Origin of the sequence: Streptococcus australis, assembly GCF_047463015.1 — a bacterium.
GTDB classification, from domain to species: Bacteria; Bacillota; Bacilli; order Lactobacillales; family Streptococcaceae; genus Streptococcus; species Streptococcus australis_F.
On sequence record NZ_JASHER010000007.1, the window covers coordinates 57,672 to 115,342 of the forward strand.

Below are 57,671 nucleotides of genomic sequence, written 5' to 3' on the forward strand. Positions count from 1 at the left end.
CGTTCAATGGCTTTACTTGCAATTTCTTCTAGCGCTTCGTCATCAAATTCTAATTCAACATCATCGAAGGATAAGAGAGCCTGATATTGTTTCACCAAGGCATTTCTTGGTTCTTTCAAAATACGAACCAAGTCATCCACTGTCAATTGCTCTAATGCAGCAAGAACTGGAAGACGACCGATTAACTCAGGAATAATACCGAATTTTTGGATATCTTCTGCAATGATTTCTTGCATGTAAGAGCTGGATTCATCAATGGCTTTGTTGTTTTGACCAAACCCAATAATCTTTTCACCTAGACGTTGTTTCACAATTTCTTCAATTCCATCAAAGGCTCCACCAACGATGAAAAGAATGTTTTTGGTGTCAACTTGGATCATCTCTTGTTGAGGATGCTTGCGTCCGCCTTGAGGTGGAACACTCGCTACAGTACCCTCGATGATCTTCAAGAGGGCTTGCTGTACCCCTTCACCAGATACATCACGAGTAATCGAGACGTTCTCACTCTTCTTGGCAATCTTATCGATTTCATCAACATAGATGATGCCTCGCTCAGCACGTTCGATATTGAAATCAGCTGCTTGCAAGAGCTTAAGAAGGATGTTCTCAACGTCTTCTCCGACGTAACCCGCTTCTGTCAAGGCTGTTGCATCGGCGATGGCAAATGGCACATTTAAACTCTTAGCAAGCGTTTGAGCTAAGAAAGTTTTTCCTGAACCTGTAGGACCGACCATCAAAATGTTTGATTTTTGTAGATCCACATCGTTGTCATCTTCACGATTTTCGTGGAAGTTAATCCGTTTGTAGTGATTGTAGACAGCTACTGCTAGTGCTCGTTTAGCACGATCTTGACCGATGACATAGTGGTTAAGGATATTGAGAAGTTCGATTGGTTTTGGAACCTCTGAAAGGTCTGCCAAGACTTCCTCAGCTAATTCTTCTCGAATGATTTCTTGAGCTAACTCAACACATTCATTACAGATAAAGGCATTGTTCCCAGCAATAATCTTCTGTACTTCGTCTTGGTTCTTACCACAAAACGAACAATAAACCATCATATCGTTTGATTGATTTGTAGGCATTTTCTTCTCCCGATTCTATAGTCTGTTTGTAATTTATTTAAATAAAGTCATATAAAAGGCGTGAATAGAATTCACAAGATTAGTAAAGGCATTTAATAAGAAGAGGGTGGCTAAGCCATAGCGCTTTTTCCGAAGAGTCTGGGAAGCACATACCAGGCAAATCACGCATAAAACTGCTGTAAAAAAGCCAAAGATACTACGTTCCATCAACTAGTCTTCCTTTCTTTCAAAATGTCTAATAGTAAAGTCGTAAGGGTTTTTTTCATCTTTTTCGAATGTCCGCTCGTCTAATAATTGAAACTGGTCCCACCGGAAATCTTCTGGGAAGTAGGTATCTCCTTCCAATTCGGCATCGATGACAGTCTGATAGAGCTCCTCTAGATGAGGCTCGAAAAGACGGATGACCTTCTCACCACCGATAATAAAGAGTGACAAATCCTGTCCCTTATACCAGTTTAAAACGTCTTCAACTGAGGTTTTTAGCAAAACCTTTTCATTCTCTACATCATACTTGTCATCTCTAGAGAGAATGATATTGGTCCGATTTGGGAGGACGCGTTTGTTTAAACCTTCGTAGGTAACTCTTCCCATGAGGATCGCATGGCCTGTAGTCGTTTGTTTAAAGTGCTGCAATTCAGCAGGTAAATGCCAAGGCATGACCTGATCTTTGCCGATCACTCCACTCTTCGTCTGAGCCCAAATGCCAATTACTTTCTTACTCATTTTTACATCCTTTATACTGATACTTCTATTTTATCAAATTTTTCAAGAAAAGACTGTTTCTAACTATTGCTTCCTTGAGCAAAACTTCCCATTTTTTCCCTCAAAAAAACCGCGATTTCTCGCGGTTTTAATGAGACAAATCCTAGATCTTAGTCTTCTTTTTTGCGTTTAGCAAGTCCGAATAATGAGAGACCTGTCAAGGCGCTAAGAATAGCAAGACCAGTTTTAGAAGTTTCCTCAGTACCAGTTTCAGGAAGAACTGCTGTTTCATCAGATGGATTGATAAATTTAGTTTCCTTAGTTTCTGGAACTGGTTTTGGATCTGGAGTTGGAACTGGATCTGGAGTTGGAACTGGATCTGGAGTCGGTGTTGGTGTTGGTGTAGGAACCGGAGTTGGTGTTGGTGTTGGAGTTGGTGTAGGAGTCGGTGTTGGTGTTGGTGTCACCGTCTTCTTGTAAATGTGTTGAGTATTACCGTTCTCATCTACAATTGTCTTAACAAACTCGTAACCTGGAATATCTTTCTTCGGTTGCTCACCATCTTCTGTTGGATAACCAGGAATTGGTTTTCCATTTTCATCTACGTGTGAAGTTGTAACTTTCTCGTAGACGTGCTCTGTATCACCATTAGGTAATTTCTTGGTTTCAACGAAATGGTAACCTGGAATTTCAGCTTTTGGCTCTTCTCCATCAACTGTAGGATATCCTGGGATTTCCTTACCTTCTTTATCAACAAACTTAGTGATTGGAAGAACAGTCGGTGTATAAGTTGCAGAAGCTTTTGTTCCGTTCACATCTTCACGAACTACTGTCACTGCTGGTGCAGTACCAGTAAATTCAGGTTCTGGAGTGAAAGTTACAGTTCCGTCTGCTGCTACTGTGTAAGTACCAACACCTGGAATCGTCTTCGTAGTTGAGCCATCTTCAAAGGTTGCTGGAACTTCGTCGTTCATTGGTACACGGCTGTCACCTTCGGTGAAGCTTGGTTTACCTGTTTGAGTAGCACCCTTCTTACCAATTGAAGTAACTGGTTCTCCTGTTGGTGCAACTGGAGTCACAGTTGGTGTGTAAGTAGCTGTAATTGGTGTACCGTTCTTATCAACACGTTTCACAGTTACGCCTGTACCTGTTCCTGTGAATGATTTTTCTGGTACGAAAGTAACAGTTCCATCTGGTGCTACTGTGTAAGTTCCTTCACCTGGAATAACTTTAGTAGTTGAACCATCTTCGAAGGTTGCTGGAACTTCATCATCCATTGGCACACTTGGGTTACCTGGTGTGAAGGTTGGTTTACCAGATTGTGTTTGACCTTGGATGTCTGTAGAAGTAGCAGGTTCAGCAGTTGGTGTTACAGGAGTTACAGTTGGTGTGTAGGTCGCAGAAGCTTTTGTTCCGTTCACATCTTCACGAACCACTGTCACTGCTGGTGCAGTTCCGACAAATGATTTCTCTGGTACGAAGGTTACTGTTCCATCTGGAGCTACAGTATAAGTACCAACACCTTCAACTGTCTTCGTAGTTGAGCCATCATCAAATGTTGCTGGAACTTCATCGTTCAATGGTACACGGCTGTCACCTTCAGTGAATTCAGGTTTACCTGTTTGAGTTGCACCTTGTACATCAGTAGATACTGCTGGAGTACCTGTTGGTGTTACCGGTGTTACAGTTGGTGTGTAAGTTGCAGTAACTGGAGTACCGTTCTTATCAACACGTTTCACAGTTACGCCTGTACCTGTTCCTGTGAATGATTTTTCTGGTACGAAGGTTACTGTTCCGTCTGGAGCAACTGTGTAAGTTCCTTCACCTGGAATGGTCTTCGTAGTTGATCCATCTTCAAAGGTTGCTGGTGTATCATCATCCATTGGGATTGCAGGGTTACCAGGTGTGAAGGTTGGTGTACCTGTTTGTGTTTTACCTTGGATGTCTGTAGATGTTACAGGCTCAGCTGTTGGTACGACTGGAGTAATCTTAGGTGTGTAGGTTGTTTCTACAGCTGTTGCGTTAGCGTCTTTAGCTTGAACCTTAACTGGAACGACTTCACCTGAGTAAGATTTATCAGTTGGTGTGAAAGTTACAACACCTGTTTCTTTATCGACTGTGAAAGTACCGATTTCTTTACCTTCCGGTGACTTAGCAACTACTGATTCTGCTGGTTGGCCGTTTTCATCAAGAAGGGTAATGGTATCTTTGTCGATTGGTGCAACTGGGTCACCTTCTGTGAAGGTTACAGTTCCAGTTTGAACCACACCTTGAGGTGCTTCTGATTCAGCTGGAGTTGCTGTAGGAGTTACTGGAGTTACAGTTGGTGTGTACTTAGCTGTAACTGGTGTACCATTCTTATCAACACGTTTCACAGTTACGCCTGTAGCTGTTCCTGTGAATGATTTTTCTGGTACGAAAGTAACAGTTCCATCTGGTGCTACTGTGTAAGTTCCTTCACCTTCAACTGTCTTAGTTGTTGATCCATCTTCAAAGGTTGCAGGTGTATCATCATCCATTGGGACATTTTCATTACCTGGTGTAAAGGTTGGTTTACCAGTTTGTGTTTGACCTTGTTTGTCAGTTGTAGTTGCATCTTCAGCTGTTGGTGTTACAGGAGTTACAGTTGGTGTGTAGGTTGCAGAAGCTTTTGTTCCGTTCTTATCTTCGCGAACAACTGTCACTGCTGGAGCAGTTCCGACGAATGATTTTTCTGGAACGAAAGTCACTGTTCCGTCTGCTGCTACTGTATAAGTACCAACACCTTCTACTGTCTTAGTTGTTGATCCATCGTCAAATGTTGCTGGAACGTCATCATTCATTGGTACACGGCTATCACCTTCAGTAAATACTGGTTTACCTGTTTGAGTAGCACCTTGAATGTCTGTTGTTTTAACTGGTGTTGCTGTCGGTTTAACAGGTGTAACTGTTGGTGTGTAGGTTGCAGAAGCTTTTGTTCCGTTCTTATCTTCGCGGACAACTGTCACTGCTGGTGCAGTTCCGACGAATGATTTTTCTGGAACGAAGGTTACTGTTCCGTCTGGTGCTACTGTGTAAGTACCAACACCTTCAACGGTCTTAGTTGTTGATCCGTCGTCGAATGTTGCTGGAACATCTTCGTTGATTGGTACACGGCTATCACCTGCAGTAAATTCAGGTTTACCTGTTTGAGTGGCACCTTGAATATCTGTTGTTTCTGCTGGTGTAGCAGTTGGTTTAACAGGAGTTACAGTTGGTGTGTAGGTTGCAGAAGCTTTTGTTCCGTTCTTATCTTCGCGGACAACTGTCACTGCTGGTGCAGTTCCGACGAATGATTTTTCTGGAACAAATGTTACTGTTCCGTCTGGTGCTACTGTGTAAGTACCAACACCTTCAACGGTCTTAGTGGTTGATCCATCGTCGAATGTTGCTGGAACATCCTCGTTGATTGGTACACGGCTATCACCTGCAGTAAATTCAGGTTTACCTGTTTGAGTGGCACCTTGAATATCTGTTGTTTCTGCTGGTGTAGCAGTTGGTTTAACTGGAGTTACAGTTGGTGTATAAGTTGCAGATGCTTTTGTTCCGTTCTTATCTTCGCGGACAACTGTCACTGCTGGTGCAGTTCCGACGAATGATTTTTCTGGTACAAATGTAACAGTGCCGTCTGGAGCTACTGTGTATGTACCAACACCTTCAACGGTCTTAGTTGTTGAACCGTCATCGAATGTTGCTGGAACATCTTCGTTGATTTCAACAGTCTTTTCAACGCCATCAACCGTTACAGTTCCACCCTTAAATTCAGGTTTACCTGTTTGAGTAGCACCTTGGATGTCTTTTGTTTCAGCTGGTGTTGCAGTTGGTGTTACTGGAACAATCTCTGGAGTGTAAGTTGTATCAACCTTGATTCCGTTTGAGCTTTCAGCTTGAACCTTAACAGGCGTTACTTTACCTGTGTAAGACTTATCAGTTGGTGTGAAGGTTACAGTTCCAGTTGCTGGGTCGATCGTGAATGTACCGATTGGTGTTGTTCCATCTTCCGCGTAAGCTGTTGTAGTTGAAACTTCGTTACCATCTTTATCCAAAAGTTTGTAGCTGTTATCTTTAATAGTGATTTCTTTGTCTTCACCATTTACAGAAACAGTTGTACCCGCAAAGGTTGGTTTACCTGTTTGAGTAGCACCTTGGATATCTTTAGATGTAGCTGGATCTGCTGTTGGCACAGCTGCTTTTACAGTAGGTGTGTAGCTTGCATCAGAAGTGATAGTTGCAGTTTTACCATTAGCATTTGTAACAGTCGCAGTTGCTTGGACTTTAACACCTTTAGCAGTTCCGACAAAGTCTTTCTCAGGAGTGAAGGTTACCGCACCTGTAGTAGGATCAATTGAATATGTTCCTTCACCTTCTACTGTCACAGTAGTTTCATCAGTAGGTTGACCAGTTGCTGGATCTACCAATTTCTTACTTGTGATTTTCGCAGTCTTGTCGTTGCTCAACTCAAATGTAGGAGTTTGAGTTTGTGGAACATTTTGGATATCCTCAGAAACCTTGTCTGTTGGAGTGATGGCAATTGGAGTTACAGTTGGAGTGTACTTAGCTGTAGCTGTCTTGATGTATTCCGCTTGAACCTTACCGTCTTTATTGCGACCAACTGGCGCTGACAATGTAACTTCCACACCTTTTGCAGTACCAGTGAAGCTAGGATCTGGAGTAAAGGTTACTTCGCCCGTTGTAGGATTGATCGTATATGTTCCTTCTCCATCTACTGTTACAGATGGCGCATCAGTAGAAAGTCCTGTTGCTGGATCTACTAACTTAGCAGGGTATTCTGCACTTGGAGTGACCGAAATCTTATCTCCATTTGCGTTAGTTTCAGTTGTGTTAAAGGTTGGTGTTTCTTTTTGAGTTGCACCTTGAACATCAGTCGATGTCTTGTCAACAGCTTCAATATCAATAGGAGTAACTGTTGGGATGTAAAGACCATCCATGGTATTCAATTGACCATCAATGTTTGGTTCTTGGTCTGGGAATTTTGTTGACCAACCAGTATCATAGCCATTATTATCTGAACGACGGATAGAAATACCATCTGCAGTTCCAAGGAAGTTATCTTCTGGGATAAACTCAACATCTACGTCTTTACCGTTGGCAGTTATCTTGTATTTCCCTTGACCTGGAACTACGTAATAACCATCCGCATCAAGGGTTGCACGATTGCCATCTTTATCAACGATGTATGGTTCTACAGTTTCGTCGATAACTGCCTGAGAGTTACGTTGATACTTGTGTTCTCCTCGTGCTGTAAAGGCTACAGTTGCTGTTTGTTTGGCACCTTGAGGGCCAGAAGTTTCCTTGAATTCCCCTTTTGGTGGGTGGGTGATTTGAGTCTTGAAGTCTTCCACTTCCCCTGAGAAAGCCATACCCGTTGGGCTTTCAATCTCAGTTGCTTTCTTAGCAATCCGGACACGAGCACCTAATTCGTTGATACTTGGATCAATAAAAGTCTTACTGTTTGCGAAGGTCAACTCAACAGTGCCATCTTGTGTGATTGTAGCGAGATTTGAGCGTTCATCCTCATCGAATTTACCATTTTGGTTAAAGTCTACCCAACCATAGATATTTGCTTCTGAAGCTCCATCCAAATGGGCTTGAACTGACATTTTGTAGTTCCCTGGGCGTGTACGATCCATCTTGATCATCTCATTGGTTGTCCCTTTGAGTTCATCTGGAAGTAATTGGTCAATTCCTTCATCGGCCGTAGTTGCCTTATCATCACCGAACCAGTCAAGAGTCGTGTTTTCATCCATATCAGGACTCACGTTACCAAGATACGGTTGATTTACTTTAGCTCCAGTAACACCGTCAACAGTTGCAATGGTATGGACTGCTTTACCATATGACTCAGGAGCATCCCCTTCATCAAGTGGGAAGAACCCTAGCATAGCAGACTGTTTACCACCCGAAGCGATGTAAAGTCCCACTTCAGATGCTCCACGCGTCATAACAAGGGGAACAGAGGAAACGCCTGCAGAAATATTTGGCCCAAAGACACCAGTCCCAAGACCACCAGTTACTTGGTCAGGGTTTCCAAAATACTTCCAAGCGACTGGTTTCTTATCTGGGCCAACTAAAGTAGACCCGCGAAGTTGGTTAAGGTTAATTCCGTAGAATGATTTACCATTAATAGTAGTAGTAGGGTTAGGGCCAAAAAGATTATCCGTATCTTGTATCATGTACGGTACACTATCTCTTTTATAATCTTTTTTCCATTCTCCAAGATGTTGCCAACCTTCTCCGTTGGTAGTGAACATAACAAATTCACCAGGGTTGGCAGACTCTCCATCAGCCATAACAATAGCTGGCTTAACTGTCTTACCACGGAAGGTTGCAGAGATTTCAAACTGAACTCCGATATTTCCACCATTTATCGCTGAAGCAATGGTTGTCTTCTTGGCTTTGGTATCAATTCCTTCATGTCTAATTTCGGTATAACCATTTTGAGGCTCTGCGGTAATCATGGCCTCATCACCGTTATTGAAATGTAACTTAGAAGTAGGTGAACTTGAATTATTGACAAAACCGTTTCGAGCATTTGGATCATAGGTTGCTTTTTCTGCGTCAGTAGCTCCTTGGCTTTCTAGTCGCTTCTTATAGATTTCTGTTGCTTGGAAGGGTTTCAAAGACTTAACTTTGATGGTTACCACATATCCAGGCATGATTTCCTTAGTATAGGTAGCCCCAACTTGAAGAGCCATTTTCTCTTGTAAGTTTTCAGTTGGTTTAGTTTCGGCGGCAGGTACTAATGTCGTAGTGGTTCCTGTCCAGTTGGCTACATCTCCAAAGTCCAACCATGTAATCTGGCTAGTCAAAGATTTTGCGTCAAGGTCTGTTGTATATCCTGGTTTTTCAACCTTTGGAGTTGATGTTGCGTCTTCAACGTCATCCCCAATCAAACTTGGATCATTTGCGTCACCGAGAGCACGACGAGTACGGCGTTTGCCAGAAGTTTCTGCTGTTACAGCAGGAGTTTCAGTTGCTGGTGCTTCCACACCTGCAGCCACTTCTTCTTTCTTATCTGTTGCAGCTGCTTCAGTTGCCTTGTTGTTAGGGTTTGTTGAAGCTTCTGCTGCTGCAGGAGTTGCTACAGCCGCCTTATCTTCAGTAGTAGCTGTAGTTGTTGGTTCAGTAGTTGTTACTGGTGTTGCACTTGTAGCAGTTACTGGTGCTTCAGCATTATAAGTTGTAGCTGCAGTTGTAGTTGAAGTTGAAGCTTCACTTGTTGTAGTGGGTGCTTCAGTTGTCGTAGAAGCAGCAGCTTCTGTTGTTGTAGCAGGTTGAGCCCCTTCTTCTGTTGCCTTTGCAACAGTTGCTGGGTTCTCTGCGTTTTCTTCGGCTGCTACGCTAGACGCTGTACCAACCATAACGAGTGTTCCTAAAAGGACAGAGCAAACTCCGACATTCAATTTACGAATCGAAAATCTGCTAATGCGATCATTAAATAAATCTTTGCCCATATTTTCCTCCATAATTTTTTACATTTAATAAGCTAATTTATTGGCCTATATTTTAAACCTTATATATTCTATCAGATTAGTTAAAAATATCAAAGTGAAATGACTCAAAAAACTAATCATTTTTAAAATTTTTGATGATATTACTAAACATTAAATTTAAATAATGGGAAGTATGGTTCATTTTTATGAAAAAACTTAAACTTTCTTCCTATTTATTTAGCGATTTTTTGTTTAAAGCCTAAATAGCCAAATCAAACTTCAATTGAGGTTTGACTGGATCATAATCTTCCAAAAAAAAGTCCTCGGCTTTAATCTCAAAGAAATTGGTGCCATCTGGTACGTTCAATACCAAACGAGGCTGGCAATCAGATGGCTCGCGCCGAAGTAATTCTTCTGCCTGTTCGAATTGGTTATCATAGATGTGGAGGTTGTTAATAAAGTAAAAGAACTTGCCAACCTTCCAGCCAAAGTGCTTGGCAATCATCATTTGAAGAGCCACGTATTGCATGGCATTGATATGGTGCGCTACCAACATGTCATTCGAACGTTGAGTCAAGGTCGCATCCAGATAGATTTCCCCATCGACACGACGTACATCAAACATGGTTTGAAAAGCACAAGGTAAGAGTCCTTCGCTCTCCTCAAAGGCTTGGTAGTCCCATAGAGAAATGATATTGCGACGATTCCAGGGATTGGCTTCCAGCTGTTTGAGAATTTTGTTGATGATGTCGTGCTTTTTAACGACAGCACCATAACGCTCTCCAATCGTTCCCGTATCCCCAACTTCCCAGTCATTCCAATAATGAACTTGGTACTTGTTATTTAGGAGTTCCAGACTATTGGACTGGTCCTGGTAGATCCAGAGCATCTCATTGATGGCTGACTTGATGGCGATAGGACGAAGGGTCGTAATAGGGAACTCGCCCTTGGCCAGATCAAACTCCATAAAAGCCCCAGTGATGTACTTGGAATTAGCCGTTCTGCCGTCCTTGTACTTAGGCCGAGCCTGCTCAGACCAGACGCCTTCTTCCATAATTTTACGAATATTCTCTTTAAAAAGGATATCTGCTTGTGTCATTAAACCTCCTTAGATACTTTAATACCTACATTATAACACAGGATAAATAAAAAGAGTTCTAAATAATTCAATTTAAAACTCTTTCTGTATGATTCTATTGTAGGACAAGTGATGCAGCTCCAATCACACCTGCATCATTTCCAAGATTAGCAAGTACCAGTTGGGTTGAGGTCCGAACTTGTGGGAAGGTATTTTCATCAAAGACCTTTTGAACCCCATCCAAGAGGAATTGACCGGCTGCTGATACACCACCACCAATGACAATGTTGGCTGGGTTCAAAACACTAGCGATGTTGGCACAAGCAATCCCCAAGTATTGAGAGAAATGACGGTAGACAATCAAGGCCAACTCATCTCCATCTTTAGCAAGATCAAAGACTGTCTTAGCCGTGACATCTTCTCCATCGTCAATCAAGCGTTTCAACTCTGCATCTCCTGCATATTCATCTGCATAACGACGAGTCAAATTGACAATCCCGGTCGCTGAAGCCACTGTTTCCAAGCAACCTTTCTTACCACAGGTACAATCAAATGGACGATCAAAGTCTACTGTGATATGGCCAAGCTCACCAGCTACACCACCAGCACCGTGCAAGAGTTTTCCTTCTGCTACAATACCCCCGCCAACACCAGTTCCAAGTGTCATGAAGACGACATCCGGTTGGTTTTCACCAGCACCTTTCCAACGTTCCCCAAGGGCAGCTACGTTGGCATCATTATCGATGAAGAAAGGAATTCCCAAGGCAGATTCAATATCTTTCTTGATAGGCTGTACAGTTTTCCAGTTAAGGTTGTAAGCTCCAACGACAGTTCCTTCGAAGCGATCCACTGCACCAGGAGATCCCATCCCAATTCCAATAAAATCTTCTGCGGATAAGTTTAACAACTCCAAGTGGTGTTGAATGGAAGCGATGATATCAGGAACGATGTGGCTTCCTTCGTCAAGGATGTTGGTCTTGATAGACCACTTCTCTTGAATCTCTCCTTCTTGCGTCAAAATGGCAAATTTAACAGATGTTCCACCTAAGTCAATACCAATAATTTTTTTGGACATTTTATACTCCTTTGTTCCTATTCTCTTGACACTAGTATACCAAAATGTGAAAAGGGTTTCAATTGTTTTTCAAGAATTCTCTCAATTTCATTTGCAAAAAAAGAACCTGTCTGCAAAAACACAGACAGATTTCTTTACTCTTCGTTATGAAGTTTTAAAAAGAGTCTCAAGGATTGAACGCCAATTATAAAGAAGAACAATCCCAAAATATGTAACAAGAAGACACTAATAGATAGAGGACTAACAATGAGAAACAATCCTGTAAACAGTTGAATAAGGCCCCAAAATGTAAATTTCTTGGATAATTCTTCAGATCGTTTGGAAAGGTAATGAGCCTTTTTCAAACTCAAGGCAGACTTATACAAGAGCCAAATACCGAGTGTGATCGGAAAGACAATCGGCAAGGTCTTGTAGCCATATAGTAAGAGATAGACTGCAAAGACTAGCGAGACCACACTTTGAAATAAATAGGGATCCGACAAGGTCGCTTGGGTCCGTAGACGGTAGTAACGTGATAAGCGCGAAACTGAAATCAAGAAAAAACCCAGAGAAATCAACCAACTAAAGGTGGCAATTTTTTCGATTGGATTCACAAACAGAATAAAACCAATGCCACAAAATAAAAATGATGACAATAACAGACTGTATTTGCTAATATGATGCATTCTTCCTCCTTTAGTTTTCTGCCAACTCACTCAAGTACTCATACCGTTCATACTTGGCTAAGAGCCGCTCGTTTTCTTCATCCATCTGACGTTGGAGACTGGCCAACTTACCGAAGTCAGAACCATTCTCATTCATCTCAGTCTCGATGGTTGCGATTTTGTTTTCAATCTCTTCAATCTCACTCTCAATGGTCGCCCACTCCTGCTTTTCCTGGTAGCTCATCCGTTTCTTTTCTTCCCGGACTTTGACTACCTTTTCTTTTTCAGGTTTGCTACTTTCGGCAACCATTTCTAGCTCAAACTTTTTCTCATCTAAGTAATCCGTATAATTTCCAAAGAATTCGCGGATGCCACCATTTTCAAAAGCTAAAATTTTTGAAGCAACCTTATCTAGAAAATAACGATCGTGGCTAACGGTGATGACTGGTCCACCAAAGCCTTGTAGGAAGTTCTCTAACACTGTCAAGGTCGCGATATCCAAATCATTGGTCGGTTCGTCCAAGAGCAAGACATTTGGTTTTTCGATGAGAAGTTTCAAGAGATAAAGACGCTTCTTCTCCCCACCAGAAAGTTTCTCAATCAAGGTGCCATGGGTCGAACGCGGAAAGAGAAATTGTTCCAGCAGCTCCGCAATCGATGTAGATCCTGCACTAGTCTTGACTTCTTCTGCTACTTCTTGCAGGAAGTTAATCATCCGCTTACTTTCATCTAAACCTTCGATCTGCTGCGAGAAGTAAGCAATTCGCACCGTTTCTCCGATAAGGACCTTTCCAGCAGTCGGTTGGAGTTTCCCGGCAATCAGATTAAGCAGGGTTGATTTCCCAACACCGTTATCACCCACAATTCCAATCCGATCCTTGTTTTGAACCAATAGGTTAAACTGCTGCAGAATCGGCCCTTGGTCATAGGCGAAATCGACATCTTGAAATTCAATGACTTTCTTACCGATCCGACTAGTTTCAAAGGACATTTCCAAATCTGTTTCTGTTGTCTGGTCGGATAGGTCCTTCTTGAGGTCGTGGAAGCGATTGATCCGCGCCTGTTGCTTGGTAGCACGCGCCTGCGGTTGCCGACGCATCCAGGTCAATTCTTGCTTATAGAGCTGCTGCTTCTTGTGAAGAAGAGCCGCATCTCGTTCGTCCTGCTCAGCTTTCAAGCGGACATAATCCTGGTAGTTCCCTTGGTATTCAACTAGACCAGCACGATCCAGCTCAAAAATACGAGTTGAAATATTATCCAAGAAATAACGGTCATGGGTGATAAAAAGAACGGTTTTCTTAGAGTTCTTCAAAAAATTGGTCAACCATTCAATGGTATCAATATCCAAATGGTTGGTTGGTTCATCCAACAGCAGCAAATCATGGTCTCCTAGGAGTACCTGTGCCAGCTGGACACGGCGACGCAAGCCGCCCGATAAACTACCAACATTAGCAGATAGATCCTGAATGCCCAGTTTGGTTAGGACTGTTTTGACCTGGCTTTCGATCTCCCATGCATTGAGAGAGTCCATCTCCGCCATGACTTTTTCCAGTTTCACTTGCTGACTTTCATCGTACTGGCTCGTCAACAGTTCATACTGACGAATCAATTGGAGTTCTTTCACATCTTCTGACAACACTGTATCGAGGACTGTCTTGCTATCATCAAATTGAGGTTCTTGGGTCAGATAACCAATCTTATAATCATTCTTTGCAGAAAAAGGAGAACGATCTCCGTCATAGCCTGAACGACCAGACAAAACATCTAAGAGAGTTGTTTTCCCAGTCCCATTGACCCCGATTAGTCCAATCCGGTCCAGCTCATGAATGATAAAAGAAATCTCTTTAAAAACCGTCTTATCCCCGACGGACTTGGTTAGTTTTTCAACGATAAAATCGCTCATGCTTCTCCCTTCATCTCTTCAAGATAGTGGCTCAAAAAATTCCCAATCGCTTTTTTGTCATTCTCTAATTCACCATCTACAATGGCCCATTCAATGGCAGATAGCACTTGTCCTAGACTTGGACCTGGTTTTAAGTTGTATTCCTTCATCAGCATCCCACCATTGACTACAATTTCGTGTTTATCATGAATAGCTAGACTATCATACAATTCTTCGATGACTTGGTAATCTACGGGCAAGCCATGAGCCTGACGTAGTTCTTCCGCTGACAAGAGGAGATTGCGATCGTAACGATACACATCCCGACGATTTAAGCTGGCCTTTTCACGCAAGCGGTAGATTTCAACCAGCTGTTCTACCTTCTTAGCAAAGTCACGTGACGTTTTCCATTTCTTGAAAAAAGCAGAGACCTTATTCTCATCTAAGGTTAAGAGTAAGGCAGCCCAAGCTTGTTCTGAACTCGTAAAGGTATAGTCCATCTTCAGTTGGAAAAATTTCTCTAGTGACGAGCGACTATTCTGTAAGAGAGGAAGATACTGATAGCTCTGGCTAGCAATCACACCCTCCAAGCCCTTGCGCCAAAAAGGAGCTAAGAGGAGCTTATCCAATTCAATAAAGATACGCTCGACAGAGATTTTCTCCAACAAGGGGGCACAATCTGCCATGGCCTTAAAGGTCTCTTCTTCTAGATCAAACCCAAGACTGGCCTGAAAGCGAAAACCACGCATGATCCGAAGGGCATCTTCGTTAAAACGTTCTGTCGCTACACCTACAGCTCGTAAAACCCGATTCTCCAAATCTTCTAATCCGTTGAAGAGGTCAATAATTTCCCCTTCCTCACTCAAAGCAAAGGCATTGACTGTAAAATCGCGACGTTTGAGATCTTCTTCCAAGGAACGGACAAAATTAACCGCACTTGGTCTTCGAAAATCGACATAGACATCCTCTGTCCGAAAGGTTGTAATTTCATATTCTTGATGTTTTTCAAGAACCAAAACCGTCCCGTGTTCAATCCCGACATCAATGGTTCGCTCAAAAATAGCCTTGGTCTCTTCTGGGTAAGAGGAGGAAGCGATATCGACATCGTGGATGGGACGACCTAAAATGGCGTCTCTCACAGAGCCACCGACAAAATAGGCTTCATAACCAGCTCTACGAATCTTTTCTAATATTGGCAAAGCCTCCTGAAATTCAGAAGGCAGTTTTTTTAATCTCATAATAGATGTTCTAAACCATAGACAAGCTCATGACGCTTGACTACTTCTTTTACTCCTAGATTGACCCCTGTCATGAAGGACACCCGATCGTATGAATCGTGGCGTAAGGTCAATCCTTCTCCTTGACTACCGAAAATCACTTCTTGATGGGCTACCAGACCAGGCAAGCGAACCGAATGAATATGCATGCCTTGGTAGTTGGCACCGCGTGCACCTGGAAGGCTTTCTTCTTCATCTGGCGCTCCCTGCTCTTGTGGTTGACGAACCTGACTGATTAGCTCAGCTGTCTTCACAGCAGTCCCACTCGGTGCATCCTTCTTCTTATCGTGGTGCAACTCGATAATCTCTACATTTGGAAAGTACTTGGCTGCTTGCGCTGCAAATTGCATGAGCAATACTGCTCCAATGGCAAAGTTTGGCGCAATGAGGCCTCCAAGATTCTTCTCACGAGACAATTCAATCAAGTCAGTGATTTCTTCCGTTGTAAACCCTGTTGTCCCAACTACAGGCGCTAGTCCATGCTCCAAAGCAAAGCGGGTATGTTCATAAGCAACTTTAGGAATGGTGAAGTCAATCCACACATCCGCATCAAGGGACAAAATCCCTTCCTTGGTGGTAAAGATTGGAACACCTGCTAGTTCTTTTTCAGACGCATGGGGATCAATCAAGCCGACTAATTCTAGCTCAGGATCCTCTAACACCATGTGATAAGTTGCTTGACCCATTCGCCCTTTAAAACCTGCAATCACTACTTTAATCGGCATGTTTTCTCCTTATACTTTTGGTACAAAACTAATAGCAACGCTATGATTTCCTAAGTGTGTACCAATGACACTGCCAAAAGTCGCAAATGGAATCTCACCAGCAAAACCTTCTTGATGAAGAATATCGCGAAGTGTTTCTGCTTTATCCAGTGCATTCCCATGAATGATAATGATCTGATGGTCTTTATCCGCAGTTCCTTCTTTGACAATCTCAGCTAAACGTTTAATGGCTTTTTTCTCAGTACGAACTTTCTCATACACTTCAATCACGCCTTCCTCGTTAAAATAGAGGATGGGCTTGATGCTGAGAAGATTCCCAAGGATTGCAGCTCCATTAGAGAGACGGCCACCTTTGACCAAATGATTGAGATCATCTACCATAATATAGGCAGAAGTCCCATCGATTTGCATCTGAATATTGGCCAGGATTTCATCGAATGATCGACCTTCATCTGCCCATTTGATAGCTTCTTCGGCCATCCACCCAAGTGGGGCACTAGTAATCTTAGAATCTGGAAAAGCAATAGTTAGATTCGGGAACTCTTCCTTCAAATACTGGATATTCTGATAAAATCCAGAAATGCCAGAAGAAAGGAAAATCCCTAAAACATGGGTATAGCCTTTATCTTCTAGTTGCATCAAGAGTTCTTCTAATTCCGCGATACTAGGTTGACTCGTTTTCGGAAGTTCAGACGAAGCTTCCATCTTTTGATAAAACTCTTTTGCTGTCAGGTTTTTACCTTCTACGTAAGATACTCCATCAATGACAACTGGAATATCTAGGACAAATAAATTATCGTGTCCTCTTGATTCATCTGATAGATAGGCAGAAGAATCTGTGATGACTGCTAATTTCATGCATTAAAACTCCAAATTGATTCCTGGTAAATCAAGGGCGATTTCAGTAACTTCATAGGTCAGACGGTTCAGCATATTCAAGCAAGGACGAGCTAATTCTTCTACTTCTTCTTTGCTGAATTCGCTTGGCTCGCTGACTAAACGATTGTGAATGTGGTTGATTTGGGTAATGGTCCCGCTGATGACAAAGCCATCAAAGACAATCATATAGGTCAAAATGACAATTAAAGAGGTTGTCTTTAACTCTGTATCGCGTTGAATCAATTGAAAGTTGACGTCTACTTTTGTCTCGGGAGTACCATTTTCTTTTTCCCATTCAAAGTTACGAGCATCATAATGATACTGGCTGACAAATTCTTTTTCACGTTGGATATCCATACTTGTTCTCCTAAAAATAAGCGTTATGAAAATTATACCACAAATTAAATCAAGATTCTATTGCAGAACTATGTCTTTTCACACTGTTTTCTATCACAGAAAGAAGAAAAGAGAGTGGGACAGAAATCGGTAATTCGTTAGAATTCGATTTCGTCGTCCCACCTCCGCACAGTTGAGTAGGGCTGTAAAAGCTGATGAAATCAGCGTAGTAGAGCCCACTCAACCACTGCGTCTTGCTCGACAATCAAAAGACAATTGAAAGGCTAGGACTTTTGTCCCAGCCTCTGTTAGATATGATTAATTTTTAGGTTTGCGAAGCAATCCGAACAAGATACCACTTACGACTGCACCGATCAATACGAACAAGATGTAAAGAAGCGGATTTGAAGTAAGGGCAATAACGAAGATTCCTCCGTGAGGAGCCATCAGTTTCAATCCTGCGAGACCAACAAGGGCACCTGTCAATGCTGAACCTGCGATGAAGCTTGGGATGGCACGAGCTGGGTCAGCTGCACCGAATGGAATGGCACCTTCTGTGATGAAGGAAAGACCCATGATAATGTTTGTCAAACCTGAGTTGCGCTCTTCTTCTGTAAATTTGTCTTTGAATAAGACAGTTGCTACAAAGACTGCCAATGGAGGAACCATACCAGCTGCCATAACGGCTGCCATAACGGTTGAACCACCACTAGTAAGTGCTGAAGCTGTCAACGTACTTGTACCGAATACATAAGCCGCTTTGTTGACTGGTCCACCCATATCGACAGCCATCATACCACCAACAAGGAGACCAAGAAGAACTGCCGAGCTACCTGATAAGCTAGTCAAGAAGTTGTTCAAAGAGGTATTGATCGCTGACATTGGAATGTTGATAAGGAACATCAAGAATCCTGTCAAACCAACACCAAGTAATGGCAAGAGAAGGATCGAGCGAATACCATCGAGGGAACGTGGAAGACCTGCAAGTGCTTTGCGTAGGAAGAGAACGACTCCACCCGCAAGGAAACCACCTACCAACGCTCCAAGGAAACCAGATGATACGGCGGCTGGCAATTCGCCTTTAGCAGCACCGAAAGCGATGTTACCAAATGCCGAACCTGAGCTTGCAATGGAACCAGCAACGAAACCTGCTACAAAACCAGGTTTTTCAGCGATGGAGAATCCGATGTACCCTGCAAGTACAGGAAGCATGAAGCCAAAGGCTGCACCACCGATTGTTTTAAATTGAGCTGCTAATTCATGGTATGAACCAAGTTGAGACAATTGATCTTGAGGCACCCCAAGAATTTGGTCGATCAAGAAGGCAAGGGCGATCAAGATCCCACCACCGATAACGAATGGAAGCATTTGAGAAACCCCACTCATCAAGTGTTTGTAGAAAGCTCCACCCAAGCTTAATTTTTCTTGGCTAGCGCTAGCTTCTGCAGCATTTTCAGCGTGGAAGACTTCTGCTTTGCCATCCAGGATGTTTTGGATCAATTCTTCAGTCTGACGGATACCAGCTGCGACTGGTTTAGAGATCAATTTTTTACCATCGAAACGAGCGGTTTCAACTGCTTTGTCCGCTGCGATGATCACCCCTTCAGCTTTGGCAATTTCTTCAGCTGTCAAGCGGTTGCCGACACCTGATGCCCCGTTTGTTTCAACGCGGACCGTAACACCCATTTCTTCACCTTTTTTGATGAGGGCTTCTTCTGCCATGTAAGTGTGGGCGATACCTGTTGTACATGCTGTAACGGCAACGATGAGAGGCTTGTCAGATGAAGCTGCTTCTTTGACTGCTTCTGCTTTTTTGGCTTCTTCTGCTGCAGCTTCTTGCTCTTCTGCATCAAAGGCTGCGATCACTTGCTCAGGTGTGCTCGCTTGGCGAAGTTTATCCGCAAATCCTGGTTTCATCAAGTACTTAGACAATTCAGCAAGGGCTGCCAAGTGAGTATCGTTTGCTCCTTCTGGAGCTGCGATCATGAAGAACAAATCAGTCGGTTGCCCATCAAGTGATGCGTAATCAACACCTTTGTTTGATTTTGCAAACAAGACCGTTGCTTCTTTGACAGCTTCGTTTTTGCTGTGAGGCATAGCAATCCCTTCGCCCAAACCAGTGGAAGTTTGCGCTTCACGGTTCATGATGCCAGCTTTGAAAGTTTCAAAATCTGTCACCACACCATTGTCAACGAGCGATTGGACCATCTCATTGATTACGCCCTCTTTGTCTGTTGCTTGAAGATCAAACAACATCACGTTTTTATTTAAAACGTCTTGAATTTTCATAGTTTTTCTACCTCTACTTTTTCATAAATTTCTTTGATATAGTCCGCTGTCGCCAAATCATCGGAGAAAGTGGTCGCTGTTCCACAAGCCACGCCCCATTTGAAGGCTTCGATGACGTCTCCTGTCATTGCGAGCTTCCCAGTGAAGCCTGCCACCATGGAATCACCAGCCCCGACTGAGTTCTTCACTTGCCCTTTGATAGGTTTTGCGAAGTAGGTACCACTTGGACTGACTAGAAGAGCTCCATCGCCCGCCATGGAAATAATGACGTTTTGTGCTCCTTCGGCCAAGATTTCTTTGGCGTAGCGTTCAATTTCTGGCAATTCCGTCAAGGTCACTCCAAAAATGGCTCCCAATTCATGGTTGTTTGGTTTGACCAATTGGGGGTTGAACTCCAAGGAGTCAATCAAGGTTTGCCCTTCAAAGTCGCAAACCACTTGTGCGCCTGTCGCACGGGTTGCTGCAATCAATTGTTTGTAAACAGCATTTCCAAGTGAAGATGGGGCAGAGCCTGCAAAGACTACCACATCATCTGCTGATAAGCTCGATAGGATGCTAAGCAATTCTTGCAACTGAGCTTCCGTCACTTCTGGACCGTTGCCATTGATCTCTGTTTCCTCATCGGCTTTGATCTTGACATTGATCCGTGTATCTTGGTCCACGGTCACAAAGTTGGTTGAAATAGCTTCGCTCGTAAGGACATCTTCGATGAAGCGTCCGGTAAAACCACCGATAAACCCAGTTGCTGTGTTCTCGATATCGAGTCGCTTCAAGACACGACTGACATTGATTCCCTTACCACCGGCGAATTTATCTTCCGAAGCCATCCGATTGACCGCCCCTGTCTCTACATGATCGAGACGGACAATATAGTCAATGGCAGGATTCAGTGTTACTGTATAAATCAAACCTCTATAACCTCCGTTTTCTCTTTTAATTTAGAAAGGATTTCCGTATCCGAAGTATTAGTAATAATGGTTGCTCTCTTAACCGGAGCTACCTTGACAAAAGATGTCCGTCCAAGTTTCGACGAGTCTAGAAGAATATAAGTATTCTTTGCATTCTCTAGAATGGCGCGTTTAACGGCCCCCTCTTCAAGATCCGGTGTGCTGTACGACTCTAGGTCGACGCCATTCATTCCAATAAAAGCTCGATCAAAGCTCAACTGGCCGATTTGATTCAAAGCCATTCCTCCGATGCTAGCGTCAGTCGAAGTCTTGACCATCCCGCCGATGATGACCGTTGGAATGTCTCTCTCTACTAAACTAGCTGCATGGTGGATGGAATTAGTCACAACTGTTACGGTTGGGTTGGCCAATTCATGAACCAGTAATTCATTGGTGGTTCCTGCATCGATAAAGACAACTTCAAAATCTTTGATCAATTCTGCTGCTTTTTTTGCAATGGCAGATTTTTCTTGCACGTTTTTGATTGCTTTATCTTTATTGCTTTCTTCTTCCTGCAAGGAATGAAGACTTTCAGCCCCACCGTGAATTCGTCTCAGTTTATTCTCAGCTTCTAATTCATCCAAATCACGTCGAATCGTTGATTCTGAAGAGTTTAGCTCTTGAACCAAATCTTCAATAGAAACGATTCGCTCTTTGATAACCTTTTCTAAAATGATGTGTTTTCGTTCAGATTTTAACATACAAGCTCCTTTCGGAAACGATTACAAGGACTATTATACTATCTTATCTTTCAAAGTCAAGCATTAAATATCATTTTCTTTCATTTTTTGTCGTTTTTTCTATCAATTTCTTTCACTCTCTCTTTTAATCTCAGTATTTGACCATCCATCATAGCCCTGTGAATCCTTTTAAAAATCTTCAATTTCAACTTTCTTCACGTGAAAAAGAGAGTGGGACAGAAATCGGTCATTCGTTAGAATTCGATTTCGTCGTCCCACCTCCGCACAGTTGAGTAGGGCTGTAAAAGCTGATGAAATCAGCGTCATAGAGCCCACTCAATCACTGCGTCTTGCTCGATAATCCAAAGACAATTAAGAGGCTAGGACTTTTGTCCCAGCCTCTTTTTGTCATCAGAATAATCCTTCTTCCATTGGAAGTAATGATCCATCATGACTATTATTTATAATTGTAAGCCCAATAATAGTATCCATCTCCATTTACAACTGCTGCTACAGCTCCTTCAGTTGCGTTTGGATCTAGTAACAATTCACGCAAGCCACTGTTGAACCATTTTGTTGCCACAGTTGCTGAATCTTCTTCACGGCGAGCTACAAATCCAGTACTATCGTACTGTCTTGAGATTTGATTTGCTTTTGGAAGAGCAAGATTGTTGTAGATATCATCAGACCAAGTCAACTCTTTCAAGCCTTGAGCTTTTCTTAGTTCATTAATTTTGGTAAATGCTTCTTTAGCCTTATCTAAAGAAATATAGTTAGTGTCGTCTGTTGCTTCTACACGGAATACGAATTTCACATAGCCGAATTCAACGTCTTTGTATTCTTTTTCGTCAACACCACTCTTTAGATTAGCAATTAAGACATAGTCTTTTGCCCATGGGTTATCTTTTGATTGTTCAAAGAGTTCAGGGTCTTCAATTTCCCATTCTACTTTTGCATCCCAGCCAGCATTGTCAATGAACTTAGGATTCATTTTCTTAATGACATAGTCCTTAAACTCTTCGACGTTTTTAAACGGTAAAGGTTGGCCGGCTTTGACTGTTTCCACCACATTGGTAGAGTATAGTTTCACGCTTGAGTCGCGATCGCTATAAGCATACTCGTCATCTTTTGCATCTTCGTGGAATTTTGGATCGATGGCAGGGTCAGTTGGATCAGTCATACCTTGAAGTTTCCATTTTCCATCAATCCACTTCCAGTACGCAGAATATCCTGTAGCTTCAGTATCAGATGGTACATAGTAGTAATGAGTTGTCCCATCAAAGTAATAGTTCTTATCATTACGCAATGCAGCTGATCCAGGCTTACCAGGTGGGTAGACCAACTTAGGAACACGTCCGTTTGGTGCCCAAGGAAGGTGTTCTAATCCTTCTGCTGGTGCTTCAACATATGGTGGAATTTGGTTTTCACTTGGCTGATCTGTTGTTACTAAACCATCATTACCAGGTACTTCAGGTTGAACCGGCACTTCTGGCTTCGGATCCGCTGGATTCTCTGGAGTTGGGGTGAATGGATCAAACTCACCATCTGCACCTACAAATGGAGGATTCTCAGGGAAGACCAAGTTACCAGTATCTTCTGGTGTAGCCGGTTCTGAAGGTTCCACCGGTTGGTCCGGTTTATCAGTTGGGTTTGGTTCCTCTGGTGTTGGAGTAGGATTTGGAGTAGGTGTTGGAGTATCCGGCGTTACAGGGTTTTCTGTTTCACTAGAATTTTTTACAAATACCCATTTACCATTCTCATAGTAATAGTAATCCCCATTCTCTAATAAATAATAATGGTAACCATTCTCATAAAGGTAATGCGGGTCGTTGGCTAGATTATTTCTAGAGTTATTACGATTGGTCAACGGTTGCCACTGGCCATTACGGTAGATCCGGTAAGTGCCATCATTCATGCGATAGTAGTGATTACCATTCCAGTAGATGTAGTTTTCATCACGTGTGAGATTGTTGTAGCCATAGTAGTTATTCCAATTGTTATAACCATAGTTATAGCCGTAATTTCCATAGTTATAGCCGTAATTTCCATAGTTATAATTGTTGTAACCATAGTAATAATCATAATTATTATACCCATAGTTATAGTTGTAATTATTATATCCATAGTTACTGTAGCTTGGGGTATAGTAGCTATAGGCATAACGACTTGTATTCCAGCTATAGCTTTCAGCTTGAACGTTTGACGCAGCAAAAACTGGAACTGCTACAGCAGAGGCCAAGATAGCCCGAGTTACATATCTATATTTTTTATCCATATCAATAATCTCCATTAGGATAGTATTATAAATAAAAAGGATGAAAATACCTATGCATAAGTTTAATTTGGCTGTTTTTCCAGTTTATATAGGGTTTGAGAGCTCCTGAATGAGATATTCATTTATTTCTAAGGCCTATTTTTAAAATGAACACTTCAGTCAGATTCCCACATATTTTTGCCTAAAAAACTGATAACAACAGCATATTTAGTATCGATACTTTTTCTTCCTTTGTGAGAATTATAACACAGAAAGTTTTGAATAGCAAATAATTTGAGTACCTTCTTATTTTACTCATAGAACTATACTCATTCTTTATACAGCTATTATTTACTTCATTTTTAGCCTTTCAAATGGTATGGTTATAAAGGATAAAACAATAGGATAGTATTATACTATTGTTTTAGAAGAGCAGATTAGGCTTCACGCCTATGTAATTTTTTGCTGTTTCTACAATCATCTAGAATATACAAAAAGAGAGAACGAATTCGCTCTCTCTTTTAAGCAGTTGCTAGATGACATTTTTACAGCTATTGGTCTTTTTTAAACCCAAGTCCTCGGAACCATTTAGATAATCCCTTTTTACTCTTTGCTTCTTCTCTTTCTGCAGTTTCTTGAAAGTCATCTTCAGCTTGTAACGAATTCTCTGTTTGACTAGAATCATGTGGAGAAAGTTGAGCCGGATAAGTTCCTTCTTCCTCTCCTGCTACTGCAGATTTTTCTTCATCTTCACTTGATTGAATCTTCTCTATCCGACTCCTGAAATCTCTAGCCTCTTTTTGATAAGCCATAAAGATTTCAAACTCTGCCTCAAATTGTACTTTTTTCTCCTCGACTTCAGTTTTAGCAGAGGCAACCAAGGCTTGCGCATCTACTAGCAATTCAGATGCATCGGTGAACAGTTTCAGATGCCCTTTGACTTGTGCTAATTGATTTTTTGCAAGTTGAAGTTGTGCCTGTGCTCCTTCAAGCTTAGATGCAGTCTCTCTCGCTGCATTTTGTAAAACTTCTAATTGCTTTTTATCTTCCTCTAGTGCTAAAATGGCATTTTTCAAGGCCTCTTCTTTGGGGATAATCGCTCCCTGTATACGAGCTCGTGAAACTGCCAGTGAACTTGCTGCTTCCTTGGTCTCTGTTGACGCAGCTCGCCATTTCTTCATCGCTAAAGCTAGCTTGTTTTGAGCACGCGCTAATAGTTGCTCATGACTTGCAAGAGAAGTCTTGACATCGAATAAATGACCAGAAAGGATATTGATGCGGGATTCTTGATTTGTTCTTTCAACTTTTAGACTCTCCAAAGCATTTTTGACAGTCTTTACATCCGCTTTTGTCGTCCTTGCATTGGCAACGTTTCTCACCCACTTTGTCAGTTCTTCACTGGTATAAAGGGGGGATGACTCTTCAAAGAAAGCTACTTGAGATACCTCTAAATCTGGATCATAGGCAACTGAAATGGCCTTATATTGATTCCCCATCATTTGGACATAGTGTCCAATCTTAGCAAATAACTCCGCTCCCACTTTCTTAGAGATTTGGCTAGGATCTAGTTGACTTTCATCTATTGGTAAACCGTATTGATGAGCAATTTGATGATACAGTTCCTTTTCACTATACCAGAAGGCAACAGCCTCCCTAGGCCGATAGCCCCAAGCAATCAATTCATTCTCTTGCCAGTTGGACAGGGCTTGTCCATGGTTTTGATGATAGTGCGTTTGAAGTTGACTAACCGGTAATTGATAAGGAGCGACCAAGAGCTCACCTAAACCTGCCTGGCGACGGTACTGATTAATGGTATCTACAATTTCTAACGCTTTTAGGACGTTATCTAATCTAGTGGCCTTTCCACCTGTCAGCTGGTCCTCTACACGCCCACGATGATAAAGCGACATAGCTTCAACAGCACCTTGGTCACCAGCCTTGGCCCACTCCTCTAACAAAGTCTCATAGCTTGTCTCTTGAAGATTGATTGGACTAGCCATGGCCGCTTCACGGACTTTTTCTAACTCTACTAATTTTTGGGAGATTTGATAAGTTAATTTTTCAACTTTTTTCTGTACTCCCGCAATTTCGCTGGAAACTTGCTTTAAGACATAGGGCGCTTTGGATTGAGTTTCTGTCAGATTTAGCACTAAGGTTTGAGCTATTTTTAATTCGTTTTGCGCCTGCTCCTCTTTTAGCTGTGCCTGTGCTAATACTGCCTCATCATTCTGGATGGGTTGTTTGGCTTTTCTTAATTCATTTCCTGCGATATCAACAAGTAACTGCTGGGCAGCAATTTTATTCTCTTGACTCTTTATGGCAGAACGAACTTGACTATCAGCCTCACTTGCTTGGCGTACCTTTTCTTGTTCTAGAGTAACAACTGCCTCAGCAACCGCAATTTCATTTTCAGTTTTGCCAAGGGATGTTTGATTGGATTCTTCAATCATCGTTTCAGTTGTCTCTAGGTTTGCTTCAGCAGCTTCCAGACCTGATTTGGCGACATTGTATTCAGATTGAGCCTGGTTCAGCCGTAACCGTTGGTCTTCGACTCTTTTTTCAGCTTTTTGCAATTGGTCATGTAAGATATTTTTATCCATAAAACTTGAATCCATTTCAGTCACATCCGTCGATTGCTGATCGGCAGGATCGTTCTGGACAATCTCTTCAGCCTGTGCCTTATGGCCGGACAAACCTGAAAAGAGGGTTGTCGCTGCGACACCCGTTGTAAAGACTGATTTTCCTATTTTTTTGCCCATTGCAAACACCACCAACACTTTTTCATATCTGTTATCTCTCCATAAGGATACCACATTTTGTTACCAATAACTAGTAGGATGAGGAAGATTTTTTCTATTAATTTTAGGGCAAAAGAAAAACAGCAAATGCTGTTATTCTTCTTGTTTAATTTGCTCCAACATCTTCTCTTCTTCTGGAGTCAAGTCATAGTTTTCAAGCAGGTCTGGACGACGCTCTAGTGTCTTTTTCAAACTCTGATAGAGACGCCATTGACGGATATTTTCATGATGCCCACTCATGAGGACATCTGGAACTGTCATCCCTCGATATTCATAGGGCCGTGTGTATTGAGGGTATTCTAGAAGGCCGGACGAGAAACTATCATCCTGGTGGCTGGACTCTTTTCCGATCACTTCTGGAATCAAGCGTACTGTCGCATCAATCATGGTCATAGCAGCTAGCTCACCACCGGTTAAGACATAGTCTCCAAGAGAAATCTCATCTGTCACCAGGGACTTGATCCGCTCATCGTAGCCTTCATAGTGGCCACAGATAAAGATCAATTCTTCTTCTTGAGCTAACTCTTCTGCATAACCTTGATCAAAAGTCCGCCCAGCTGGATCTAGTAAGATCACGCGCGGATTCTTTTTCTCAATGGCATCAAAGGCATCGAAGATCGGCTGCGCACGTAAGAGCATGCCTTGCCCGCCACCATAGGGTTCATCATCCACGTGTCGTGCCTTCTCTGCATTTTCGCGGAAATTATGGTAGTTAATCTCAAGGAGTCCCTTTTCACGCGCCTTTCCGACGATGGAGTGCTCCAGGGGTGAAAACATCTCTGGAAAGAGGGTTAAAATATCAATCTTCATCGTCTAACCCTTCCAAGATATCCACATCCACCCGATTTCCTGGGATATCAATATTGAGGACTACTGGTGGGATATAAGGCAAGAGAAGGTCGCGTTTTCCTTTGCGCTTCACCACCCAAACATCATTGGCACCCGGTTGAAGGATCTCCTTAATCTGACCGATGAGTTGGTCATTTTCATAAACATCAAGGCCAATGATCTCGTGGTAGTAAAACTCGCCCTCATCCAAATCAGTCAAGGCTTCTTCGGCAACCTTGAGGCTAAAACCCTTGAATTTTTCAATGGTATTGATATGGTACATATCTTTAAACTTGATGATATCGAAGTTCTTGTGCTTGCGGTGACTGGCAATGGTCACCGTTTGGACAAACTGATCCTTCTCATCAAAGAGAGCCAACTCTGCTCCTTTTTTAAAGCGCTCTTCCGAAAAGTCTGTCACAGACAAGACCCGCATCTCACCCTGCAAACCCTGCGTATTGACGATTTTCCCAACGTTATAATAATTCATTTTATTCTTTACATTCCTCTTTTGATTAATCTATCTTTACAGTTTTCTAATAAGAGTTGCAATTTTTTCCGATTCTGACCAGTGTAGATAGTGGTGGTTACCACCTAGAATGAGTTTTGTATTAGAATTCCAATATTCTGAATCTCTGTACTCTTTTTCTCTGTACGCCTGACAAAATATGAAAACAGGAATATTATCTGCTAATGACAAACTATCAAAATCTTCAGCAGTAATATTTACAGATATCTGAAATCCAGGAACTTGCTTTTCCAATTCCAAGCCCTTTTCTTCCATCAATCCCCAAATCAGTCTATCAGTTTCAGGTTCAAATGTTGCTTGAGTTAGTCCCTTAAAATATTTTTCCTGACCACATTCTTCAATCATCCTGATTTGCTCTTCCATTTCTGGATAAGGATTTTTTGAAAAATCAGCAAACATTATATTTTTTGTTGTTGGTTCAATTGCTATCAAGGCTTGACACTTAATTGGTTGACTCATTAACTTTAAAGCCAAAACACCACTTAAACTATGAACACAAAGTATATAATCGGAAATTTCCAATCCTTTCAAGATTTCGTATATCGCTTCAACAAGATTATCCAAATTAATTCCTGTTTGACTATGAATCGGACTCCTACCTGTATTCGGAAAATCAATCGCTAGGTAACCTATTGAAGAAGGAAGTTTTTCAAGAATTGGTAGAAAATTTTCATAACTCGGTATCAAACCAGCACCATTTAAACAAACTAGAACTTTATTTCTCTTTTTATAAGTAACAGAGAAACAACCAATCTTTGTAGTTACTTCAAATCGGTTCATATCAAAACAACTCTTTCTAAACAACAATTCACTTAACAACCTTACGTTTTATTTTATCACGTTCATAGGATTTTCTCAAATGGACTTCCCACCCAGAAACTTCTCCAAAACCTTTCCTTGCAACAAAAAAACGGGACAGAGTCCCGCCTTTTATTTTTCGTCAATAACGATTCTTACTTTTTTATCTTCAGTTGGGACAGAGTAGACAATCGTTCTTATCGCAGAAATGGTGCGACCTTTCCGACCGATCACTCGACCAACATCGCTAGGATCAAGGTCAAGGTGGTACTCCAAGAATTCAGGAGTATCTTCGATCTTGATGGTTAAGGCATCCGGTTGTGAAATCAAAGGTTTCACAATTGCAATAATAAGATTTTCAATCGTATCCATACATCAACCTACTTTATGATTATTTTGAGAATTTAGAATCGTGGAATTTCTTCAATACACCTTCTTTTGAAAGGATGTTACGAACTGTATCTGAAGGTTGAGCTCCATCAGCCAACCATGCAAGAACGCGATCTTCTTTCAAAGTTACTTGGTTTTCTTCAACAAGTGGATTGTAAGTTCCAACTGTTTCGATGAAACGACCATCACGTGGTGAACGTGAATCTGCTACGTTGATACGGTAGTAAGGTTTTTTCTTAGAACCCATACGAGTCAAACGAATTTTAACTGCCATTTTTATAATTCTCTTTTCTATATTTTAATTTTCGGTGAAATAGACAAGCTATTTAGCACATGATCTATTATAACACATTTTAAAGACCTGTCAAGAAAAAAACTTGACACTATTAAAAATTTTTTTATTCGATCTCAAAGCTATAAGATTCAACCTTTGGGGAATTAGATTCAATCACATAGTTTCCAGAAGGAAGTCCGCTTACATCCAAGCGTTTCCCTTCAAATTCTTTAGGGAGAGATGTCACTGTGATGGTAAAGGAAAAGCCCTTAATTTGGCGGTAGTTAGCATAATCCAAGGTCAGAATCCCTCGAAGATCTGTTTCTCCAGCTTTTTCAGCAGCTAGTAAGTCTGTTGCCAATTGATTCTCGAAATCGGGATTTTCGATTGGGAACTGGAGACGAACCTCACTTACCTCTAAGCCCTGTTTACGAAACTCTTCTTTTATTTCCTGAGTCAGTTTTTGAAAACCTTGAGATTCAGCGAAGGCTCTTTCGAAAAATGGTGCAACAAGCCAGCTTTTGGAATGGTAAGCTAGCTCTTCTGCCGTGTCATAGTTTTTCCCACCTTCTTCTTTGGATAGATGAGTAGCATAGGGAAAGTCAAACTGAACCGTTTTTCCCTCAACCCTTTCTTGATAGCTATAGGCATATTTAGTCGACATCCCATGGAGTTCAGCTGCTTTAAAACTTAGGTCTCCTTTAAATCCCGCTTCCTGATAAAAGCCAGAAATTTGCTCTTGGATTTCTTTTTCTTCTTGATTAGTAAAATAAAATAGAAAACAAATTAAGAGAGCGACCACTGTGGCGAATGCAAGAAGCAGATAGCGAAGCCATCTTTTGATGGTAACCCTTATTGATTTAAATTTATTCATTCCACCATGATACCAAAAAACTAGCTTAACAGCTAGTTTGAAATAAGTTTTTACTTAAGGATATCCAATAACGCTTGATAGTCAGCAACGACATATGTCGGTACTGCTGGACTGGTATTTTCTTTGTGATCCGGATTATACCAGACGGTATCAATCTCCGCAGCATTGCCCCCAGCGATATCCGCTGTCAAAGAATCCCCAATCATGAGGGCTTGTTCCTTGGTAAAACCAGGGATCAAGTCACCAATCTTTTCATAAAAGGCCACTTCAGGTTTTTGGGTCCCTAATTGTTCAGAGATAAAGATCTCTTTGAAATAAGGGGTAATGGCCGACTGCTTCAAGCGTCCTTGCTGAATAGCAGTAACACCGTTGGTAGCCCCATAGAGCTGATAACCCCTTTCTACCAACTCTGCCAGCAAGTCTTCCGCTCCAGGGAAGCTCTGTCCCTGTTGGCTAATATAATCCTGGTAGCGCAAAGCCATCTCTTCACCATCTACCTGTCTTCCAAAATGAGCAAAGGCAATCGCGAACCGGCTGTTAATCAAGTCTTTCTTGCTAATTTTCTTTTGTTCCAAATCTTTCCAGAGCCCTTGGTTCATAGGTTTGTAGTAATCCTTAAAGGCTTGAATATCTTGAACCCCCTGATCTTGGAGGAATTGCGTTAAGGCCACTTCCTCCGCTGTATCAAAGTCCAACAAGGTGTGGTCTAGGTCAAATAGTAAAAATGAATATGTCATTACAAACGATCCTTTAATTTTTCTACAAATAAATAGGCTGCTGGGCAAGTGAGGGTATTCTTGATGGTCAAATGATTGATCTGGTAGATCTTCTTGCGGTCTGTATGAGGAAACTCTCGACAAGCTTTAGGCCGAACATCGTAGATGGAACAGAGATTGTCGCCACCCAAGAAAGGGCAAGGCATGGATTTAAAAACCTTATCTCCATCTTCATCGACTTCTAAAAACTCTGCTTCAAAGGCAGGCAACTTCATCTTGAAATACTTGGCAATGCGCGTGATATCCGCTTCTTTAAAATCGGGTCCTAGGGTCTTACAGCAGTTGGCGCAGGCGGTACAATCAATTTCTTGAAAGACTTCATCGTGAATCTCTTGCGCTATTTTATCTAGATTTTTAGGGGGTTTCTTTTTCAGATTCGCCAATACCTTGCGGTGCTCTTTTTGTTTTTGGAGCGCTAACTGATGGTATTTTTCTAAGTCAATTTCTTGAGACATAAACTACTTTCTAATTGCTAAATGGATAAGAGCATTATACCATAGAGACCGTAAAAAAGGGAGTGGGACAGAACTCCGACTAATTAAGAAGAGTTCGTTTTCCCACCCCCGCACAGTTGATTAGGTTATCTTTGGAGCTAAAAAGCGAACAAAGATACCAATCAACCACTGCGTCATGTAGTTATTTCTATTAAACATTAATGACTGAATAGTTTAAGCCAAACTCTCACTTGATTAATCCGTCACGGCACCTGTTCCATCAAGGCTCCAAGTGTTTTCTACATAGGAGGTTAATTGAGCTAATGTTTTTTCATCTCCAAGACAGGCAATGTAATACAACTTCCCATCTATTTGAAAAAACCAGCAAGTAACATATCGACCCGACTCAAGAATCATGTTTAATTGGATGGCTACATTTCCTCCAACTTTGCTAGTAGATCTCCACGATTTTACTACTTTATTTATTTCGTTCAAGTCATTCTCAAATCTTTGAGCCATCACTTCATTAAAATCTTCTTCTTCGGCGACACCCGCTCTTTCTCTAGTAGTAGCGTTCAAAATAATCGCATTATCCACGCTTTTATCTGAGTATTGGATATTATCTCCACCTTCTTCATTTGTATATTTTACCCAGTCACTTGGAATATTGACATACCCTTGATCTGCTGATCCAATTCGTTTCGTTTCTGCGAAACTCTTATCATTATCTGATATTTCTTCCTTTACCTTGCTACTTGATTTTGTTGTTTCTTTTGCCACATTCGTGGAACTAGATGGTGCTGACGATTTACTAGACTCTTTCTTTGGACTAGTACAAGCAAAGAGACTGACAACAGACAAAAACGTAACTGACGCCAGTAAGAACTTATTTTTCATCTTTCTCTCCTCTATGATAGATTATATACACTACTCTAACATCTTATACTCTATTTTAAAAGGACCAGTTTAATTTCTTACCAAAAAAAGAACTAATTCAAACTGACGAACTGTTTGAATTAGTCCCTGCTTTCTTAAGGATATACAACCTGAGAGATTCTTTGCTAACCAGGTTGTAAGAAGTTAATTGTTCCAAGAAATAGAACTTAATGACTGCGTCCAAATCTTATTCTATCATGTATTGAAAATTGGTGATAATGAAACCAACTTCCTCACGAATGCATTAGGCTTTTGGACCTTTCTCATCCAAACTCCAAGTTTCCTCAATGTATGGAATGAATTGAGCCAAGGTCTCTTTATCTCCTTCAAAAGACATCAAGTATACCTTATCATCCTTTTGGAAGACCCAAGTAATGAGGTACTGTCCAGATTTAAGGATAATATTCAGCTGCAAGGCTTCATTCCCTGAGACAGTGGTTGTAGCTCCCCACATTTTCTCTACTTCTTTATTGTCTTTCCAATAGTAAGCAATTCGGTTCGCAATCAACTCTGCGTTAAAGACTTCACCTTCACCGACATTTGCTTTCTCTTTAGTATACCCGTTCATAGTAACGATATTATAAGCACTTCCATCCGTAAATTGAATGCTGTCTCCACCATCTATATCTGTAAATTTAATCCACTTACTTGGAATATCGATATAACCATAATCGGCAGAACCAACCCGTTTGGTTTCGACAGAACTCTTGGTATCATCCGATGATTTTGACTCTACCTTACTAGATGTTTTTTTGCTAGATGATTTTTTACTCTTTTTCACCACCTCAGTGGAACTAGACTCAGATGACAATGGTTTTCTAGACTCTTTTTTAGGAGTGCTACAAGCTACAAGAGCAACAGCTGACAAGACCGAAACGGTCGCAAGTAAGAACTTATTATTCATCTTCCCTCTCCTTTGTGATGGATTTTGATACCAATAGTTTATCACGTTCTACTTAGATTTGAAAGCACTATTTGTCTAGCCCGATAGAAAAACGTCCCTATCGGGACGTTCGATTTGTTCTATTATTCCAGAGAGAAGCTTATTCCTCATCCATTGACAGAACTGACAAGAAGGCTTCCTGTGGTACTTCTACTGAACCGATAGCTTTCATTCGTTTCTTACCGGCTTTTTGTTTTTCAAGAAGCTTCCGTTTCCGTGAGACGTCCCCACCATAACACTTGGCCAAGACGTTCTTCCGAAGGGCCTTGATATCTGTACGGGCCACGATCTTATGACCGATAGCTGCTTGGATAGGCACTTCAAACTGTTGACGAGGGATAATCTTCTTGAGCTTCTCAACAATCAGCTTACCACGTTCATAGGCAAAGTCCTTGTGAACGATAAAGCTGAGGGCATCGACAGTATCGCCATTGAGAAGGATATCCATTTTAACCAATTTAGATGGACGGTATTCAGACAACTCATAGTCAAAGCTAGCATAACCACGAGTAGACGATTTCAATTTATCAAAGAAATCAAAGACAATTTCCGCCAGTGGGATTTGATAGATGACATTGACCCGATTTTCGTCGATGTAATCCATAGTCACAAAGTCCCCACGTTTGCGTTGGGCCAATTCCATGACCGCTCCAACAAACTCTTGCGGTACCATGATTTGTGCTTTAACATATGGTTCTTCGATCGAAGCGATTTTGGTTGGGTCTGGAAACTCAGATGGGTTAGACACATCCAGCACTTCTCCATCTGTCAAATTGACCTTGTAGATTACTGACGGTGCCGTCATGATCAAATCAATGTTGAACTCACGCTCCAAGCGTTCTTGGATAACATCCATGTGAAGGAGACCCAAGAAACCACAACGGAAACCGAAACCAAGGGCTTGAGAAGTCTCAGGTTCAAATTGAAGACTAGCGTCATTGAGTTGCAATTTTTCCAGTGCTTCCCGAAGATCATTGTACTTGTTGGATTCGATCGGGTAAAGACCAGCAAAGACCATTGGATTCATTTGCTTGTATCCATGAAGAGGCTCAGTTGCTGGATTAGTAGCCAAGGTCACAGTATCCCCGACACGAGTATCCGCAACCGTCTTGATAGAGGCTGCGATATAGCCAACATCTCCAGTCGCAAGGAAGTCACGACCCACTGCTTTAGGAGTAAAAATCCCAACCTCAGTCACATCAAAGGTCTTGCCATTACTCATCAACTGGATGGTATCGCCTGGCTTCACAAGCCCATTGACCACACGGACTTGAAGAATGACTCCCCGATATGGGTCGTAAACCGAGTCAAAGATCAGGGCTTGCAATGGAGCAGCAACGTCCCCAGTAGGAGCTGGAACCTTCTCGACGATTTGTTCCAAAATCTCTTCGATCCCAATTCCAGCCTTGGCAGAAGCTAGGACTGCCTCACTGGCATCCAAGCCGATCACATCTTCCACTTCTGTCCGCACACGTTCTGGATCTGCAGCTGGTAAGTCAATTTTGTTAATGACTGGCAGGATCTCCAAATCATTGTCCAGTGCCAGATAAACATTGGCTAGGGTCTGCGCCTCAATCCCTTGAGCAGCATCGACTACTAAAATCGCACCCTCACAGGCTGCGAGCGAACGAGAAACCTCATAGGTAAAATCCACGTGTCCTGGTGTGTCAATCAAGTGGAAGATATATGTCTCCCCATCTTTAGCCGTATAGTTCAATTCGATGGCATTGAGCTTGATGGTAATCCCACGTTCCCGTTCTAGATCCATGCTATCTAGGAGCTGAGCTTGCATTTCCCGACTAGAAACGGTCTCGGTTTTCTCTAAGATTCGGTCCGCCAAGGTTGACTTCCCGTGGTCAATGTGGGCGATAATCGAGAAGTTCCGAATTTTCTCTTGTCGTTTCTTTAATTCTTCTAAATTTGGCATAATCATCTTCCTAGTAAAATTAATCGTACTCTTCATTATAACAAAAAAGATAGGCCTTTGCCTATCTTAATTCATTATTTTCAAAAATCGCTTCTGCGTTCTATTTCCCTCATAGCCTATTCGTTCGTAAAAAACATGGGCTTCTTTTCGATGAGAGGCAGAACTCAAACGAATAAAGGCATAGTTATGTTTTTTGAGCAAGAGGTTCAATTCGCTCCATCAACTGCCGACCGATCCCACATCCTTGGGCAGAAGGGAAAACAGCAAGTCCTAAAACATTTAAACCAGGATCGCTATATATACTCTCATAGGCTTCAGCTTCGACATAACCAAGAATATTGCCTGTTTGGTCATCTTCGTATACAAAGCAAAAGTGACCCGAGTCTGGCTCATTAAATTTATCGATCTGAGCTGCTACTTTCTCAAGGGTCGAATCATACTCCAATGCTTGGTGGCACAAATCTCGAATTTGACCTGCATCTTTAACTTGAACGGTACGAATCATACTTCACCTCCATGAAGTCTTTTTTATTTATTCTATGCCTTATCCCTAAAAAAATCAAGCATTAAAAATATGTTAACAGATTATTGAATCATACTATTTAATTCGAATTGAAATAATTAATTAACAATAAAGGATTTCTATTTACTTTTTCGATTTAATTCGCTATAATGGATTGTAATGTAAAAGGAGGTGAAGCTCTTGGCAAGAGGACGTGGAAAAGCAAGCCCACAGGATAGAGAGGCTTTGCGTATTATTTCCGAAAAAATAAGAGAACTATTAAAGATTCAAAATAAGAAACAGGTCGATTTATCTCGTACAACCGGTATTCCAGCTAGTACTTTAACGGGCTATGTGAAAGGCACTTCTCTCCCAGTCAGTGAGAACTTAGAAAAGATCGCTAGCTTCTTTGAAATTCCCATCTCTGATCTTGACCCACGTTATGGTCAACCAGATACCTTGGAGGATTCTAAGATTGAATTTATCTATAAGCAACTAGATGAGGATTTTCAAGACTCTCTCTTAGAGGAAGCCAATCGCTTATTGGTTTTACAAGCGGAGCGCAAGCGTATTGAGAAGAAATATACACCCTATACAGTCTTTGACAGTTATGCTGCGAGTCAAAGTGCTTCTAAGGGAGATTTAGTTTGGTTTGATCAAAAACTAGCCTATGATTTAGCACTTTGGATTCATACTGACTCGCTAGAGCCAAAATATCCAAAAGGATCTGTTGCCTTAATCAAGCAAACTTTCTATGATACTGCTGGTGCCATCTATGCTATTGAGTACGATGGGCAGACCTTGATTAAGCGTGTCTTCCGTGAAGCCCAAGGAATCCGTCTTGTTTCCCTTAATAAAAAGTATAGTGACAAGGTCATCCCCTTAGAAGAGGAACCAAGAGTAATTGGAAAAGTCATTGCTAGCTTTCTTCCTGCTAAGGAGGATGAGTTATGATCCGATTGATTGCTATCGATTTAGATGGAACTCTTTTATCACCAGATAAAACCATTAGCCCTGCTAATCGGCAGGCTCTTTTAAACGCTGAAGCTGCTGGCGTAGACGTCGTCATTTGTACGGGACGCCCCCTATCTGGTGTCCGTCCAATCTTTGAAGAAATTGGTTTCAAAAGCAACCATTCCTATTCGGTGATTAATAACGGTTGTACCACTGTCAAATCTTCAGATTGGTCCGTCATTACCTATGATGCCTTATCTGAAGAAGATTTGGTTTATCTCGATCAATTGACTCAGGAAATTCATCCTCAATTAAGTTTATTCGATTTAAATCGCTATATCATTTTGAATCGGGATCCTTCAGAAATAGCCAAAATGGACGCTAGTATCGTTTCTGCTGTGCCTGTATCATTGGGATTGCAAGAAGTCCTTGAGGCACAACCAATTTTCCAAGGGATGTTTATTGATCAGAAAGAGCAGATTGATGCCTTTCAAGAGACCTATGAGGAAGCATTAGCCCAGCGCTTCCACACCATTCGCTCTCAACCTATTCTCTTTGAAATTCTTCCCAAAGGCGTAAACAAAGCGACTGGTTTAAAAGCTCTTGCTGAACACCTCGGTATTCCTAGAGAACAGATCATGGCTATCGGCGATGAGAACAACGATATTGAAATGATTGAGTACGCAGGTCTTGGAGTAGCTATGGGCAATGCTCCAGATGCTATCAAAGCCTTGGCTGATGTCACAACAACTTCTAACGAAGAAGACGGCGTCGCCACTGCTATCAAGCGCTATGTTTTACAAGCACAGAACTAGAAAAGGAAAAACAGATGAAATACCCAACATTACTAGAACGATTTTTAACCTATGTCAAAGTCAATACTCGATCTGATGAGACTTCAACAACAACTCCTAGCACACCATCACAAGTAGAGTTTGCAAAGAATGTGTTACTTCCTGAAATGGAAAGAGTTGGACTGCAAAATGTTTATTATCTTCCAAACGGTTTTGCTATTGGAACTCTTCCAGCAAACGATCCAAGTCTCACACGAAAGATTGGCTTTATCTCACATATGGATACAGCTGATTTCAATGCGGAAAACATCAGTCCCCAAGTTATCGAAAACTATGATGGTGGCACTATTGCTCTTGGTGATTCTGGTTATTCACTAGATCCTGCTGACTTTGCTAACCTCCATAACTACAAAGGTCAAACCTTGATTACGACAGACGGTACGACCCTGCTTGGTGCTGATGACAAATCAGGGATCGCTGAAATCATGACAGCCATTGAATACTTGACTGCACATCCTGAAATCAAACATTGTGAAATTCGAGTTGGTTTTGGACCTGACGAAGAAATTGGGATTGGAGCGGACAAATTTGATGCAGAAGACTTTAATGTTGATTTCGCTTATACTGTAGACGGTGGGCCTCTTGGTGAATTGCAATACGAAACCTTCTCTGCTGCAGGCGCTGAAATCACCTTCAAAGGGCGTAATGTTCATCCAGGGACCGCTAAGAACCAAATGGTTAATGCACTTCAGTTAGCAATTGACTTCCACAATCAACTCCCTGAAGAAGACCGACCTGAAAAAACGGATGGCTACCAAGGTTTCTACCACTTGATGAATGTGGATGGAACTGTTGAGGAAGCTCATGCTAGCTACATCATTCGTGACTTCGAGACAGAGAATTTCGAAGCTCGTAAGGCAAAGATGGAAGAGATTGCAAACAAGATGAACCAAGAACTTGGTGCAGAAAGAGTCCTTTTGACCCTTAAAGACCAGTACTACAACATGAAACAGGTTATTGAGAAAGATATGACACCTGTTAACTTGGCTAAGGAAGTTATGGAAGATCTGGGCATCACACCTATTATCGAACCAATCCGTGGTGGGACAGATGGCTCTAAGATTTCCTTCATGGGAATTCCAACTCCAAATCTCTTCGCTGGTGGCGAAAATATGCATGGTCGCTTTGAATACGTCAGCCTTCAAACTATGGAACGTGCAGTTGATACCATTATCGGTATTGTTAGCCATTCCTAATTCAGTGTATTGCTTAAAAAATGCTTCGGTTAAAATAACCAAAGAATTTCAGATAAAATATTTAATCTACTTGGAAACTTTCCTTAGGTGAGTACGGACGTCAGCGAACTTCCAAGAAGTTCCATGACTTAGTTTTGAACCTAAGGTTTCAAAACTCCCGAGTACCTGAAACAATTTTGTTTCAGGTACTTTTCTCACAGCGGAAAGTTTTAGAACTACTTAACTGAATCAAAACATGAGTTCATGTTTTTAAAAAGTGAGCTGACTATTTTATTTAATAAACAGTTTGTTATTTTCCTAAAAAAGCTTCGGTTATTTTGACCGAAGCTCTTTTTCTATTCATCCAGATATACTACCTGACCAAACTGGCTGTTAATCTGGTCTTGGTAGGTCTCATAAATTGAGAGAGGGATTCGCAAGCAAGTATCTGCTGCATGTCCTGCAAAAGGACGATGTGTCAGAAGGGCTACTTTTCTTCCCTTTTCATGCTCCTTCTTCAAGCGATCTATCAGTCTAAGAATCTGACTCGAATCTTCTGGAGCGCTTCGATCAACCAATAAGGTCCATTGACTCCAATCTGGCGCCTCATCTTCGCCACAGATCGAAGTATAGTAAGAAACCTTTTCACCAACTTGACCGAATCCAGCTGTTAAATCCAAAGAACGTAATTTTAGCTCAGGACATAGTTGCACCATCTCTTGTCGCTCATACAAGTAAAGATTATATAAAAACTGGAGATAGAACGGATCCATTCGACTCAGGTCACTCACTTCTTCCCTTTCGAATCCTCTATGAAACGCCTCTAAGATAGATGAGAAGCGATATGGCATGCGTTTGGCGATCCGTTGGATGAGTTCATCGTCTGAAACATTCTTCAGAATACGCTTAGGCCATTGATCCGAACCGAAGTTTTCAACAGCTTGCTGATAGGCTTCTTCCAAACTACTACCAAACCCATGAATTGCACCAACTGAATGAATTTGTGTATTGAGAACTTTTGTCACCTTTTCCATTGGAAAAACAGGTAGTTTAAAGAAAATACGATCTAGAGTGGGTTCAAACAGGGCTGTAAGACCCTTCATCGTTGGGTGAGGAAGGTCCAAAAGGTGGTCGCCTAACTTTAAGCATAAGGCCTGGTGGTAAATCGAATAACCTAAGGCCATGGACATGGTCGAGAAGGAATCCGAAGCAAAAGGATTGACCTCAAGAATATAGAATTGGTAACTCTTTGGATCTAGCGCAAACTTGATGGATGTCGCTCCAACCAGTCTCAAGTGCCGGACAATAGACAAAGCTGCCTCTCTCAAGGTCTGATGCTCGGTATCTGTCAACGTCAGACTTGGGATGACTTGATAAGAATCACTAGAATGGATCCCAACCGGGTCGATACTCTCAATGTTTCCCGCAAGATAATAGTTATCCTGACGATCTCGGACGACGATGTATTCCAACTCCTTGAAACCAACCGTTGAGAGCTCCAACAAACACTGAGCCTGTGGCGATACTTCTAGTCCTTTTTCGACAGCATCACATAAATCATCCAAGTTATTAGCAATCCGACGACCTTGCCCATGCTTACTGGCAAGTGGCCAAACAACAATAGGGAATAGGATCTGCTCTGAGAACTCAATAGCCTCTCGCACTGTCGAAACCAAGGATGAGGAAGGAACTTGATAACCTAAGTCCTGTAGAAAAGACTTTTGGTCTGCCTGGTGGTAAAAGGTACGGTACTGCCTAAGCGAAGTTCCTAGAATACGGATCTTGTGTTCCTTGAGAAACCCAATTTCCTCCAATCGAAATAATAGCCCAAGGACTTGCTTATCCGCAAATGACAGCAGTAAATTTTTGGTTTTCGTCGCTAGAAGGGCTTCTTTTAGACTATCCAACTTTAAACGAATAACGGAAACAGCATTTCCTACTTCTTTTGTGATTCCGTTCTCGTCTCCACAATAGAGGATTTCTGTCTGGTAGCCACGTTCTTTTAATAAGGGATAAGACGTGAGTGCTCCAAGCAAACTGACATCATTGAAGGATTCTGCACACAAAAGCGTTACTTGATTCATGACCATAACTCCTCCCTTCTTTCGTCTAATTTACTTTCAATCAGATCCATAAATTCGTCATAGAAATAGAGACTTTCCCTTGGTCCTGGACTGGACTCAATATGGTAGAGAACACCGATCAAGGGAAGATAGCGGTGACGAAAGGCCTCGATAGAGTGATCATGAAGCTCCTCATGGGTGATCAGAAAATCTCGTGGAAGAGTATCGCGCTCGATGTTGTACTGGTGATTCTGGCTAGTGATTTCGACTTTTCCAGTAGCCACTTCTTTTACAGGAATGTTGAGACCTCGATGAGGACTTTTTAGTTTCGCGAGACTTCCTCCGTGGGCAAGGGCCAGCAATTCTGCCCCCAAGCCGATCCCCATAATTGGAATATGAGGATCGATTTTAGCAATGACCTGGCAAATACCATCGATATGATGAGGATTCCCTGGACCACTGGATAGAATGATGCCATCCGGCTGCAAATCCTTTAATTCCTTCAATTTAATAGAATAAGGAACGACCGTGACGTTACAACCTCGTGCAATCAATTGACGCAAAACGGAATGCCGCAAGCCCAAGTCGATCAAGACGATACTCTTACCAAATCCTGGTGCAGCATAGGGCGTTTTGGTCGACACCTGGCGAACTTGGTCAAAAGGCAAGACGGTTGCCCGAAGTTGATCTAGGATATGCTCAATCGCATCCCCTTCATTAACCACTGTAGCCTTCATGCTTCCATGTTCGGTAACAATTTTAGCCAGCTTTCGAGTATCTACTCCTTGAATCCCTGGAATGTTGTGTTTCTTCAGGTAGGCATCTAAGGACAACTGTTTGCGCCAATTACTTGGATGGCTTGCTAATTGGTGCACGACCACTGCTAGACAACCTGGAAAAATAGATTCATAATCATCTCGGTTAATCCCTGTTGTACCAATAACTGGAAAGGTAAAGGCTAAGATTTGCCCCTTATAGGACTGGTCAGTTATCAACTCCTGATAACCCGTCATGGCAGAATTCAAGACCAATTCCCCACTGACATAGGTATCAGCTCCAAAACCAGTTCCTTCAAAAACCGTCCCATCTTCTAATACTAAGAGACGTTTTACCATAAATTCTCCTTACAAACTCCAAAAAGAAAAGTGAGAAAAGACCACCTTCTTGTAGACTCCCTCACTTCTCCTTTCACTTTACTAAATTATTATTTACGTCCAGCCAATACCGCTTCAATGATCGCCATACGGACGAAGACACCGTTGGTCATTTGCTCTACAATACGTGATTTAGGAGCTTCTACCAAATGGTCAGCAATCTCCACATCGCGGTTTACTGGAGCTGGGTGCATCAAGATGGCTGTGTCTTTCATACGATCATAGCGTTCTTGTGTCAAGCCATGCAAACGATGGTAGTTCTCTTTTGAGAAGAGAGACTCATAATCATGACGCTCGTGTTGCACACGGAGGAACATCATGACATCGACCTCTTCGATCACTTCATCGATAGTGACGAAGGTTCCATAATCTTCAAATTCCGCACTTCTCCATTCGTCTGGGCCTGCAAAGTAGAGGGTTGCTCCCAAACGTTTCAAGATTTGCATATTGGATTTTGCAACACGCGAGTGGTCCAAGTCCCCAGCGATACAAACTTTCAAGCCGTCAAAGTGACCAAATTCTTGGTAGATAGTCATCAAATCGAGCAAGCTTTGGCTTGGGTGTTGACCAGATCCATCTCCACCGTTGACAATAGAGGCTGTGATGGTTGGACTTTCAATCAATTCCTTGTAGTAGTCTACTTCTGGGTGACGGATGACACAGATATCGACTCCGAGAGCTGACATGGTCAAAATTGTATCGTAGAGCGTTTCACCCTTGTTTACAGAGCTCGTTTTCACATCAAAGTCAAGGAGATCACACCCCAATTTCAATTCAGCCACTTCAAATGCTTTGTGCGTACGTGTTGATGACTCAAAGAAGAGGTTAGCCACGATATGTTGCTCGTCATAATGAGCTTTTGCTCCATTTTTAAACTCAATCCCACGCTTAATCAAAGCCATAACTTCTTCGTTTGATAAAGCTTCCATTGAGACAAGGTTTTTAAGTGCGATTTGATTTGTAGACATGTTGTAACTCCATTCCAAAGATATGCATATGTGAAAACGATACAGGAAGCTCCCTCAGTCGCTCCTGTATATAGCGACGATTTGAAAACTACCTTATTCACTCACCTCGATCAAGATGCGATCTTGACCATCTAGCTCAGTCATTTCGACAATGATTTCCTCTGATCGACTTGTTGGAATGTTCTTTCCAACATAATCTGGTCGGATCGGCAATTCTCTATGACCACGATCCACTAGGACAGCCAGGCTGACACGCGATGGGCGTCCGCGACTGACAAGATTATCGATTGCTGCTCGAATAGTCCGACCTGTATAAAGGACATCATCAATCAGGATGACATCTTTGCCAGTAATATCTACTGGTAAAACGGTTGAATCTTCTGTTACTTTGATATCATCACGGAAAGGCTTGGTATCCAATTCACAGACTGGAACTTCTATCTGTTCTAGCTGTGCTAACCGTTCTTTGATGCGATTGGCAATGAATACGCCACGAGTTTTGATCCCTACCAAAACAATTTGGCTCAGATCCTTATTCCGTTCGATGATTTCATAAGTGATGCGAGTAATCGCCCGCTTCATGGTCAGATCATCAACGACTTCTTTGATCTTCATCTTTTCCTCCTAATTGATAGAAAAAAGCCTCCCTTTTCAAGGAGGCTTCAGAAAAATGCTAAGAGATAGTATCTAGAACGCATCCAGTCTACCCCTTATTTTGATCAGACTCCTTGCCTGCCTCACGGGACAGGATTAAAGGACTATTTAATTATCCATACTATATCACAGTTTATAGAGGGATGCAAGAAAAAACTTAATTTTTTCTTCTAATGTTCGGATTTAAATCCACAAATCTTCTATTTAATGATGATCTGTTCCTTTTTTCCCAATTCTTTTCAAGGCAAACAAGCCACATCCAGCTAGTAAATAAGCGACAAAAATGATGGTCGCCATCTTAACCACATATAGCCAACCAAAACGATTGACATTGATAAAGAAATAAGGGAAAGGACTGTCTTTTGCCCCTGGAACTGGCCACTTAAGAACCAAACCGTTGAGAAGAGCAAAGACCATATAGAGTACGGGAAGCAAGGTCCAAGCTAATGGATCCGACTTACGGTATTGTTTTGGTTTATCAATCACCAGGGTGTCAAAGAAGAACATCAAAGGAACAATGTAGTGACAGAGGAAGTTTTCCAAGCGGTAAAACTTCTCAGGTGTCGCGATGGGTGCTAGCATAAAGTGGTAGATGACACAGGTAATCATGATAGACATGGTGACACCACCTTTTAAACGAAGATAGCCCTGAGTCTGGGTCGAACGACCACGAAGCATGCGCCAGACCATGTCCCCCATAAAGAACATGACCAACATGTTGGACAAAATGGTGTAATAGAGCATCATCCCAAAGCCACCATGCTTGGTCAGTTGCAGATAAACGCCGATCACACTCAAGATAAACAATAGAAAACGATAGATAAACAATAGTTTGAATTTCATAGTATTCTCCCAAAAGAAAAGGGTTTAGGCCCTTCAGTTTAATCAGGAACTTTCCTTAAGTGAAGACGGACGTCAGCGAACTTCTTCGAAGTTCCATGACTTAGTTTTGAACCTAAAGTTTCAAAACTCCCGAGTACTTGAAACAATACTGTTTCAAGTACTTTTCTCACAGCGGAAAGTTCCTTATAAACTTAAACAACTCTATTAATTTGTATACTTTATATAGAACTATTTCTTCTTTTCTTTAGATCTTCTTGACAAATTCTGATTTAAGTTTCATTGCGCCAAATCCATCAATCTTACAATCGATATTGTGGTCGCCTTCGACGATACGGATGTTTTTCACGCGCGTTCCTTGTTTCAAATCTTTTGGTGCACCCTTCACTTTCAAGTCTTTGATCAAGGTGACAGTGTCGCCATCAGCCAATTTATTTCCATTCGCGTCGATGGCTACAACACCTTCTTCTTCCACAACTTCAGCTGGGTTCCATTCATAGGCACACTCTGGACAGACCAAGAGGGCACCATCTTCATAGACGTATTCAGAGTTACATTTTGGACAGTTTGGTAAGTTATTCATTTCAATCTCCTTATCAAAATTAACTCCCATAGTATACCATGAAAGGGAAAATTTGACAAATTCTGTTTAACTGTAGCATTTTCAATAAAAGAAGAGGCAACTTGGCCTCCTAAAATTGATGATCACCTTTATCTTCTTGCAACTCCTGAATGTCTCGAATCACGCGCACGCCTGCTTGGCTTCTATTCTGTAATTCTTCGTCAGAGTAGGGGAAGGTATTGATCAAGATACTTTGCATGCCGATGCTTTTCGCTACAGCCACATCTGTAGTGAAGTCATTCCCTACCATGACCGTTTTATTCGGATTCAACTGGTGGTCTTTGATAACTTTCATGAGAAATTCGCGCTGAGGTTTGCGAATCCCTGCATCAGACGACAGATAAATATCATGGAAAATCTCTCTTAGGCCAAGCAAATCAATCTCTGGGTTGGTAAAGTCTGCTTGTGCATTGGATAAGAGATAGATCCGACACCCTGCAGCTTTCATATCTTCTAAGACTTCTTTCGTGTGCGGATAGAGCTCCAAGCGTTTGCGAGAGAGAACACGGAAAGTCCGAGCGATCAAGCGTCCCCACTCTTTGAGATGATGGACACTGGCTCCTGTTGGATGACTCTCTAGATAAAGCTGAACGAAAATCACGGTCAAATCAATCTCCGGATAAGTAACCTGTTTTTCCCGAGCGATACTTTGCTCAGCTTGCTGCACCAACTCTTTATAGCGGACTTGCAAACTTTCCCCTGTATAATGAGCACCATAGGACTGGTAGATTTGGGCCATGGTATCCCATAAGACTGGACTCGACTCATCGGTTTCGATATCGACCAAGGTTCCATAAAAATCAAAAATATAGTTTTTAAATGCGTACTTTTGCTGATTCATCTCTTTCTCCCGTTACAAACATGGTAAAGGTCGCCTTACAGACATTGGCACCTTCCTGATTGGTAATATCAACATCGACAACCCGAGTCGTCCGGCCACTGTGGACACATTCCCCGTGGATGGTTAGGATATCTCCTAGACGCCCGGCTTTCAAGTAATTGATGGAAGATTGCAAAGTTACCCCGTCTACCCCTTGAGAAATCACGACCAAGCCACTGATCTGGTCACATAGAGTAAAGAGATAGCCACCGTGTGCGTTTCCATAATAATTAAGAGAGGATTCGACCACCTTGGTTGTCACAACGACATGGCCATCTCTCATGGTATCGATCTCATAATTTTCAAATGCCGCAATGGCATCAAAATGAAAATCCTTCATAATAAATTCTATTCCCCCTAGATCAGGTATTCCTAAACCCTTCCATCATACTACTTTTTTCCACTTCTTACAAGAATAAGAAAAGAGCTGGTGTACCCAACTCTTAATAGCGAAATTTTTCCCAATCATCGTCTGTCCGTTTGCGATAATAGAACTCAGGCAAGTCCGGGTCTTCCATCACTTCCAGTAGAGGAAGCATGTCGTAGGACAAGTCCAACTTTTCTAATTGGTCCTTCTCAACCCAAGAAACTTCTCCTTCTTCAGACGATCTTAGCTGGCCTGTAAATTCTGTCGCTTTGTAGCAAAAGACGATGTAACGACCGCCCTCATCTTGTGGCCAGTCTTTGACTGCGACCAGTTTTGGATTTGTAATTGTAAGTCCTGTCTCTTCGTAGATTTCACGAATGACGGATTCTACAAGGCTTTCTCCTTCTTCGATATGGCCACCTGGAAAAGCATAGCCAGCCCAGTGAGTCTTTTCAGGTGAGCGGTATTGGAGGACTACTTTCCCATTTTCAAGATCTTCGACTATGCAAAGATTGCACAGTATAGTAGGCGTTGTACGTGACATATATTTCCTTTCTATGATATTGACAATTAATCAATATAAACTTTTTTCTTTATCTCTTTTTTCATGACAAAGGGATTTACTAGCTCATGGTATTCATCGAAGGCATCTAAAAGGGAACCTCTTTGAAAGACAATTGACTTCTCTTTTAAATAATACTCCGAGTGAATCGTTACCAAACCATGACCATCAAAACTAAAGAAAAACACAATGAATAATACTAGGATCAGGCTAGCAAAGAAACTAAACAGTAGCCCCACTACATTCTTCCAATTGACTGCGTGAGTTCGATAAAAGCGATACCAGATATGACAAAAAACTATCACAGCTCCTAGATATAACCAAGGATTCCACAAGAGAGGAGTAAAGGCATAGCCATAGTAACCTAATACAAAGTTAACAAAAACAAAAAGTAAAAGAATTAGATACAGTATCCTAAACAGATTCAAATGCTTTCCCATCATTGACCTCTGCTATGTAAACATTGGTTTGAGTTTAAGATAAAACGAATAGCGTGCTCCCCTTAAATAATAATCAACAGAATATGGACTGCTAACCGTAGCCAATGATCAATCAGAGGCATATCCGGTTCACTATTTTTACTATCTAAGAATAGGCTGAGTGATAATAGAAGCAAAAGAAGGGCAATGACTATTTTCAGAGATAGCATCATACCACCAATAGCAAAAGCAGCTAGAAAGCCAAAAAATGGTAACGGACTAAATAAAAATGACAAAAAACTGAAATAGAGCATAAACAAAGAGAGTATCAATAAGCTGTAAACAATCAACTTAGTGAAAATTGAGACTCTTTTGCCTTCATTTTTCATTTTTGATAGTGAATAAATGACATAGATCATATAGATAAAAAGTAGCATATTAAATCATTCCTATGTTTTATAGATTATGTTAATAGTTTAACTAAACCCTATTCAAAATACAACTAAAGACACTAACTTATCAGTAGTAACCCATCTCTGATCAAAGTTTCTTGACTTCTGCTGCCACCTTTTGGAGATGCTGTTCCCGTATGCTAGCGGTATTCACATCTCGGCCGACTTCTCCCAAGATGCAGACGCGCTTGGTTTTGATCCCACAGTGGTTCAAGACGGCATTCTTCAAAACAGAGATGCCATAACTATCAGGAATGTTGAGGGGGCCTGAAAAAATCTTATACCACCAAGTAGGCGCCATGGAGGTCGCATAAATACTAGCTGTTTTGCCTTTGAGTAACTTCTTAAATTGCTTGCCTCTGAGGTAATTCCAGATAAAGCTTCCCCGATCATTGGCCGAGTAAGCAATCCCCGGTGTAAAGACCCGGTCGATCCAGCCCTTCATGAGGCTCGGCATACTACTCCACCAGATGGGATAGACAAAGATGAAATGATCCGCCCACTGGATCAATTCCTGAGAACGAAGGATAAAGGGATCTTCTTCCATCCGCTTTCGATAGCCATAGCGTAATACAGGGTCAAAATCCTCTTCATTGAGACTGATGACTTCAAGCTCATGGCGCTTTGAGTCAATAGTTTTGACTATGGTTTGAAAAATAGCCTGACAGTAACTTTCCTTATCTGGATGCCCATTGATGACTAGAATTTTCATTCCTATCTCCTCCCTAATCCAAGGCCTTGACTTCCAACATCATATCGCGGATTTGCGCTGCTAGTTCAAAGTCAAGCACTTCGACAGCTTCTTGCATTTGACCTTGCAGTTTCTTGACCAGTTCCTTGCGCTCTTGGCGGTTGAGACTGGTGATATCCACTTCCTTATCCTCTTCCTTGGCCACCGCCTTGGTAACAGAGATCAGGTCACGGATTTCCTTCTTGATAGTTTGTGGGACAATACCATGCTCTTCATTGTAGGCCATCTGAATCTGACGACGACGGGCTGTTTCATCGATGGCTTTTTGCATAGACTGGGTCATGGTGTCCGCATACATGATGACGTGCCCCTCACTATTACGGGCAGCACGACCAATGGTCTGGATGAGCCCCCGCTCGTTACGGAGGAAACCTTCCTTATCCGCATCGAGTATGGCAACTAGACTCACTTCCGGTACGTCAATCCCTTCCCGAAGGAGGTTGATACCGACCAAGACATCAAAAACGCCCAGACGCAAATCACGGATTATTTCCGTCCGCTCCAAAGTCTTTATATCCGAATGCATGTATTTGACCTTGACACCCATTTCTTTGAAGTAGTCGGTCAAGTCCTCTGCCATCTTCTTGGTCAGGGTGGTGACAAATGTCCGCTCTCCACGTTCCACACGCGCATTGATCTCACCCAAGAGATCGTCCATTTGTCCCATAGTCGGACGCACTTCCACCTCAGGATCGAGAAGACCTGTCGGACGAATGATCTGCTCGATGACAGTATCTGTTTGTTCCATCTCATAATCACCCGGTGTCGCAGACACATAAACAATCTGGTGGACATGGCTTTCAAACTCCTCCCGACGCAGTGGACGGTTGTCTAAGGCCGACGGCAAACGGAAACCATAGTTGACCAGCATCTCCTTGCGTGATCGGTCCCCATTGTACATGCCCTTGATCTGTCCCATGGTCATGTGGCTTTCATCGATCATGATGAGAAAATCTTCTGGGAAGAAGTCTAGAAGAGTATAAGGAGGCTCTCCTTCACTCCGGCCATCCATGTGACGAGAGTAGTTTTCGACGCCATTAGTGTAGCCCATCTCTCGTAGCATTTCAATATCATACTCCGTCCGTTGTTTCAGGCGCTGGGCTTCTAAAAGCTTGCCTTCTTTTTCAAAGACCTTTAACTGCTCTTCAAGTTCCGCTTGAATCTTGGCAATGGCCACTTCCATATGGTCGTCATTGGTCACGAAGTGGGTAGCTGGGAAAATTGCCAAGTGGTCCACTTCACCAAGGACTTGACCAGTCAGAGCTTCAACCTCACGAATGCGGTCAATTTCGTCCCCGAAAAACTCAACACGAAAGGCATGCTCATCACGCGAAGCTGGGAAAATCTCGACCACATCCCCCCGAACACGGAATTTGCCCCGTTGAAAGTCGATGTCATTGCGCTCAAACTGGATGTCCACCAGGTCATTGAGCAGTTTATCACGAGAAATCTCCAGACCTGGACGCAGGCTCACCACGCTATCGGCATATTCCTTAGGCGAACCCAAACCGTAAATACATGAAACAGATGCGACAACGATGACATCGTTACGCTCTAACAATGCTGAAGTCGCGGAGTGACGAAGCTTGTCAATCTCATCATTGACCGAGCTATCCTTTTCGATGTAGGTATCGCTCGATGGCACATAGGCTTCTGGCTGGTAGTAATCGTAGTAAGATACGAAGTACTCGACGGCATTTTCAGGGAAAAATTCCTTAAACTCTCCATAGAGCTGACCTGCTAGGGTTTTATTGTGGGCGATGACCAAGGTCGGTTTATTGACTTGAGCAATGACCTGGCTCATGGTATAGGTCTTCCCCGTACCAGTCGCTCCCATCAGGATTTGTGCCTTTTCTCCTCCCTCGATGTTATCCACCAACTGTTCAATCGCCTGCGGTTGATCCCCAGACGGTTGGTATTTGGATACAAGTTTAAATTTGTTATCTGTAATTCGATTAATCATACTTTCTTCCTTTGACTATACTCCTTTTATTTTACCACAATGAAGGATATTTCTCTGACATTTGAAGAAAGGATATTGGTTCAAAAAAAAGACAGGCTCAAGAACCTGTCTTCGTTTTCATCATTATTTCCTTTCATTGATTTCACACTTGTTCAGTAACAACTCTTTCTCTTCTCTCCCCTAAGCGATAAACAATCACGAGGGATAGAAGAAGAACCAGAGTGGTGATGATCGATCCTTCTGCTCCAAATGCCCCTCCAGTCAGCCAGTCAGGTCCTGATCCCATGGTAAAACTAAAAATCGAAGCATCTGCGCCCGTCCCACTGACTTGAAAACCAAGGAGATTCCCTTGTACATAGTTCCAAGTACCGTGTTGGGCAACCACTAGCCAGATACTATCGGTGTAGATAAGGAGAAGACCAGCTAGCACTCCATCGAGGATGATATTCAGTACGGATAAGAAGGTCACCCCTGAATTTCCCAGATGAAGAAAGCCAAAGAGACTACTAGAAATCGCGATTGCTAAAGGGAGATTAGTTCTTGCTGCAATCCGAGTTAGGAGCCAACCCCGCGTCGCCACTTCTTCTGTTCCTCCTTGAAGAAGCCAAAATGGGAATAAACCTAGAATAAAGAGGATGGGTTCTAAACTTAATTCATTAAGCTCAAAAGACCCGATTCCCCCCACCTGGTAGACAAGGGCAATCACACCCATTTGAAGCAGTGAAAGCAAGATCCCCCAACCTAGATACTTGAGCCAATTCCTTTTTACAAAACCTAAAGTCGATAAGGGATTCTTCTCAATGAACTTCACCCAAAAAATAAAGAGTAAGAGAATGAATACAAAACTGAAAAGCTCATAATAAAGAAAATAATGGTAGAAAAATTCTTGGACACTCGCTCCTCCATTGCCTGGTGAAAAGAGCTCTGTTAAAAACTCTATGACTAGAGAAAATGGTCCAACAAACTCACTCCCAAACCAAAGTCCACCTTCAACAAATAGGAAGGTTAAAAACACATAGAATAGTGTAGAAACAAGTACTGGCCATGAGGTGTTAGTTTTTATATCTTGAATGATCTTCCCCTTCTTCATGATCGACCTCCATTTATCTAATAGGTCCATTGTAGCAAAGAAAATCTGAGACTGCAAGATTAGGTCATGTTAGATAACCTGACATGAGTTGATTGAATTTCTTGATTTTAGGTTTCATTTATGATATGATAATACTTGTATAAAATAAATGATTGAAATTCATACTTGTTTTCAGTATGAATTCTTTATTTTTTTGAGCCCTTTTGGGTATCCCTTCCATTACTCTTCTCGAGACAACTGGATTAGATATAAAGGAGAACGAAATGAAGAAAAAACTAGTAGCATGTTTGCTTTTCTTATTTCCACTATTCGCCTTTGCGAGTCAAGCACAGGCTGAAACTGTAAAAGTCGTTTTCGATACAGCATATGCGCCCTTCGAATTTAAAGACTCAGACCAAGTTTATAAAGGAATTGACGTTGAAATCTTGGATAAGGTCGCTGAAATCAACGGCTGGACCTTAGAAAAGTCTTTCCCAGGCTTTGATGCGGCCGTCAACATGGTCCAATCTGGTCAAGCCGATGCCATTATGGCAGGAATGACCAAAACCAAGGAACGTGAGCAAGTCTTTGCCATGTCTGATACCTACTATGATACAAAAGTCGTGATTGCGACTAAGAAAGCTAACAAAATCACTTCCTATGACCAGCTTAAAGGCAAGACAGTTGGTGTTAAAAACGGGACAGCTGCGCAACGCTTCCTTCAGAAGAACAAGGATAAGTACGGTTACGAGATCAAAACTTTTGATACAGGAGATCTCATGTACAACAGTTTATCTACAGGAGCTGTAGATGCTGTGATGGATGACCAACCTGTTATCGAATACGCCATTAAGCAAGGCCAAGATCTTTCTATTAATATAGAAGGGGAAGCTGTCGGAAGCTTTGCCTTTGGGGTCAAGAAGGATGGTTCTCACGAAAACCTCATTAAACAATTCAATACAGCTCTTGCTCAAATGAAGAAAGATGGTACGCTAGATCAAATTATTGAAAAATGGACTGGTAGCAGCCAATCATCATCTGGGACAACAACTACTGCTAGCACTACTGTTGTTCCAGAAACGAGCACTGAAGCAGGACAAAAGGCGACTCCTAAGAAGAAAAAATACAAAATTTCTAGTGATTCCTCTTTTGCTCCCTTCGTATTCCAAAATGATCAAAGTAAATACACTGGGATTGATATGGAATTGATTAAGGCCATTGCCAAAGACCAAGGCTTTACCCTAGAAATTAGCAACCCTGGTTTTGATGCTGCGGTCAGTGATGTTCAGAACGGAAATGCGGACGGAATGATTGCCGGCATGACTGTGACAGATGCACGTAAGGCAACCTTTGACTTTTCTGATCCATACTATACAACAAATTCAATTCTTGCTGTTCAAGAGAGTAGTAAAATTTCTTCCTACGAAGACCTAAAAGGAAAAACAGTCGGTGTTAAAAATGGCACGGCTTCTCAAACTTTCCTCGAGGAAAACAAGAGTAAGTATGGATATAAAATCAAAACCTTCTCAGATGGGGCTTCTATGTATGACAGTTTGAACTCAGGTTCTGTAGCTGCCATCATGGATGACGAACCTGTTATCAAATATGCCATTAAACAAGGACGTAAATTCAAAACACCTATCGAAGGTACTCCAAGTGGTCAGATTGCCTTTGCTGTTCAAAAAGATTCGAACCCTGAATTGATTGATATGTTTAACAACGGTTTGGCCAACTTAAAAGAAAGTGGCGAATACCAAAAGATCTTGGATAAGTACCTTTCAAGCGATAGCGAAGAAAGCACAGAATCTACTTCAGTGGATGAAACGACTATCTGGGGCTTGCTCCAAAACAACTACAAACAATTGTTAAGTGGACTTGGGGTCACTATTGCACTAGCACTTCTATCATTTGCGATTGCTATGGTGATTGGGATCATCTTTGGAATGTTCAGTGTGAGTCCTTATAAATGGCTTCGTTGGACAGCTGAGATCTTCGTCGATGTCATCCGTGGTATCCCACTGATGATCCTTGCTGCCTTCATCTTCTGGGGAATTCCCAATTTGATCGAGTCCATGACGGGTCACCAATCCCCAATCAATGACTTCCTTGCAGGTACCATCGCTCTCTCCCTCAATGCTGCTGCTTATATCGCTGAGATTGTTCGTGGTGGGATTCAAGCCGTACCTGCCGGACAGATGGAAGCCAGTCGAAGCCTCGGGATTTCTTATAGCAAGACCATGCGCAAGATTATCTTGCCTCAAGCAACTAAACTGATGCTTCCAAACTTCGTCAACCAATTCGTTATTGCACTGAAAGATACGACTATCGTGTCTGCGATCGGTTTGGTCGAGCTCTTCCAGACTGGTAAGATTATCATCGCTCGAAACTACCAAAGTTTCAAGATGTATGCGATCCTTGCCGTCTTCTACCTCGTCATCATTACCTTATTGACACGCTTTGCAAAACAATTAGAAAAGAGGGCTAACTAATGGCTAAATTAAAAATTGATGTCCATGACCTCCATAAATATTACGGTGAAAATGAGGTCCTAAAAGGCATCTCAACAAAATTCTACGAAGGAGATGTGGTTTGTATTATCGGACCATCTGGTTCTGGTAAATCCACCTTCCTACGCAGTCTCAATCTTCTCGAAGAAGTAACCAAGGGACAGATTACCGTGAACGGCTATGACCTGACTGATCCAAAAACCAACATTGATATCGTTCGTGAAAATGTCGGGATGGTCTTCCAGCACTTCAACCTCTTCCCTCATATGAGTGTCATCGAAAACATCATGTTTGCTCCTTTGGAGCACAAACGCATGAGTCGTGAAGAAGCTAAGGAATTAGCGATGGAACTTTTGGAAAAGGTTGGACTGGCTGATAAAGCTAATGTCTCACCGGATAGTCTCTCGGGTGGTCAGAAACAGCGGGTGGCCATTGCGCGTGGTTTGGCAATGAAGCCAGACGTCATGCTCTTTGACGAGCCGACTTCTGCCCTTGACCCTGAAATGGTCGGGGACGTATTGAACGTTATGAAGGACTTGGCTAAACAAGGCATGACCATGATTATCGTTACCCACGAGATGGGATTTGCTCGCCAAGTAGCCAATCGTGTCATCTTTACCGCTGATGGAGAATTCCTCGAAGACGGCAAACCAGACCAAATCTTCGACAACCCACAACACCCACGATTAAAAGAATTCTTGGATAAAGTTTTAAACGTTTAATAGAAATAAAAACTGGAGTTAAACCTCCAGTTTTTTTGAATGTATACAAACGATTCTTTTACATAAAACGGCTAGATGATTTTCAAAAAATGATTATTTTTTATAGATATTTAAGTAGATGTAAAACTTTCCGCCGTGAGAAAAGTGATAGAGACACTAGTGTCACTACCACTCGGGAGTTTTGAGAGTAAAACAGTTTGGGAAACTGTTTTAGCCTGAGCCCAGAGATTAAAGAGCGAAGGGATTCAAAACGAATTGAACACGGGCTGCGGATTGTGTCAAAAAGATAAGTCTTCCTAGAATCTAAAGATTCTGCGTCAAACTTCCTATTTTGACTTTACCCGCAGACGCCCTTTGTATCTTGATTTAGTCATGGAACTTCTTCGAAGTTTGCTGACGTCCATACTCACCTAAGGAAAGTTTTTAAAATCACTTTGTCTTCAATTTGAAACTGGAATAAAAACCAGTTTTTTTCTTCTTCCAAATATGAAAATTATTAAGAAATTTCATTTAAATAACTTGCTAAATGAAGCAAAAAACTATACCATAGTAGAGTGTCTTTTGACCAAATATGTGACTGAAGGATGATTATGAAAAAATTATTAGAAAAGGTTAGTATCCTTTCTTTATCTCTTGTATTAACAACGTCTTTTTCGATTTCGAGTGCACTTCCCTATATGTTTGAATACTATAAGGATCTCCCTAAAAGTCAGATCGAACTCTTGGTATCCCTTCCATCCGCTGGGATTATGCTCACCCTCTTCCTCAACACCTTTATCGAACGCTTCTTGGATGAGAGAAAGATGATTATCACTGGTCTGTTAATCCTCTCAATCTTCGGAATGGTCCCTTTCATTAACCAAGCTTATCCTATCCTCTTCATCTCTCGTTTCATCTTTGGAATGGGTGTCGGTTTGATCAATGCTAAGGCTATTTCAATTATCAGCGAACGCTATCATGGACGTGAACGAGTCCAAACTCTTGGATTTCGTGGTTCTGCCGAGGTCGTAGGGACAGCCCTCGTCACTTTATTGGTCGGCTTCCTCCTCCAATTCGGCTGGACTTCTAGCTTCCTAGCCTACGGGGCCGGCTTAATCGTTCTCTTTCTCTTCATGACCTTTGTCCCTTACCACCAGCAAGAAGAAAGTCAGCATACACAAGCCAATCAGAAAGAACCACTCCAAAAAGAAGAATGGAAGTTAACTATTATTTTGGCCATTGTAGCCGCAATGATTGTCCTTTGCAACGTCGGAGTAACTCTTCGCATTCCAAGTATTGTCGCCTACACGTTCAAGGATCAGCATAATTCAGCCAGCTTCATTCTAAGTGCTATGCAATTAATCGGAATTCTAGCTGGTCTCACCTTCTCTGGCCTTGTACATTTGTTCAAGAGCAAATTGATCACTTATGCCGGGATTGCTTACGGTTTCTCAATGATGGCTGTAGCCCTTTCGCCAAGTATCCCCCTTCTTGCTCTATCCGCCCTCTTCTCTGGCTATACGTATAGCACTGCCCTCACCATGGTTTTCCAAATCTTGTCAGCCAAGATTCCTGCCAAACGATTAAACCAAGTGACCTCTGTAGCCGTCTTGGGTTGTAGCTTTGGAGCGGCCATTACACCTTTCGCTCTCAACACCATCGGTCTCATCTCAGACAGCAACGCTTTCATCTTTACCGTATTAGGTATTGCTATGGCACTCCTAGCCTTCTCTCTTCTCTATCTTTTAAAAGATCAGCAGGATTAAACACAAAAGACTGGAAAAACATCCAGTCTTTTTCTGTCTTAATTACTAGAAAGTTGGGCAGTTTGCATTTTGTAATAAACACCTCTTTGAGCCATCAACTCCTTATGATTCCCATGTTCAACGATATTTCCATCTACCATGACTAGGATGAGATCCGCATTTTCAATTGTAGACAGGCGGTGGGCGATTACAAAGCTGGTCCGACCCACCATTAACTTATGAAAGGCATCCTGAATGAGCAACTCTGTACGCGTGTCAATGGAAGAGGTCGCCTCATCTAGGATCAGAATCTTAGGTACTGCAAGAAAGACCCGAGCAATAGTCAGAAGCTGTCTTTGTCCTTGAGAGAGGGAGTCTCCCGCATCCGCTAGATAGGTATCATAACCTTCTGGAAGCTGTTGAATAAAGAAATCAGCATTGGCAGCTTTCGCTGCTTGGACCACTTCTTCCCGACTAGCATCTGGTCGACCAAAGGCGATATTCTCATGAACCGTTCCAACTTTGAGCCAAGTCTCTTGGAGCACCATCCCAAACTGCTTGCGGTAGCTTGCTAGACTATAGCTATCTACAGCTTCATGATCTAAGCGCAACTGCCCCTGATCCACATCATAGAATCGCATGAGAAGGTTAATCAATGTAGATTTCCCAGCTCCAGTTGGACCAACAATGGCTACCTTACTAGCCGGCGGGATGGAAATGGAGAGATCCTTTATGAGGGTTTGATCAGGGCGATAACCAAAGCTGACATGATCGAATTGGACTGCCCCTTTGACAGCGTCTTCTTGCAAGTCTCTCTTACCACTTTCTTTCACTTCCTCTTGGTCTAGGATACTATAGAGGCGCTCTGCACAAGCCAAGGCACTTTGCAACTCAGCAAGAACAGAGGAGATGTCATTGAAGGGTTTGGTATACTGATTGACATAGTTGAGAAAGGTCACCAACTGGCCAACAGTAAAGCCAGTACCCGATAGGATTCGGAAGGCTCCAAATCCCGTCACCAACGCATAAATCAGGGCATTGACAAAGCGCGTCGCTGGATTAACGGTAGAGGAATAAAAAATCGCCTCTTGAGAATAACCAGCATAGTCGCCATTGATCTCAATAAACTTGTCTTTAAACTGACCCTGTGCATTAAAAGCTTGGAGTAAGCTTTCTTGACTGAGAGATTCTTCAATCATCTGTGTCTGAGCCCCACGTGCTTGGGTCTGCATCCGAAAGAGATGATAGGAACGCTTGGCAATAAAACGAGCGATAAAGAGAGATAAAGGAGTCAGGATCAAAACCATTCCCATCATCATCCAATCCAATCGGGCCATACTAGCGATGGTCACTAAAATCGTGAGAAGACCAACAAAGAACTGATTAAAGACCATGAATAGACCATTGTTCAGTTGTTCAACGTCCGTGGTCAAGCGACTGACCAAATCCCCAGTACCTTGACGATCCAGGTAAGATAAAGGAAGGACATGGACTTTCTGGATGACCTTCTCTCTTAAGTCTTTACTGTAGCGATAGATCATCTGATTGTAAACCAAGGGATTCAACCATTGAATCAGACTTGAAAAAAGAATTACTAGACCCATTTGTAAGATAAGTGGGAGCAAGAGATGTGCTGCATC

At 42.0% G+C, this 57,671-nt stretch carries 47 protein-coding genes and 1 pseudogene (2 of these 48 cut by a window edge); 6 read left to right on the forward strand and 42 right to left on the reverse strand.

The window, feature by feature from the left end; genetic code table 11:
• From clpX to QM873_RS07625, 28 genes and pseudogenes are all read right to left on the reverse strand, one after another.
• A protein-coding gene (clpX, locus tag QM873_RS07490) for an ATP-dependent Clp protease ATP-binding subunit ClpX (RefSeq protein WP_023023314.1) crosses the window boundary here: on the reverse strand, positions 1–1,082 show its 5' portion. The gene continues 151 nt to the left of window position 1, outside the view; the window shows 1,082 of its 1,233 coding nt (coding positions 1–1,082); it begins with the start codon at positions 1,080–1,082; the stop codon falls past the left edge of the window.
• A 210-nt stretch (positions 1,083–1,292) separates the two neighbouring features.
• Positions 1,293–1,805: a dihydrofolate reductase gene (locus QM873_RS07495; RefSeq protein WP_023023315.1), complete on the reverse strand. Its 513-nt coding sequence runs from the start codon at positions 1,803–1,805 to the stop codon at positions 1,293–1,295.
• 149 nt (positions 1,806–1,954) lie between these two features.
• Positions 1,955–9,277 (reverse strand): CshA/CshB family fibrillar adhesin-related protein, encoded by a 7,323-nt coding sequence (locus tag QM873_RS07500; RefSeq protein ID WP_414279090.1) that lies wholly within the window; start codon positions 9,275–9,277, stop codon positions 1,955–1,957.
• 238 nt (positions 9,278–9,515) lie between these two features.
• Positions 9,516–10,355: a thymidylate synthase gene (locus QM873_RS07505; protein ID WP_414279091.1), complete on the reverse strand. Its 840-nt coding sequence runs from the start codon at positions 10,353–10,355 to the stop codon at positions 9,516–9,518.
• Positions 10,356–10,449: 94 nt separating this feature from the next.
• Positions 10,450–11,409 (reverse strand): ROK family glucokinase, encoded by a 960-nt coding sequence (locus tag QM873_RS07510; RefSeq protein ID WP_414279092.1) that lies wholly within the window; start codon positions 11,407–11,409, stop codon positions 10,450–10,452.
• 134 nt (positions 11,410–11,543) lie between these two features.
• Positions 11,544–12,074 carry a DUF308 domain-containing protein gene (locus QM873_RS07515; RefSeq protein WP_006597344.1) on the reverse strand — a complete coding sequence of 177 codons (531 nt, stop codon included), beginning with the start codon at positions 12,072–12,074 and terminating at the stop codon, positions 11,544–11,546.
• A gap of 10 nt (positions 12,075–12,084) precedes the next feature.
• Positions 12,085–13,956, reverse strand: a complete 1,872-nt coding sequence (locus QM873_RS07520) for an ABC-F family ATP-binding cassette domain-containing protein (RefSeq protein ID WP_414279093.1) — start codon at positions 13,954–13,956, stop codon at positions 12,085–12,087.
• Complete coding sequence (locus QM873_RS07525; RefSeq protein ID WP_414279094.1) at positions 13,953–15,173, reverse strand: CCA tRNA nucleotidyltransferase; 1,221 nt, start codon at positions 15,171–15,173, stop codon at positions 13,953–13,955. The genes QM873_RS07520 and QM873_RS07525 overlap by 4 nt, the downstream gene beginning before the upstream one ends.
• On the reverse strand, positions 15,170–15,937 hold the full coding sequence (dapB, locus tag QM873_RS07530; RefSeq protein ID WP_195347829.1) for a 4-hydroxy-tetrahydrodipicolinate reductase: 768 nt from the start codon (positions 15,935–15,937) through the stop codon (positions 15,170–15,172). The genes QM873_RS07525 and dapB overlap by 4 nt, the downstream gene beginning before the upstream one ends.
• Before the next feature lie 9 nt (positions 15,938–15,946).
• Positions 15,947–16,795: a DegV family protein gene (locus QM873_RS07535; RefSeq protein WP_414279095.1), complete on the reverse strand. Its 849-nt coding sequence runs from the start codon at positions 16,793–16,795 to the stop codon at positions 15,947–15,949.
• 3 nt (positions 16,796–16,798) lie between these two features.
• A complete protein-coding gene (locus QM873_RS07540; RefSeq protein ID WP_006596301.1) occupies positions 16,799–17,173 on the reverse strand; it encodes a DUF1149 family protein in 375 nt (124 codons plus the stop codon).
• 297 nt (positions 17,174–17,470) lie between these two features.
• A complete protein-coding gene (locus tag QM873_RS07545; RefSeq protein WP_414279096.1) occupies positions 17,471–19,441 on the reverse strand; it encodes a PTS fructose transporter subunit IIABC in 1,971 nt (656 codons plus the stop codon).
• Positions 19,438–20,349, reverse strand: coding sequence for a 1-phosphofructokinase (gene pfkB, locus QM873_RS07550; RefSeq protein ID WP_023023333.1), 912 nt, complete (start codon positions 20,347–20,349; stop codon positions 19,438–19,440). The genes QM873_RS07545 and pfkB overlap by 4 nt, the downstream gene beginning before the upstream one ends.
• The gene (locus QM873_RS07555) at positions 20,346–21,089 is read right to left on the reverse strand and encodes a DeoR/GlpR family DNA-binding transcription regulator (RefSeq protein WP_023023334.1); all 744 of its coding nucleotides are present in this window, start codon (positions 21,087–21,089) and stop codon (positions 20,346–20,348) included. The genes pfkB and QM873_RS07555 overlap by 4 nt, the downstream gene beginning before the upstream one ends.
• A gap of 436 nt (positions 21,090–21,525) precedes the next feature.
• Positions 21,526–23,343 carry a CAP domain-containing protein gene (locus QM873_RS07560; protein ID WP_023026859.1) on the reverse strand — a complete coding sequence of 606 codons (1,818 nt, stop codon included), beginning with the start codon at positions 23,341–23,343 and terminating at the stop codon, positions 21,526–21,528.
• A gap of 530 nt (positions 23,344–23,873) precedes the next feature.
• Positions 23,874–26,081 (reverse strand): coiled-coil domain-containing protein, encoded by a 2,208-nt coding sequence (locus tag QM873_RS07565; protein ID WP_414279098.1) that lies wholly within the window; start codon positions 26,079–26,081, stop codon positions 23,874–23,876.
• Positions 26,082–26,213: 132 nt separating this feature from the next.
• Complete coding sequence (gene trmD / locus QM873_RS07570; RefSeq protein ID WP_023026860.1) at positions 26,214–26,930, reverse strand: tRNA (guanosine(37)-N1)-methyltransferase TrmD; 717 nt, start codon at positions 26,928–26,930, stop codon at positions 26,214–26,216.
• Complete coding sequence (gene rimM / locus QM873_RS07575; protein WP_414279099.1) at positions 26,920–27,438, reverse strand: ribosome maturation factor RimM; 519 nt, start codon at positions 27,436–27,438, stop codon at positions 26,920–26,922. Before rimM ends, trmD begins: the two co-directional genes overlap by 11 nt.
• 36 nt (positions 27,439–27,474) lie before the next feature.
• Positions 27,475–28,257 (reverse strand): alpha/beta fold hydrolase, encoded by a 783-nt coding sequence (locus tag QM873_RS07580; protein WP_195213879.1) that lies wholly within the window; start codon positions 28,255–28,257, stop codon positions 27,475–27,477.
• A gap of 150 nt (positions 28,258–28,407) precedes the next feature.
• Complete coding sequence (gene kphA, locus QM873_RS07585; protein WP_003001620.1) at positions 28,408–28,647, reverse strand: RNA-binding protein KphA; 240 nt, start codon at positions 28,645–28,647, stop codon at positions 28,408–28,410.
• A 19-nt stretch (positions 28,648–28,666) separates the two neighbouring features.
• Positions 28,667–28,939, reverse strand: coding sequence for a 30S ribosomal protein S16 (gene rpsP, locus QM873_RS07590; protein ID WP_006596292.1), 273 nt, complete (start codon positions 28,937–28,939; stop codon positions 28,667–28,669).
• Positions 28,940–29,063: 124 nt separating this feature from the next.
• On the reverse strand, positions 29,064–29,813 hold the full coding sequence (locus QM873_RS07595) for a hypothetical protein (RefSeq protein WP_414279100.1): 750 nt from the start codon (positions 29,811–29,813) through the stop codon (positions 29,064–29,066).
• A gap of 50 nt (positions 29,814–29,863) precedes the next feature.
• Positions 29,864–30,550: a pyrimidine 5'-nucleotidase PynA gene (gene pynA, locus QM873_RS07600; protein ID WP_270285394.1), complete on the reverse strand. Its 687-nt coding sequence runs from the start codon at positions 30,548–30,550 to the stop codon at positions 29,864–29,866.
• Positions 30,550–31,044 carry a YkgJ family cysteine cluster protein gene (locus tag QM873_RS07605; protein ID WP_023023349.1) on the reverse strand — a complete coding sequence of 165 codons (495 nt, stop codon included), beginning with the start codon at positions 31,042–31,044 and terminating at the stop codon, positions 30,550–30,552. The genes pynA and QM873_RS07605 overlap by 1 nt, the downstream gene beginning before the upstream one ends.
• A gap of 234 nt (positions 31,045–31,278) precedes the next feature.
• On the reverse strand, positions 31,279–31,920 hold the full coding sequence (locus QM873_RS07610; protein WP_414279101.1) for a hypothetical protein: 642 nt from the start codon (positions 31,918–31,920) through the stop codon (positions 31,279–31,281).
• Positions 31,921–32,203: 283 nt separating this feature from the next.
• The gene (locus tag QM873_RS07615; RefSeq protein WP_414256563.1) at positions 32,204–32,863 is read right to left on the reverse strand and encodes a hypothetical protein; all 660 of its coding nucleotides are present in this window, start codon (positions 32,861–32,863) and stop codon (positions 32,204–32,206) included.
• A 139-nt stretch (positions 32,864–33,002) separates the two neighbouring features.
• Positions 33,003–34,829: a translation elongation factor 4 gene (lepA, locus tag QM873_RS07620; RefSeq protein WP_414279102.1), complete on the reverse strand. Its 1,827-nt coding sequence runs from the start codon at positions 34,827–34,829 to the stop codon at positions 33,003–33,005.
• 66 nt (positions 34,830–34,895) lie between these two features.
• A pseudogene (locus QM873_RS07625) lies at positions 34,896–35,334 on the reverse strand (GNAT family N-acetyltransferase).
• A 198-nt stretch (positions 35,335–35,532) separates the two neighbouring features.
• Here QM873_RS07625 and QM873_RS07630 point away from each other — a divergent pair.
• Genes QM873_RS07630 through pepT form a run of 3 tightly spaced genes read left to right on the forward strand, consistent with a single transcriptional unit; the run spans position 35,533 to position 38,335 of the window.
• Positions 35,533–36,285, forward strand: a complete 753-nt coding sequence (locus QM873_RS07630; RefSeq protein WP_123160510.1) for a LexA family transcriptional regulator — start codon at positions 35,533–35,535, stop codon at positions 36,283–36,285.
• Entirely contained in the window at positions 36,282–37,100 is an 819-nt protein-coding gene (locus QM873_RS07635; protein ID WP_123159146.1) for a Cof-type HAD-IIB family hydrolase, read from the forward strand. Before QM873_RS07630 ends, QM873_RS07635 begins: the two co-directional genes overlap by 4 nt.
• 14 nt (positions 37,101–37,114) lie before the next feature.
• Complete coding sequence (pepT, locus tag QM873_RS07640) at positions 37,115–38,335, forward strand: peptidase T (protein ID WP_123159145.1); 1,221 nt, start codon at positions 37,115–37,117, stop codon at positions 38,333–38,335.
• Positions 38,336–38,670: 335 nt separating this feature from the next.
• Here pepT and QM873_RS07645 read toward each other — a convergent pair whose 3' ends face one another.
• The 13 genes from QM873_RS07645 to QM873_RS07705 form a co-directional block, all read right to left on the reverse strand.
• On the reverse strand, positions 38,671–40,398 hold the full coding sequence (locus tag QM873_RS07645) for an ATP-binding protein (RefSeq protein ID WP_414279104.1): 1,728 nt from the start codon (positions 40,396–40,398) through the stop codon (positions 38,671–38,673).
• Complete coding sequence (locus QM873_RS07650; RefSeq protein WP_195610766.1) at positions 40,395–41,492, reverse strand: carbamoyl phosphate synthase small subunit; 1,098 nt, start codon at positions 41,490–41,492, stop codon at positions 40,395–40,397. Before QM873_RS07650 ends, QM873_RS07645 begins: the two co-directional genes overlap by 4 nt.
• Positions 41,493–41,581: 89 nt before the next feature.
• Positions 41,582–42,499, reverse strand: a complete 918-nt coding sequence (locus QM873_RS07655; RefSeq protein ID WP_414279105.1) for an aspartate carbamoyltransferase catalytic subunit — start codon at positions 42,497–42,499, stop codon at positions 41,582–41,584.
• Positions 42,500–42,592: 93 nt separating this feature from the next.
• A complete protein-coding gene (gene pyrR, locus QM873_RS07660) occupies positions 42,593–43,114 on the reverse strand; it encodes a bifunctional pyr operon transcriptional regulator/uracil phosphoribosyltransferase PyrR (protein WP_006596278.1) in 522 nt (173 codons plus the stop codon).
• Between the two features lie 243 nt (positions 43,115–43,357).
• The gene (locus QM873_RS07665) at positions 43,358–43,996 is read right to left on the reverse strand and encodes a Pr6Pr family membrane protein (RefSeq protein ID WP_414279106.1); all 639 of its coding nucleotides are present in this window, start codon (positions 43,994–43,996) and stop codon (positions 43,358–43,360) included.
• Between the two features lie 244 nt (positions 43,997–44,240).
• Entirely contained in the window at positions 44,241–44,576 is a 336-nt protein-coding gene (locus QM873_RS07670; RefSeq protein WP_009731127.1) for a zinc ribbon domain-containing protein YjdM, read from the reverse strand.
• Positions 44,577–44,685: 109 nt separating this feature from the next.
• A complete protein-coding gene (locus tag QM873_RS07675) occupies positions 44,686–45,456 on the reverse strand; it encodes an HAD family hydrolase (protein ID WP_414279107.1) in 771 nt (256 codons plus the stop codon).
• Complete coding sequence (locus QM873_RS07680; protein ID WP_154857990.1) at positions 45,431–45,835, reverse strand: PaaI family thioesterase; 405 nt, start codon at positions 45,833–45,835, stop codon at positions 45,431–45,433. Before QM873_RS07680 ends, QM873_RS07675 begins: the two co-directional genes overlap by 26 nt.
• A 103-nt stretch (positions 45,836–45,938) precedes the next feature.
• On the reverse strand, positions 45,939–46,406 hold the full coding sequence (locus tag QM873_RS07685) for an 8-oxo-dGTP diphosphatase (RefSeq protein ID WP_414279108.1): 468 nt from the start codon (positions 46,404–46,406) through the stop codon (positions 45,939–45,941).
• Positions 46,407–46,432: 26 nt separating this feature from the next.
• Positions 46,433–46,867, reverse strand: coding sequence for a hypothetical protein (locus QM873_RS07690; RefSeq protein ID WP_343093674.1), 435 nt, complete (start codon positions 46,865–46,867; stop codon positions 46,433–46,435).
• 516 nt (positions 46,868–47,383) lie between these two features.
• The gene (locus tag QM873_RS07695; protein WP_343093675.1) at positions 47,384–48,007 is read right to left on the reverse strand and encodes an NAD(P)H-dependent oxidoreductase; all 624 of its coding nucleotides are present in this window, start codon (positions 48,005–48,007) and stop codon (positions 47,384–47,386) included.
• 13 nt (positions 48,008–48,020) lie between these two features.
• Positions 48,021–50,009 (reverse strand): excinuclease ABC subunit UvrB, encoded by a 1,989-nt coding sequence (gene uvrB / locus QM873_RS07700; RefSeq protein WP_343093676.1) that lies wholly within the window; start codon positions 50,007–50,009, stop codon positions 48,021–48,023.
• A gap of 142 nt (positions 50,010–50,151) precedes the next feature.
• A complete protein-coding gene (locus QM873_RS07705) occupies positions 50,152–51,099 on the reverse strand; it encodes a CPBP family intramembrane glutamic endopeptidase (protein WP_343093677.1) in 948 nt (315 codons plus the stop codon).
• Positions 51,100–51,362: 263 nt separating this feature from the next.
• Between QM873_RS07705 and QM873_RS07710 the strand changes: the two genes are divergently transcribed.
• From QM873_RS07710 to QM873_RS07720, 3 genes are all read left to right on the forward strand, one after another.
• Positions 51,363–53,567, forward strand: coding sequence for an ABC transporter substrate-binding protein/permease (locus QM873_RS07710; RefSeq protein ID WP_414279109.1), 2,205 nt, complete (start codon positions 51,363–51,365; stop codon positions 53,565–53,567).
• Complete coding sequence (locus QM873_RS07715; protein WP_414279110.1) at positions 53,567–54,307, forward strand: amino acid ABC transporter ATP-binding protein; 741 nt, start codon at positions 53,567–53,569, stop codon at positions 54,305–54,307. Before QM873_RS07710 ends, QM873_RS07715 begins: the two co-directional genes overlap by 1 nt.
• Before the next feature lie 590 nt (positions 54,308–54,897).
• Positions 54,898–56,052: an MFS transporter gene (locus QM873_RS07720; RefSeq protein ID WP_414279111.1), complete on the forward strand. Its 1,155-nt coding sequence runs from the start codon at positions 54,898–54,900 to the stop codon at positions 56,050–56,052.
• Between the two features lie 38 nt (positions 56,053–56,090).
• Here the strand turns inward: QM873_RS07720 and QM873_RS07725 are convergent, their stop codons facing one another.
• Positions 56,091–57,671, reverse strand: the 3' portion of a protein-coding gene (locus QM873_RS07725; protein WP_414279112.1) for an ABC transporter ATP-binding protein. It continues 156 nt past the right edge of the window; 1,581 of the gene's 1,737 nt are visible here — the last part of the coding sequence; the start codon falls outside the window, past its right edge — the gene reads right to left on this strand; its stop codon occupies positions 56,091–56,093.

Bases quoted from the DNA above. Each gene is read 5' to 3' on its own strand.
- QM873_RS07610 (WP_414279101.1), bottom strand. From the start codon at position 31,920: ATGAAAAATAAGTTCTTACTGGCGTCAGTTACGTTTTTGTCTGTTGTC.
- QM873_RS07555 (WP_023023334.1), bottom strand. From the start codon at position 21,089: ATGTTAAAATCTGAACGAAAACACATCATTTTAGAAAAGGTTATCAAA.
- pyrR (WP_006596278.1), bottom strand. From the start codon at position 43,114: ATGAAGATCAAAGAAGTCGTTGATGATCTGACCATGAAGCGGGCGATT.
- QM873_RS07540 (WP_006596301.1), bottom strand. From the start codon at position 17,173: ATGGATATCCAACGTGAAAAAGAATTTGTCAGCCAGTATCATTATGAT.
- QM873_RS07605 (WP_023023349.1), bottom strand. From the start codon at position 31,044: ATGTCTCAAGAAATTGACTTAGAAAAATACCATCAGTTAGCGCTCCAA.
- pepT (WP_123159145.1), top strand. From the start codon at position 37,115: ATGAAATACCCAACATTACTAGAACGATTTTTAACCTATGTCAAAGTC.
- QM873_RS07615 (WP_414256563.1), bottom strand. From the start codon at position 32,863: ATGAATAATAAGTTCTTACTTGCGACCGTTTCGGTCTTGTCAGCTGTT.
- QM873_RS07720 (WP_414279111.1), top strand. From the start codon at position 54,898: ATGAAAAAATTATTAGAAAAGGTTAGTATCCTTTCTTTATCTCTTGTA.
- QM873_RS07680 (WP_154857990.1), bottom strand. From the start codon at position 45,835: ATGAAGGATTTTCATTTTGATGCCATTGCGGCATTTGAAAATTATGAG.
- QM873_RS07665 (WP_414279106.1), bottom strand. From the start codon at position 43,996: ATGAAATTCAAACTATTGTTTATCTATCGTTTTCTATTGTTTATCTTG.
- QM873_RS07500 (WP_414279090.1), bottom strand. From the start codon at position 9,277: ATGGGCAAAGATTTATTTAATGATCGCATTAGCAGATTTTCGATTCGT.
- QM873_RS07560 (WP_023026859.1), bottom strand. From the start codon at position 23,343: ATGGATAAAAAATATAGATATGTAACTCGGGCTATCTTGGCCTCTGCT.
- QM873_RS07715 (WP_414279110.1), top strand. From the start codon at position 53,567: ATGGCTAAATTAAAAATTGATGTCCATGACCTCCATAAATATTACGGT.
- QM873_RS07495 (WP_023023315.1), bottom strand. From the start codon at position 1,805: ATGAGTAAGAAAGTAATTGGCATTTGGGCTCAGACGAAGAGTGGAGTG.
- rimM (WP_414279099.1), bottom strand. From the start codon at position 27,438: ATGAATTATTATAACGTTGGGAAAATCGTCAATACGCAGGGTTTGCAG.
- QM873_RS07675 (WP_414279107.1), bottom strand. From the start codon at position 45,456: ATGAATCAGCAAAAGTACGCATTTAAAAACTATATTTTTGATTTTTAT.
- QM873_RS07525 (WP_414279094.1), bottom strand. From the start codon at position 15,173: ATGAGATTAAAAAAACTGCCTTCTGAATTTCAGGAGGCTTTGCCAATA.
- QM873_RS07595 (WP_414279100.1), bottom strand. From the start codon at position 29,813: ATGAATAAATTTAAATCAATAAGGGTTACCATCAAAAGATGGCTTCGC.
- QM873_RS07580 (WP_195213879.1), bottom strand. From the start codon at position 28,257: ATGAACCGATTTGAAGTAACTACAAAGATTGGTTGTTTCTCTGTTACT.
- QM873_RS07655 (WP_414279105.1), bottom strand. From the start codon at position 42,499: ATGTCTACAAATCAAATCGCACTTAAAAACCTTGTCTCAATGGAAGCT.
- dapB (WP_195347829.1), bottom strand. From the start codon at position 15,937: ATGCCGATTAAAGTAGTGATTGCAGGTTTTAAAGGGCGAATGGGTCAA.
- QM873_RS07565 (WP_414279098.1), bottom strand. From the start codon at position 26,081: ATGGGCAAAAAAATAGGAAAATCAGTCTTTACAACGGGTGTCGCAGCG.
- QM873_RS07645 (WP_414279104.1), bottom strand. From the start codon at position 40,398: ATGAATCAAGTAACGCTTTTGTGTGCAGAATCCTTCAATGATGTCAGT.
- rpsP (WP_006596292.1), bottom strand. From the start codon at position 28,939: ATGGCAGTTAAAATTCGTTTGACTCGTATGGGTTCTAAGAAAAAACCT.
- trmD (WP_023026860.1), bottom strand. From the start codon at position 26,930: ATGAAGATTGATATTTTAACCCTCTTTCCAGAGATGTTTTCACCCCTG.
- QM873_RS07685 (WP_414279108.1), bottom strand. From the start codon at position 46,406: ATGTCACGTACAACGCCTACTATACTGTGCAATCTTTGCATAGTCGAA.
- pynA (WP_270285394.1), bottom strand. From the start codon at position 30,550: ATGACATATTCATTTTTACTATTTGACCTAGACCACACCTTGTTGGAC.
- QM873_RS07710 (WP_414279109.1), top strand. From the start codon at position 51,363: ATGAAGAAAAAACTAGTAGCATGTTTGCTTTTCTTATTTCCACTATTC.
- QM873_RS07705 (WP_343093677.1), bottom strand. From the start codon at position 51,099: ATGAAGAAGGGGAAGATCATTCAAGATATAAAAACTAACACCTCATGG.
- QM873_RS07505 (WP_414279091.1), bottom strand. From the start codon at position 10,355: ATGACACAAGCAGATATCCTTTTTAAAGAGAATATTCGTAAAATTATG.
- QM873_RS07520 (WP_414279093.1), bottom strand. From the start codon at position 13,956: ATGAGCGATTTTATCGTTGAAAAACTAACCAAGTCCGTCGGGGATAAG.
- QM873_RS07515 (WP_006597344.1), bottom strand. From the start codon at position 12,074: ATGCATCATATTAGCAAATACAGTCTGTTATTGTCATCATTTTTATTT.
- uvrB (WP_343093676.1), bottom strand. From the start codon at position 50,009: ATGATTAATCGAATTACAGATAACAAATTTAAACTTGTATCCAAATAC.
- QM873_RS07695 (WP_343093675.1), bottom strand. From the start codon at position 48,007: ATGAAAATTCTAGTCATCAATGGGCATCCAGATAAGGAAAGTTACTGT.
- QM873_RS07690 (WP_343093674.1), bottom strand. From the start codon at position 46,867: ATGATGGGAAAGCATTTGAATCTGTTTAGGATACTGTATCTAATTCTT.
- kphA (WP_003001620.1), bottom strand. From the start codon at position 28,647: ATGGATACGATTGAAAATCTTATTATTGCAATTGTGAAACCTTTGATT.
- QM873_RS07510 (WP_414279092.1), bottom strand. From the start codon at position 11,409: ATGTCCAAAAAAATTATTGGTATTGACTTAGGTGGAACATCTGTTAAA.
- QM873_RS07650 (WP_195610766.1), bottom strand. From the start codon at position 41,492: ATGGTAAAACGTCTCTTAGTATTAGAAGATGGGACGGTTTTTGAAGGA.
- lepA (WP_414279102.1), bottom strand. From the start codon at position 34,829: ATGCCAAATTTAGAAGAATTAAAGAAACGACAAGAGAAAATTCGGAAC.
- QM873_RS07635 (WP_123159146.1), top strand. From the start codon at position 36,282: ATGATCCGATTGATTGCTATCGATTTAGATGGAACTCTTTTATCACCA.
- QM873_RS07535 (WP_414279095.1), bottom strand. From the start codon at position 16,795: ATGAAATTAGCAGTCATCACAGATTCTTCTGCCTATCTATCAGATGAA.
- QM873_RS07545 (WP_414279096.1), bottom strand. From the start codon at position 19,441: ATGAAAATTCAAGACGTTTTAAATAAAAACGTGATGTTGTTTGATCTT.
- QM873_RS07670 (WP_009731127.1), bottom strand. From the start codon at position 44,576: ATGAATAACTTACCAAACTGTCCAAAATGTAACTCTGAATACGTCTAT.